Below are 56,348 nucleotides of genomic sequence, written 5' to 3' on the forward strand. Positions count from 1 at the left end.
ACTGGTCTCCCGTCAACCGCGTCGACAACGCATTCGGAGACCGAAACCTCGTCTGCACATGCCCCCCAATGGACGCATACAAAGACGCAGCCGAATAAACAGCGGCAAAACAGACAAAACCCCCGCTCAGGCGGGGGTTTTCTATTCAGCGGCCTGTCTTTGTTGGGTCGAGGCCAGAAGCGCGGCCAGTTCCGGGCGACATGATCCGCAATTGGTTCCGGCCTGAAGGGCCTCACCAATGGCTTCGACCGAAATCAGTCCCTGGGTCTCGATCGCTGTCAGGATCGTGTTCACGCCGACATCAAAGCAGGAGCACAGAATTGGCCCCGGGTCCGGCATGTCTGCCGGGGCGCGGCCCGACAACAGGCCCAGATTGGGTGCCTGCGGCAGCGTCGCCAGATAGTCGCGCATCACCGCAACCGGTTGGGGTGAGACAAACAGCGCCGCAACCAGCCGTCCGTTTTGGTGGCAGGCCAGACGGGCCACGCCGCGGGCGGGGTCCTCAACCGCGGTGATTTCGGCGTCGGGTAATCCGAACAGGTCGCGGGCCGCGGCGTGCCAGTCTTCGACGGGATTCAGCCCTGCCAGCTCTGCGCGATAGCCAGATTTTGTTGGGCTTTGCGCCCAGTAATCGCAGCTTGGATTCATCTCACGGTCAGAAACCGCGAATCCGTACCATTTGGCGTTGAACCGGGTGACATTCACGACCGACGCCTTGCTTTCGGGCTGGCCCGAAACCGGGTCGGTTGCCGCCGCCACCACCGCGTCGATGCGGGCTGAGGGTGCGGTTTCTCCGGTCCAGTGGATCGGGGCAAAGACCTGACCCTTCGTGACATCCCGGTTGATCCGCGCGCGCAGGATGGCCTTGCCATGCGGGCTGGTCACTTCGACCAGATCGGCGGCGGAAATCTTGTGAGCCCGGGCGGCGTCGGGGTGAATGTCCAGAAACGGCTCGGGCAGATGTGCCGACAGGCGGGGCGACAGCCCGCTGCGGGTCATCGTGTGCCACTGATCGCGCAGCCGCCCGGTGTTCAGCCAGAACGGATAGCGGGGGCCGGTTTTTGCAGCAGGCGCGCGCCATTTGACCGGCAACAGTCGGGCTTGGCCGTCGGGGTGAAAGAACTGCCCATCCGCAAAGAACCGTCCGCCCTGCCGCGTGGCGGTCACGGGCCAGCGCGTCGGTTCCAGCGCGTCGTAGTCTGCGGCGCTCAGATCGGCGAGGCCCGAGATATCGAAATCCTTGCCAAACCGCGCGGCCACGCCGGACAGAACCGCATGTTCGCGGAAGATCTCGCCGGGGCTTTGGTAGTCAAAGGCCGAGGCCCAGCCCATCCGACGCCCGACCTCGCACAGGATGTCCCAGTCGGCGCGGGCCTGTCCGGGGGCAGGCAGAACTGCGCGTTGGCGGCTGATGGTGCGGTCGGAATTGGTGACGGTGCCGTCTTTCTCGGCCCAGGTCGAGGCGGGCAGCAGCACATCGGCCAGCCGGGCCGTGTCGGTGCGGTCGGTGATGTCCGAGACCACTGTAAACGGGCAGTTGGCGATTGCGTCGCGCACCGCGTCGGCCTCGGGCATCGACACCGCAGGATTGGTGTGGATCACCCATAGCGCCTTGATCAGTCCGTCTCCAACGGCGCGGAACATGTCCACCGCTTTCAGGCCGGGGGATTCTGGCATTGTCGGCGCTGACCAGAATTCGCGCACGGCGGCGCGGTGATCGGCGTTTTCGATATCCAGATGGCAGGCAAGCATATTGGCCAGCCCGCCGACCTCGCGCCCGCCCATGGCGTTGGGTTGACCGGTGACGGACAACGGACCGCAGCCGGGTTGGCCGATGCGCCCCGTGGCCAGATGGCAATTGAGGATCGCATTGACCTTGTCACTGCCTGAGGTGGACTGGTTCACGCCTTGGCTGAAGATGGTCACCACCCTCTGCGTGCCGGTCCACATCTGGCAGAACCGGTCGATATCCTCCGGGTCCAGCCCAGTGACCGAGACATCGTCGGCCATTGCACTGTCCAGCGCCTCGTGAATGCCGGTGGTGTGGGGCAGGAAACCCGCATCGACCAACCCAAGCGCATCGATCTGGGTCAACAGGTGGTTGAACAACGCCACGTCGCTGCCCGCCGCCAGTGGCAGATGCAGATCGGCGCTGTCACATGAGGCCGTGCGGCGCGGGTCGATCACCACGATCTTGGTGCCGCGCGCCTGCCGGGCGGACATCAGGCGCTGATACAGAACCGGATGACACCAAGCCAGGTTGGAGCCGACCAGAACCACCAGATCGGCCTCGTCGATATCCTCATAGGTGCCGGGGACGGTGTCGGTGCCGAAGGCGCGTTTGTGCCCCGCGACGGTCGAGGCCATACAAAGCCGCGAATTAGTATCGATATTGGCAGAGCCGATGAAGCCTTTCATCAGCTTGTTGGCGACATAGTAATCCTCGGTCAGCAACTGGCCCGAGACGTAGAACGCCACCGAATCCGGCCCGTGTTCGGCAATGGTGTCGCGGAACCGGTCGGCCACCAGTTGCAGCGCGTCATCCCAACCGGTTTCAACGCCCGACACACGCGGGGCCAGCAAGCGGAGCGACAGGCCGATGGTCTCGGCCAGCGCCGAGCCTTTTGAACAGAGCCGCCCGTGATTGGCGGGATGGTCCGGGTCACCGGTGACCGTCAGGCCTCCGGCACCGTCCGGCTGCAGCAGAACTCCACAGCCGACCCCGCAATAGGGGCAGGTCGAGCGCTTGGCGCAGGCGGTCAGATCCTTCACGCAGCGCTCCTTTGCCCCAGCGAGGTGCTGTCGAGCAGGATGCGGTCACCGTCCAGTTGCACCGGGTAAGTGGCGATCTGACCTTCGTCCGCTCCTTGAGCCTGACCGGAATTCAGGTCGAACACCCAATTGTGCAGCGGGCAGGTGACGGACTGGCCGTGCACGATGCCTTCTGACAGCGGCCCGCCTTTGTGCGGGCAGCGGTCCGATGCGGCAAAGACCTCATTTTCTGCCGTGCGGAACAGGGCGATGCAGCCAACCGGGGTTTTTACAACCCGCGCGCCGCGCAGGGGGATGTCGTCGATATGTCCGATGTCGATCCAGCTCATTCTGCGGCCTCCAGTGTCAGATCGGCCAGCGGCGCAAAGCGCGGGGCCTCTTTGGCCTGCTCGGCCCATGGGTCTTTGCGGTAGATGGATTGGCTGAGTTCAAACCGCTCAACCAGCGCGCGGCGGTTGTCGAGGTCATCCACCACGGTTTCCTTGATCCAGTCGAGGCCAACCTTCGCCATCCATTTATACAGACGGTCCAGATACTTGCCGCCTTCGCGATAGGCTTGAGTGATGGCCATAACGACCTCGATTGCTTCGTCTTCGGTGGGCACCTGTACCAGCAGTTCGGTTTCCTTGACGTCCATGCCCGCCGCGCCGCCGATGCTGATCTGATAGCCCGAGTCCACGCAGACCACGCCGATATCCTTACAAGTCGCCTCGGCACAGTTGCGCGGGCAGCCCGAGACCGCCAGTTTCAGCTTATGCGGCGTCCACGAGCCCCACAGGATTTTCTCAAGCTTCACGCCGAGGCCCGTGCTGTCCTGCGTGCCGAACCGGCAATGGTCGGTGCCGACACAGGTTTTCACGGTGCGTAGGCCTTTTGAATAGGCATGACCCGAAACCAGCCCGGCCTTGTTAAGATCGGACCAGATGTAAGGCAGGTCAGAGCCTTTCACGCCCAGCAAGTCGATGCGCTGGCCACCGGTGACTTTGACCGTGGGCACATCGTATTTCTCGGCCGCGTCAGCAATTGCGCGCAGTTCCGCTGGGTTGGTGATGCCGCCCCACATGCGGGGCACCACGCTGAACGTGCCGTCCTTCTGGATGTTGGCGTGTTTGCGTTCGTTGACGAAGCGGCTTTGCGGGTCGTCCTGATATTCGACCGGCCAATCTGCCAGCAGGTAGAAGTTCACCGCCGGGCGGCAGACATGGCAGCCGTTCCGGGTTTTCCAGCCCAGCTCCTGCCAGACGGCCTCCTGACTTTTCAGCTCTTGCGATTTGATCAGGCGGCGAACGTCCTCGTGGGTCAGGTCGCAGCAGCCACAGATGGGCTGCGCGGTGGGCATTTGGAAGTCATCGCCCAGCGTGACCTGCAGCAATTGTTCCACCAGCCCGGTGCAGGTTCCGCAGGACGCGCTGGCTTTGGTCGAGGCGCGGATTGCGCCCAGATCGGTTGCGCCGCCTTCGATGGCGGTGGTGATGTCGGATTTGCAAACGCCGTTGCAGCCACAGATTTCCGCCTCAGGCGGCAATGCTGCAACGGCTGAGAGAGGGTCCGCAGAGCCGCCCCCCTGATAGGCCGGGCCGAAGATCAGCGTCTCGCGCATTTCGGACACGTCCTCGCCGTCGCGGATCAGGCCGAAGAACCAGTTACTGTCGCCGGTGTCGCCATACATGACGGCGCCGACCAGCTTGTCACCTTCCAGAACCAGCCGCTTGTAGACGCCACGGGCCGGGTCGCGGAAGACGATGTCTTCGCGAGTGTCGCCCTCCGCAAAGTCGCCTGCACTGAACAGATCACAGCCGGTGACCTTCAGCTTGGTGGACAGTGAGCGCTGTTTGAACGCCGTTTCCTCACCCAGCAAGGTCTGAGCCAACACCTTGGCCTGATCATAGAGCGGCGCAACAAGGCCAAAAATCTCGCCCTGATGTTCGACGCATTCGCCAACGGCAAAGATATCGGCATCCGAGGTGATCATCTGATCGTCCACATGGATGCCGCGGCCAACGGCGAGGCCCGTGTCCTGCGCCAGGGTGGTGTTGGGGCGAATGCCCACAGCCATCACCAACAAGTCGCAGGGTAATTCCGTTCCGTCCTCCAGCAGCAACGCACGGGCCTTACCGTTCTCGCCAGCGATCTCGGTCGACTGAGCGTTGAGCAGAACGGTGATGCCTTTTTCTTCCAACGATTTCTTCAACAGGTAACCTGCGGCCGGGTCCAGTTGACGCTCCATCAGGTGACCCATGATATGCACCACGGTCACCTCGGCCCCACGTGCGGCCATGCCTGCGGCGGCCTCAAGGCCCAGCAAGCCGCCGCCGATCACGACGACCTTGTTGCCAGCGCCCATGCCCATCATCTGTTCGGTGTCTTCCAAATCGCGATAGGCGATCACGCCGTCCAGATCATGCCCCGGCATCGGGATCATGAAGGGGTTCGAACCGGTGCCGAAGATCAGCTTGTCATAAGGCACGTGGCCGTTCTCGCCTTCGACCACTTTCAGGTCGCGGTCGATTTTGACGACCTTCTCGCCGAACCGGCAGGTGATGCCCCGTTCGGCATACCAGGCGTGGTCATGGGTGACGATCTCTTCATAAGTCTGATCACCGGCCAGAACCGGGCTCAGCATGATGCGGTTGTAGTTCCCGCGCGGCTCGGCGTTGAACAGGGTGATGTCGAACGCATCGGGGGCAGCGTCAGTCAGGTGTTCCAACACCCGGCCCGAGGCCATGCCGGCTCCGATGACTACCAGTTTTTGTTTCATGTCATTCACTCCGCGGCGATGGCATTGGGGGAAGGGGTTTTCGGCTTGGGCTTTGCGCCGTGTTCGTATTCCTCGAGGAAATCCAACACCTCTTGCCGGTATTCGTAGTAGTCGGGATGGGCCAGCAGCGCCTTGCGGGTGCGCGGGCGCGGTAGGTCGACATTGGTGATCTTGCCGATAGTGGCCTGCGGGCCGTTAGTCATCATCACCACGCGATCGGCCAGCAGGATCGCCTCGTCCACGTCATGGGTGACGCAGATGGTGGTCACTTTCGTGCGCGACCAGACCTCCATCAGAACCTCTTGCAGTTCCCAGCGGGTCAGGCTGTCGAGCATCCCGAAGGGTTCATCCAGCAGCAGCAGTTTCGGGCTGAGCGCAAAGGCGCGGGCGATGCCCACACGCTGGCGCATGCCGTTCGACAGATCAGCGGCGGATTTATTCATCGCATCGGCTAGACCGACGCGTTCCAAATAGTATTCCACCACATCCTGCCGCTCAGCCTGGCTGGCGCGCGGATAGACGCGGTCGACGCCGACCGAGACGTTTTCTTTGGCGGTCAGCCAAGGGAACAGTGAGGGCGACTGGAACACAACAGCGCGTTCCGGGTCGGCGCCTTCGACATGGCGGCCATCCAGCTTGATCGCGCCTTTCGAAATTTCGTTCAGACCGGCAGCCATCGTCAGCACGGTGGACTTGCCGCAGCCCGAGTGGCCGATCAGCGAAATGAACTCACCCCGGTTGAGCTTGAGGTTGAAATCCTCGACCACAGTCAGCGGGCCTTTGGGCGTGGGATAGATCTTGTGTAACTGGCTGAAGTCCAGATAGCGTTCGTCGATCAGACCCGTCTGCGCCTCTTTCACCGCCGCCGGAACACCGTGGATCGGGGTCACGTCGGGCAGGGTCTTGGTGCCTTCGACCTTGGCCTCAATTCCCACATCCATCAGATATTTGGTGACCTCGCCGCGCAGGGCCTTGAACGTCTCGTCATGGTTCATGGCCGAGCGGTCGCGGGGGCGGGGGATCGAGACCTTGAACTCGGTCCCCAAGGTGCCATCAGGGTTCAGCGGGATGATGCGGTCGGCCAGCAGGATCGCCTCGTCCACGTCATTGGTGATCAGGACACAGGTCTTGCGGTTTTCTTCCCAGATTTTTTCGATCTCTTCCGCCAGATTGCCACGGGTCAGCGCGTCCAGCGCCGACAGGGGCTCGTCCAACAGCAGAACCTCGGGGTCCATCGCCAGCGCTCGGGCCACATTCACCCGCTGACGCATCCCGCCCGACAGTTCGGCTGGGCGACGACCGGCGGCGTGGCTCAGGCCGACCATGCGGATGTAATGGGCAACCTTTTCCTCTTTCTCGGCTTTGGGCATCTTGGGGAACACCGCATCCACGGCCAACCGCACATTGCCCGTGACCGTAAGCCACGGCATCAGCGAGTAGTTCTGGAAGATCACCCCCCGTTCCGGCGCGGGGCCGGTGATCGGGGCGTCACGGAAGGTCACGCTGCCCTTGGTGGGAAACTCGATCCCCGCCATCAGGTTGATCAGCGTGGTCTTGCCGGTGCCGGAAAAGCCCAGCAACACCACGAACTCGCCTTCTTCAACCGAGAGGTCAATGTCCTTCAGCACAGCCGTCGCAGCGGTGCCGGTGCCGAAGGATTTGCTGACGTTCTTGAATTCCATCACAGCCATGTCGATCACCGGTTGTTCGAGAAGGTGAACAGGGACTGCAGCGCGTACATCACGCGATCCAGCAGGAAGCCGATGATGCCGATGGTGAATACAGCAACCATGATCTTGGCGAGCGAGCTGGAGGAGCCGTTCTGGAACTCATCCCAGACGAACTTGCCCAGACCGGGGTTCTGCGCCAGCATCTCAGCCGCGATCAGAACCATCCAGCCAACGCCCAAAGACAGGCGCAGACCGGTGAAGATCAGCGGCAGGGCCGAGGGCAGCACCAGCTTGGTGATCTTGGTGTAGGTGTTCATCTTCAGAACCTTCGACACGTTCACCAGATCCTTGTCGATCGACGCCACACCCAGCGAGGTGTTGATCAGCGTCGGCCACAGCGAACACAGCGTCACTGTAATGGCCGAAATCAGGAAGGATTTGGCAAACCAGCCGTCATTGGTGACGTAGACGGCCGAGACGATCATCGTCACAATCGGCAGCCAGGCCAACGGCGAGACCGGTTTGAAAATCTGGATCAGCGGGTTCAGTGCCGCATTTGCGGTGGGCGACAGGCCCGCAGCGATGCCCAGCGGCACGGCCACGATGGTGGCGATCAGAAAGCCGAAGAAGACCGTTTTGATCGAGGTCCAGATCTGGTTGTAATAGCTCGGCGCGCCGGTATAGGCGACTTCTTTAACCTTTTCGGGCTGGCCTGCGTCGATGAATTTCTGGTTCCGCTTTTCGACCATCGCCTCGAACTTCGCCTTCTTGGCAGCCTTGGCCTGAGCGTCCTGATGCAAGCTGACCGCCTCGGACCATACCTGAGCCGGTCCGGGAACAGCGCCCAGCGAGGTTTGTACCTTGGGCGCCAACGTGCCCCACAACAGCAGGAACGCGCAGATGGCCAGCAGCGGCACGGCCAGCAAACGCCAAATCTCGCCCATCTGGGCGCGGGGGTTGTCGCCTGCGGCGGCTTTCAGAACCGGGGTGATCCAGGACAGGCCCAAAACCTGAAACCATTTGTCGGCGGCGTTGATCCGGGTGAACAGGCGGGCCTTGCGGGCCTCGCGTTCAGCATCAGCGGATAGCGTATCGTGGTCGATGGCTGTCATCTTGCGGTCTCCTGGCCCGGGTTGCGATCCGGGCGGGGGTAGAATTCTGAGTGAGAGGGAAGCCCCCCGACCGCTCGGGGCCGGGAGGCAGGGGAGTTAGCCCTGAACTTCGGTGCCGACGACGACCTGCTCGCCTTTCAGACCAATCGGCAGGCTTTGCAGGTAGGCGTTGGGCTGGCGGGCGTCATAAGGAATGCCGTCGATGATATCCTCGGCGGGCGTCGGAGCTTTGTAGCCATCGCTGTCCCAGGGGAAGTCGGCCTCGTTCGCCAGACCTTCGTCCACCAGCATGCGAGCGGCGTCCAGATAGATGTCGGGGCGATAGACCGACTTGGCGACCTCGTCATACCACGCATCCGTCTGCGGCTCGGCGATCTGGCCCCAGCGGCGCATCTGGGTCAGGTACCAGATGGCGTCAGAATAGAACGGGTAGGTCGCGTTATAGCGGAAGAAAACGTTGAAGTCGGGCACCTCTCGCTTGTCGCCCTTTTCATATTCGAACGTCCCGGTCATCGAGTTCGCGATCACGTCGTAATCGGCGCCCACATATTCCGGCTGGCTCAGCATCTCGACCGCAGCCGGGCGGTTGGCGTTGTCATTTTCGTCCAGCCAGATCGCGGCCCGGATCAGAGCCTTGGTCACGGCGCGGGTGGTGTTGGGGTACTGCTCGGCGAACTCGGCATTGATGCCAAAGACTTTTTCCGGGTTGTTCTTCCACAGCTCATAATCGGTGATCACAGGCACGCCGATGCCTTTAAACACGGCCTGCTGGTTCCACGGCTCACCCACGCAATAGCCATAGATGGTGCCGGCTTCCAAAGTCGCAGGCATCTGCGGCGGCGGCGTCACCGACAGGAACACATCCGCGCCAATCTGGCCGGTCACGTCTTCGGGGCTGTAGTATCCGGGGTTCAGACCACCGGCAGCCAGCCAGTAGCGCAGTTCGTAGTTGTGGGTCGAAACCGGAAAGACCATGCCCATGTTGAACGGCTTGCCTTCAGATTTGTATTTTTCAACCACCGGGGCCAGCGCCTCGGCACTGATCGGATGTTGCGGGCGACCGTCATCCATCACCGGGATGTTCGGCTTCATCTCTTCCCAAATCTCGTTCGACACGGTGATGCCGTTGCCGTTCAAGTCCATCGAGAAGGGGGTGACGATATGCGCCTCGGTGCCGTAACCGATGGTTGCGGCCAAAGGCTGACCAGCCAGCATATGCGCGCCGTCCAACTGGCCGTCGATCACGCCGTCCAGAAGAACTTTCCAGTTGGCCTGTGCTTCGAGCGTCACAAACAGGCCTTCATCCAGGAAGTAGCCATTTTCATAAGCGACAGCCAAAGGGGCCATGTCGGTCAGTTTGATAAAGCCGAAGGTCAGCTCGTCTTTTTCCAGTTCCAGCGTCTCGGCCATCGCCGGGCTGATCAGGGCGGTGGTGGCGACAAAGCCTGCAATCAATCTTTTCATGTGGGTCTGTCCCTTGTGTATGTTCCCGGGTCACCGGGGGTGAAAAAGAAAAAGCCGCTGCACGCTCTGACCGGGAGGAGGTGGTCAGAGTGTGAGCGGCTTTGCTCAGTCGATCCCAAACTTTGGGAAGAATTTCCTCGACACACGCCATTGCGTGCCGTTGAGATAAGATTCGGAGAAACTCGGCCTCGGCTCAAGCAGTTTTGCTGCAATGCGGCGTGATTTTCTGCGATTGCGTTGTTTGACGCTGGTGATCGCCTATTTTTTGGGCGTCAGATATCCTGTGGGTCAAAAATGCGCCCATCCAGAAACGCGTCCCGTTTCAGCGACAACTGCCCGTTATGCGAGGCGACGGGGGTGGTTTCCCGAATCGCGCCTTCGAGTTTTTCAGACGCGCCGGGCAGGTCGGCCCCGATGTCGGCCAGCTGATCGCGGTATATATCGCTGCGGAACACGCTGCCTGCCTGCGCCCGCGCCAGATGCGGGTCCAGACCGTATCGTGTGGCCAGACGCTGGGCGATCCACTTGGCCTGACTGCGCCAGGGGAAATTCGCGGCCCCGTCATGGAATTCGAGGAATCCCGGCACTTCGCGCTGTTCCGCCTGCCCCGAGATGGTGAACCGGCCCGATAAGGCCCGATCAATCAACTCCGAGGGCAAGTTCAGGTAAGCATCGCGCGCCAGTATCTCGGCGGCGGCGGTTTGGCTGCCCGGCTGGCCCAGCCAGCGGCCTGCCCGCCAAACGGCCCGCATCAGTTTGCCCAGCAGATGCGGTTCGGTTTCTGCCCACTCGGTCCGCACCGCCAGCACTTTTTCCGGCGCAAAGGCCCAGATCGCCTGACCGGGCAGCAACAATGCCCCAGCCTGCGATTCCACCGCGACCGAGCCCCAGGGCTCGCCTACACAGAACGCATCCACATCCCCTTCGGCCAGCGCCTGAGCCATCAATGGTGGCGGAATGGTGCGCACTTCGACCCCGACCTCTGACAATTCGGTGGCCTCAAGCCAGCAATGCAGCAGTTCCACATGCAGCGAGAAGGGGAAGGGCACGCCAAAAACCAAAGGCCGATCCGCGACCGAGGCCAGCGCTGCGGCAGCCATGAACGGATCGTGGAAGTCGAAACCATATCCGGCTTCGCGCAGGCGGATTTCCAAAGCCCGGCTGACACCGATGACGTCTCCGTTCACCGACAGGACCGAGACCGCGGACAAGGGTTGCGTCACCCCGCCCAACCCAAGAGCCATTGCGACGGGTACGGGCGACAGCAAATGCGCCGCGTCCACTCGGCCAAATGCCAGCATATCGCGCACCGACGACCACGAGGGTGCAGCGATCAACTCCAGCTCAACCCCTTCGGCACGGGCAAGACCCATCTCATGCGCCACAATCAGAGGCGCGGCATCGACCAAAGGCACATAAGCGACGGGCAGGGTGACCGCGCTCATGACAGCAGCCCTGACGCGGTGACCAGCGCCTCGGCCACGTCGGCGACGCGGCGGCCCTGATCCATGGCGGCCTTGCGCAACAGGGCGTAAGCCTCTTCTTCCTCCACCCCGCGCGCCTTCATCAGCAACCCTTTGGCACGGTCGATCACCTTGCGTTCCTCCAGCGCGCGTTTGGTCTCGGCCAGTTCGCGGCGCATCTGGCGGACGATCTGAAACCGGGCGATGGCGGCATCCAGAACCGGTTTCAGCCGGTCGGGTTGCATTCCGTCGACCACATAGGCCGACAGCCCGGCCTCGATCGCGGTCGAGGCCAGATCCCCGGCGGCGCCCGACACGAACATCGCCACCGGGCGTTCCAACGGACCCGAGGCCAAGGTCAGTTCCTCAAGCATGTCGCGGGTGGGATTGTCGATATCGATCAGCACCACATCCGGCACCAGCGCCGCGATCTTGCGCGCCAAGCTTGAGACATTTCCGATCACATGCACATCATAAGAACCGGACGCCTTGAGCGCGTCGACGATGGCAATCGCGCGTTCGCGGTCTTCTTCTACGACAACTATGGTCAGGGCGTCGGGCATGGCACCTTTTCACCGGCTCTCCGGGCGACCTCAAGAGAATGGGGCGCAATCTGGTGAGGATTACGCATGAATGCCTAAAAAACAGTCAAACACATCCGGGGTCGTATGAAAAACCCGTTAACCTTTCGCCTATCGGAAACTTGCGACCGCGAACGGCACGGGCAAAAATGTCGTTTTCCGGATTCAAAGCGTCTTTTCCGCTTGCTGCGCCGCGGCGGGCTTTCTAGGTGTTGCGGTGGGACACCCCTCCCCAACGAGGGGCGTGTATCTGGAAGGGTAATACAGATGACAAATGAACAACCGGCAACGCGGCCGGCGAATCCGCGTTTTTCCTCGGGCCCCTGTGCCAAACCCCCCACATTTGAGCTGTCCAAACTGGTTGATGCTGCGCTGGGCCGGTCGCACCGTGCTTCTGTTGGCAAGGACAAGCTGAAAGCGGCCATCGAAGGCACGCGCGAGGTTCTGGGCATTCCGGCAGATTACAAGATCGGCATCGTTCCCGCCTCGGACACCGGCGCGGTCGAGATGGCTCTGTGGTCGCTGCTGGGCGAACGCAAGGTCGAGATGCTGGCGTGGGAGAGCTTTGGTTCCGGCTGGGTGACCGATGTGGTCAAGCAGCTAAAAATCGACGCCGAGGTGAAAACCGCCGACTACGGGCAGATCGTGGATCTCGCTTCAATCGATTTCGCCAATGACGTTGTGTTTACGTGGAACGGCACCACCTCGGGCGTGCGGGTTCCCAATGGCGACTGGATCGCCGATGACCGTCAGGGTCTGACGATCTGCGATGCGACCTCGGCTGCGTTCGCGATGGACCTACCCTGGGACAAGCTGGATGTGACCACCTTCAGCTGGCAGAAAGTGCTGGGTGGCGAAGCGGCCCACGGCATGCTGATCTTGTCGCCCCGCGCGGTGGAACGGCTGGAAAGCTACACCCCCGCATGGCCGCTGCCGAAGATTTTCCGCCTGACCAAGGGTGGTAAGCTGATCGAAGGCATCTTTACCGGTGCCACCATCAACACGCCGTCGATGCTGGCGGTCGAAGATTACCTGTTCGCGCTGGACTGGGCGGGCTCGGTCGGCGGGCTGCAGGGGCTGATTGCCCGCGCGGATGCCAATGCCGGTGCGGTACACGCATTCTGCGATCAGAATGACTGGATTGCCAATCTGGCCGAGGATGCAGCGACGCAATCCAACACGTCCGTCTGCCTGAAATTCACCGATCCGCGCATTCAGGACGGCGCCACTTTCGCCAAGGCCGTGGCCAAGCGGCTTGAGGTCGAGAACATCGCGCTGGACATCGGTGCTTATCGCGACGCGCCAGCGGGTCTGCGTATCTGGTGCGGCGGTACGGTCGAGACCTCGGATATCGAGGCGATGCTGCCGTGGCTCGCCTGGGCCTTTGAGGCCGAGATTGCGGCGCAGTCTGAAGCTGCCTGACTTTTCACCGGGCCGCCCAAGGCCCGGACCTTCTATACAATTCAAGGACCAGAGACTATGGCCCCCAAAGTACTCGTATCTGACAAGCTCAGCGAAACCGCCGTGCAGATCTTCCGCGATCGCGGCATCGACGTGGATTTCATGCCCGATCTGGGCAAGGACAAAGACAAGCTGGCCGAGGTGATCGGTCAGTATGACGGTCTTGCCATTCGTTCGGCCACCAAGGTCACGCCGACCCTGCTGGAAAAAGCCGACAACCTGAAGGTCATCGGACGCGCCGGGATCGGCACAGATAACGTAGACAAGGACGCGGCGTCCAAGAAAGGCGTGATCGTGATGAACACGCCCTTTGGCAACATGATCACCACCGCTGAACACGCGATAGCGATGATGTTCGCCGTGGCGCGGCAAATCCCCGAGGCCAGCACCTCGACCCATGCGGGCAAGTGGGAAAAGTCCAAGTTCATGGGGATTGAGCTGACCAACAAAACTCTCGGCGTCATTGGTGCCGGCAACATCGGCGGCATCGTCTGCGAACGCGCGCTGGGCCTGAAAATGAAGGTCATCGCCTATGATCCCTTTCTGGGCGAAGATAAGGCCGCCAAGATGGGTGTGGAGAAAGTTGAGCTGGACGAGCTGCTGGCGCGTGCCGATTTCATCACCTTACACGTGCCGCTGACCGATCAAACCCGTAATATCCTGAGCCGCGAGAACCTGGAAAAAACCAAGCCGGGCGTGCGTATCATCAACTGTGCTCGCGGTGGGCTGGTCGATGAGGATGCATTGGCCGAGATGCTGCAATCCGGTCGTGTTGCCGGTGCGGCCTTTGACGTGTTCAGCGAAGAACCAGCCAAGGAAAACGTCCTGTTCAACCTGTCCAACGTGGTCTGCACGCCCCACCTTGGCGCGGCGACAACCGAAGCGCAGGAAAACGTGGCGCTGCAGGTGGCCGAGCAGATCTCGAACTATCTGCTGACGGGTGCTGTGGAAAACGCACTGAACATGCCCAGCGTGACCGCCGAAGAGGCCAAAGTCATGGGCCCGTGGATCAAGCTGGCAGGTCATCTGGGCAGCTTCATCGGCCAGATGACGGATGAGCCGGTTCAGGCGATCAACATCCTTTATGACGGTGTGGCCGCCGAGATGAACCTGGCCGCGTTGAACTGTGCCGTGGTCGCGGGGATCATGAAAAAGTTCAATCCCGAGGTAAACATGGTCTCGGCTCCGGTCATTGCCAAAGAACGTGGTATCAAGATCTCGACCACCAATCAGGACAAGTCCGGTGCGTTTGAGGGTTATATCAAGGTCACCGTGGTCACTACCAAACGCGAACGTTCCATCGGTGGCACGGTGTTCAGCGACGGCAAGCCGCGCTTTATCCAGATCAAAGGCATCAATATCGATGCCGAAATCGGCGCGCATATGCTCTACACCACCAACGAGGACGTGCCGGGCATCATCGGTGCGCTGGGCCAGACCATGGGCGACAACGGCGTCAACATCGCGAACTTTACCCTCGGACGGTCCGAAGCGGGTGGTGAGGCGATTGCTTTGCTTTACGTCGACGAACCGGTCCCGGCCGAAGCCCGCGCCAAGCTGGCCGAGACGGGTCTGTTCACCCAGATCAAACCGTTGGAGTTCGATGTCGCCTAAGCGGTGTTGAATTTCTGAGACAATCCGTACCCGCGCCACCCAAGGCGCGGGTATTTTCTTTTCTGGCGGCCTGAAACGCGCCACAAGCAGGGTATTCGTTTTGCCCGAGGATTTTGCATGACCTCCCCCATCTACGCCGTTGGCGATATTCACGGTCAACTTGGCATGCTGGAACACGCGCTGCACCTGATCGAACAAGACGGTGGGCCGGATGCGCGCATTGTGTTTCTGGGGGATTATGTGGACCGCGGCCCCGACAGTCGTGGCGTGCTGGACCTGTTGATCGAGGGGCAACGGGCAGGCCGGAACTGGATCATGGTCAAGGGCAACCACGACCGGATGATGGCCCGGTTCGTGCAGGAGTGTGTGATTGCTGACAATCGCCTGCCGATCACGCTCAGCTGGCTTCACCCGCGTTTGGGCGGGCGGGAAACGCTGGGTTCCTACGGGGTCGAGGTCGTGGATGGGGACCGCATCTTTCAGGTCAACGAACGCGCTTGTGCGGCAGTGCCACCCGAACATATCGACTTCATCAATGCACTGCCTTTGTATCATCAGGAGGGTGAGTTGCTGTTCGTCCACGCGGGCATCCGACCCGGCATTCCGTTGGAACAACAGGCCGAGGATGATTTGATCTGGATCCGTCACGAGTTTCTACGCGACCCCGGCCCGCATCCGTGGCTGGTGGTGCATGGGCACACGCCGGTGGACCGGGCCGAACATTGCGGTATTCGGATCAATCTGGACGCGGGCGCGGGCTATGGTCGTCCGCTGGCCACGGCGGTGTTCGAAGGCCGCGACTGCTGGCTGCTGACCGAAGCAGGGCGGGTTCCGCTGACACCTAAACCTTGGTGAACAGGTCCTTGTAGTCCTCGCGCAGGACGTTTTTCTGCACTTTGCCCATCGTATTGCGCGGCAGTTCCTCCAGCACGATCAGTTTGCGGGGATGTTTGAACCGGGCCAAAGCGTCCTGCACATTGGCCAGAATGGCCTCAGGGTCCGGGGTCTGCCCCGGCTCGGGCACCAGAATACCCACCGGGGTTTCGCCGAAATCCGGATGCGGCACGCCGATCACCGCGCTTTCCAGCACGCCGGGCTGATCATCCAGCACCAGTTCGACCTCTTTGGGGTAGATGTTGTAGCCGCCCGAGATGATCAGGTCTTTGCCCCGACCAACGATATGGACATAGCCGTCCTCATCCACACGCCCCAGATCGCCGGTGATGAAGAACCCGTCCTCGCGCAGCTCGGCGGCGGTTTTCTCGGGCATCTGCCAATAGCCCTCGAATACGTTCGGGCCGCGCACCTCAATCACGCCAATCTCACCTTTCGGCAGTGGTTCCCCGGTTTCCGGGTCAGTGACCTTCAGATCCACATCCGGCAACGGGAAGCCAACCGTACCCGCACGACGCTCGCCGTCATAAGGGTTCGAGGTGCTCATGTTGGTTTCGGTCATGCCATAGCGTTCAAGGATGCGGTGCCCGGTGCGGGTCTCAAACCGCTCATGGGTTTCCGCCAGCAACGGGGCTGAGCCCGAGATGAACAGCCGCATATGCCCTGCCAGATCGCCGGTAAAACGATCATCGTCCAGCAAGCGGGTGTAGAAGGTCGGCACCCCCATCATCGACGTGGCCCGTGGCATCAGGCGCAGCATGTCTTCAAGGTCGAATTTCGGCAGAAAGATCATCGACCCGCCCGAAGCCAGCACCACGTTGGTCGCCACAAACAGCCCGTGAGTGTGAAAGATCGGCAGGGCGTGCAGCAGCACGTCGTCCCGCGTAAAGCGCCATTCCTGCACCAACGTTTCGGCATTGGACAACAGGTTCGCTTGCGTCAGCATTGCGCCTTTCGACCGCCCGGTGGTGCCCGAGGTATAAAGGAAGGCTGCCAGATCATCCTCGGCGCGGCGAACAGGCTCAAACGCGGGTAACATGCCCATGGACCGCCGCATCAGACTGCCCGAGCCGTCGGCGTTCAGCGTCTCTAACCGTGCGTTTTGGGCAGCCGTGATGGGGACGAGACCTTCGGCCTTTGCATCGTCGCAGACAACCAGCTTGGCGCCGCTGTTTTCAATGAAATACTGCAGTTCGGTGGTGGTGTAGCCCGTGTTGAGCGGTAGAAAAATCAGCCCGGTCTGCGCGCAGGCGGCATATAGCGCCAGCGCCTCGGGCGATTTTTCAACCTGCACGGCCACCCGTTCGCCGGGCTCCAGCTCATACCCGGTAAGGGCGTTGGCGATCTGCGCGGCCATGTCCAGAAAGGCCGCATGGGTCATGGTCTGACCATCGGGCAAGTTCAGGAACGGGGTATCCTTGCCCGCGTGAATGCCAAACAGCCGGTCATACAGCGGGTTTCCCATATCTTCATTCCTTTGCGCCTGCTCAATACGGGGCCGAATCTGTCGCGGATTGGTTGGGCGGTAAAGCGGAAAACGGGGTGAGGGTCAGAATTCCGTGGTCATCCTGTAGCCAGCGGCAAAGAACATCTTGGCAAAGGTTACCGGTTCCCCCTGCAGCCACGTGATCCGCTCGCCGGTAAACACCGGTTCACCTTCGGGCACGTCCAGAAATCCGGCGACCGTGGCATCGGCGCGGCTGGCCAGAAAGCTCAACTCGACATTGGTGAAGGGCACGGTCTGGATCAGCCACTCATTCGGGCCGATCTGCGAGAAATCCGCCTGCTCCACCTGCGGGACCGAGGCGGTGACGATCCAGCGATCCTCGTACTGAAACGGGGTATTGCTGTTGAAATGCATGCAACGTACATGCACCACGCTTTGTCCCGGTTGCAGGGCCAGACGGGCGCTGAGCCACTCCGGAGCAGTCGCTGAATTCGACGAAACCAGCGCATAGCGATAGGTGCCGCCCAATGCCTCGACCTCATCGCGGACCATGGGGATGGTGAACCGGGCTTGCCGCTGAGGGGCGCTCAGAACGCGGGTACCGGCTTTGCGGCGGCGCTCCAGATAGCCTTCATCGGCCAGTTCCCGCAGGGCGCGATTAACCGTGGTCCGGGTGCAGGAGAACTCGATTGCAAGCTCCTGCTCATTGGGCAGCAGCGAGTCCGGTTGCAACTCGCCCGACCGGATGCGCGCCAAAACGGTCTGCTTGATGTCTTTGTAGCTGGTGGTTTCGCTGGGCTGAGGCATGGCGCAGCTTTAGACCGAGGCCAGCAGGTCCGCAATCGCGGATCGATAAGCAGGTATGATCCGGTCGCGCGCGACGTGGCGTCCCTGTTGTACCATATGACGCCCGGCGGACCACAGATCGGTGACCAGCCCGTCGGGTGCCGCAAAACACAGCCCGTCCAGCAGTTGATCATCGCTGAGGGCGCAGATGGTCGGGTGATTTCGGTCAACGGCCACCAGATCGGCCAGTTTGCCCTCGGCAATCTCACCCGCGTTGCGACTAAGGGCCTGCGCGCCACCCAGCGCCGCCTGGGTGTAAAGCGCGTGACCGACCGAGCCGTCCTTGACCAGAACAGCCCGCTGTTGGTCGCGCAAACGCTGAGAATACTCCAGAGTGCGCAGCTCTTCGGGCAGGGAAATCCTAATGTTAGAGTCTGATCCAACGCCAAAACGCCCCCCTCCAGCGACATATACAGCGCCGTTGAAGATACCGTCGCCCAGATTGGCCTCGGTGATTGGACACAGGCCTGCAACCGCGCTGGACCGGGCCAAGGCAGAGGTTTCAGTATCGGTCATGTGGGTCGCGTGGATCAGGCACCAGCGCGCGTCGACAGGCGCATTGTCCAGCAACCAGGCTACGGGACGTTGGCCCAACGCAGCCTGCACATCGGTGACCTCCTGCACCTGTTCAGCGATGTGGATATGCACGGGTCCATCAGGTGTGGCTTTTAGCGCCTCGGACAAATCCAAGGGCGAAGTTGCGCGTAACGAATGCGGCGCTATACCCACTTCAGAGTCAGTGTCTGGCAACCTAGAGCGGCACTCATCGACCAATTTCAGGAATCGGTCTACATCATTGCCAAACCGCAGCTGCCCGCCCGAGAGAGGCTCTTGCGCGACGCCGCCATAGGTGTAGAGCACGGGCAGGTGGGTCAGGCCGATCCCCGTTTGCTGTGCGGCGGCAAAAATGCGTTGGCTGAGTTCCGACAGCAGATCATAGGGTACGCCGCCGGGTTGGTGATGGACATAGTGGAACTCACCGACCGAGGCATACCCGGCCTCTTGCATCTCCATGAACACCAGCGCGGCGATGGCTTCGATCTGCTCCGGCGTCAGGCGGTCCAGAAAGCGGTACATCAGGTTGCGCCAGGTCCAGAAACTCTCGCGCCCGGCAGCGCGGGTCTCGGTCATGCCCGCCATGGCCCGTTGAAAAGCATGGCTGTGCAGGTTCCCCAGGGCAGGCAACAGCACGTCGACTTGCACGTCCTCGGGGGCAGCAGCGGCCTGCTTCCGAATGCGGGTAATGCGCCCGAGGTCGATCTCGACCCGCACATCATGAGCCCAGTCAGAGCCTAATAAGGCTGTTTTAGCGTGGATCAGCATTCCGCTTCCAATTTGTGTAGACTTTATACTTTTACACATATACGAAAAAATCAAGCAAGAGGGGAGCCGAAAAGAATCGCCATGACCAGAAAATCGGTCCTTACCAGCGCCGTGATGGCCACGATGTCCAAAGGTGACACACCCTATGGGCTCTGCCGGGATGCGGCGATTGCCATCGACGGCTCAGTTATCGTCTGGGCCGGTGAGCGACGGGACCTGCCCGCCAATTACGCCGATTGGACGGTTGAGGATTTCGGAGCGCGCCTGATCACACCCGCCCTGATCGATGCGCACACCCATGTGGTATTCGGCGGCAACCGCGCGACCGAGTTTGAGATGCGCCTGAACGGGGCTTCCTACGAGGAAATCGCCCGCGCCGGGGGCGGCATCCTGTCCACGGTCAACGCCACGCGGTCGGCCAGCGAGGCGGAACTGCTGACAGACGCCTTGACCCGGGTGGATGCGTTGCTGGCCGAAGGCGTCTGCACCATCGAGGTCAAATCCGGCTATGGGCTGGATACGGAAACCGAGCTGAAGATGTTGCGCGTGGCTCGCCGGATCGGCGAAGCCCGCCCGGTGCGGGTCAAGACAAGCTTTCTGGGCGCCCATGCGGTGCCGCCCGAATATGCCGGACGGGCCGATGACTATATCCAAAAGGTCTGCATCCCAACTCTGCGTACGGCCCATGCCGAGGGGCTGGTGGATGCGGTGGACGGGTTCTGCGAAGGCATCGCCTTCACCCCCGCCCAGATCGCTCAGGTTTTCGACGTGGCGCAAGAGCTCGGCCTGCCTATGAAACTGCACGCCGAACAACTGTCCAATCTGGGCGGTGCGCGGTTGGCGGCCTCGTACGGGGCGCTATCGGCGGATCATATCGAATTTCTGGACGCCGAAGGTGTGAACGCCATGGCCGAGGCAGGCACCGCGGCGGTACTGTTACCGGGCGCGTTTTATACGCTGCGCGAAACGCAGATGCCGCCGGTTGATTTGCTGCGTCAGCATCAGGTCCCAATGGCGCTAGCGACCGATTGCAACCCCGGTTCATCGCCGCTGACCTCGCTGTTGCTGACGATGAATATGGGCTGCGCCTTGTTTCGTCTGACCCCCGAAGAGGCTTTGGCCGGTGTCACCCGCAACGCTGCGCGCGCCCTGGGTATCAGCGATGCGGGCATTATCGCTCCGGGCCAGCGAGCGGATCTGGTGGTCTGGGATGTGACGCATCCGGCTGAACTTTCTTATCGAATCGGCTTCAACCCTTTGCACAAACACCTATTTGGAGGGTTGGAATGACTCCCCTGTCTTTGCAACCCGGCCAGGTGACACTGGCTCAACTGGCCCAGGTTTATTGGGATCAGAGCGCGGCCGTGCTGGACCGTGACTGCAAACCCGCTGTTGAGGCGGCGGCAAGGCGCATTCAGGCCGCCGCTCAGGGTGATGCGCCGGTCTATGGCGTCAACACCGGCTTCGGCAAGCTGGCCAGTCACAAGATCGCGCCACAGGATACCTCAACCCTGCAGCGCAACCTGATCCTAAGCCATTGTTGTGGTGTTGGCCCGGCTGTGCCCCGCCGTGTGGCCCGGCTGATGATGACGCTCAAGCTGTTGTCCTTCGGTCGCGGCGCCTCGGGTGTTCGGTGGGAGTTGATTGAGTTGTTGCAGCAGATGCTGGCGCGCGGCGTTACACCGGTGATTCCGGCGCAGGGGTCTGTGGGCGCGTCGGGGGATCTGGCGCCGCTGGCCCACATGACTGCCGTGATCATCGGAGAAGGTGAGGCCGAGGTGAACGGAGACATCCTGCTGGGCGCTCAGGCATTGAAAACCGTTGGTTTAGAGCCGATTCAGCTTGGTCCAAAAGAAGGCCTGGCCTTTATCAACGGCACCCAGTTTTCAACCGCTTATGCGCTGGCAGGTCTGTTCGATGCCTGGCGTACGGCGCAAAGCGCGCTGGTTATTTCGGCCCTGTCGACCGATGCGATCATGGGGTCCACCGCGCCTCTGCGGCCCGAGATCCACACTCTGCGCGGCCATCGCGGCCAGACCGAGGCTGCCAGCGCCATGCGTGCCGTACTGGCCGGGTCGGAGATTCGGGAAAGCCACCGAGACGGCGACACGCGCGTGCAGGACCCGTATTGCATCCGATGTCAGCCTCAGGTCACCGGGGCGGCCATGGACGTGATGCGCCAGGCCGCTGCAACGCTTGAGATCGAGGCTAACGCCGCCACCGACAACCCGCTGGTTCTGGAGGATGGGATTGTCTCGGGCGGCAATTTCCATGCCGAACCGGTGGGGTTCGCCGCCGACATGATCGCACTTGCCGTGTCGGAAATCGGGGCCATCGCCCAGCGGCGTATCGCGCTAATGGTAGACCCGGCGCTCAGCTTTGACCTGCCGCCCTTCCTGACCCCTGATCCGGGGCTGAACTCCGGCATGATGATCGCCGAGGTCACCACGGCTGCGCTGATGAGCGAGAACAAGCATCTGGCCAACCCCTGCGTGACCGACAGCACTCCGACGTCGGCCAATCAGGAGGATCATGTCTCGATGGCAGCGCATGGAGCGCGGCGACTGACACGGATGGTCGAGAACTTGAACTACATCCTTGGTGTTGAACTACTCTGCGCTGCACAGGGGGTGGAATTCCGTACGCCACTGGTCACCAGCCGCCCATTGCAGAAGGTCATTTCCCGACTGCGGGCAGATATCCCGTCACTGAACGAGGACCGTTACCTAGCACCGGAATTGGAGGCCGCCAAGCAACTGGTGGCTGAAGGCGCGATCCTTGGTGCGGTGGGTAGCCCTATGCCGGAACTGAAATGATGCAAGTGGTCAGCGTACAGCGTGGAGATAGCCCGATTGTGCTGGGTCAGCCCCATGGCGGAACCTTCGTGCCGGACGACATCGCAGCCCGTCTCAACGAAACAGGACGCGCGCTGGCGGACACGGACTGGCACATAAACAGGCTCTATGAAGGGCTTTTGGATAGTGCGACTGTGGTGCAATCACATGTGCACCGTTATGTCATCGATGCCAATCGCGACCCTGAAGGGGTATCTCTCTACCCCGGTCAGAACACAACCACACTGGTGCCTTTGACCGACTTCGATGGGCAATCAATCTGGCGGGTTGGACAGGAACCGTCGGCTGATGAGATTGAACAGCGTCGACAGGCTTATCACGCGCCCTATCACGCAGCTCTGGCCGAAGAGCTGCAACGTCTACGCGATCGTTATGGCGTGGCGGTTTTGTATGACTGCCACTCGATCCGCAGCCGTATTCCGTTTCTGTTCGAGGGAACATTGCCGGACATGAATATCGGAACGGATGTCGGAGCGACTTGTTCGTCCGGGATAGAGTCTATTACGAATGAAATTGCGGGTTCGTCCCCTTATAGCACGGTTCTGAACGGCCGGTTTCGCGGTGGATGGACAACGCGGCACTATGGTCGCCCAGCCGACGGAGTGCACGCCATCCAGATTGAGTTGGCGCAGTCCACCTATCTGACGTCTGAGGCTGCTCCGTGGAGTTATGACACCGAAAAGGCCAACCGCCTGCGCCACTGGCTGCGCGGTATTCTGGACGCGATCCAAGACACAGCATTGGAGCTTACGCCATGACCGACCCTCGCAAGAACACCCGCGATGTATATCCACCAACCGGGCCTGAGCTGAACGCCAAAAGCTGGGTGACCGAGGCGCCGCTGCGGATGCTGATGAACAACCTGCATCCGGATGTGGCCGAGAACCCGCATGAGCTGGTTGTTTATGGCGGCATCGGGCGTGCGGCGCGGACGTGGCAGGACTTCGACACTATTGTCGCTGGTTTGAAGGATTTGGAAGAGGATGAGACGCTGATCGTCCAGTCCGGCAAACCCGTAGCAATCATCCGCACACATAAGGACGCGCCGCGTGTGTTGATCGCTAATTCGAACCTCGTGCCGCATTGGGCGACTTGGGATCACTTCAACGAGCTCGATAAAAAAGGCCTGATGATGTACGGCCAGATGACCGCTGGCTCGTGGATCTATATCGGCACGCAGGGCATCGTTCAGGGTACGTACGAGACCTTTGCCGAGGCCGGACGTCAGCACTATGGCGGCGATCTGACCGGCAAGTGGATCCTGACCGGCGGGCTGGGCGGAATGGGCGGCGCGCAGCCGCTGGCTGCTGTGTTTGCCGGGGCCTGTTGTCTGGCGGTCGAATGCAACCCCGATAGCATCGATTTCCGCTTGCGGACCAAATACCTCGACGAAAAGGCGGAAACGCTGGACGAAGCTCTGGCGATGATCGACCGCTGGACCAAGGCCGGCGAGGCGAAATCTGTGGGCCTGCTGGGCAATGCCGCCGAGATTTTCCCCGAGATTTATCGCCGTATGTCCGAAGGCGGGATGCGTCCCGATATCGTGACCGACCAGACCAGCGCCCATGACCCGATTAACGGTTATCTGCCCTTGGGCTGGACCATGGGAGAGTGGCGTGAGAAGCGTGAAACAGACCCTAAGTCAGTAGAAAAGGCAGCGCGTGCTTCGATGAAGCAGCACGTGGCCGCCATGGTCGATTTCTGGAATGCGGGTGTGCCGACGCTGGATTATGGCAACAACATCCGGCAGGTGGCGCAGGATGAGGGGTTGGAGAACGCCTTTGCCTTCCCCGGTTTTGTGCCTGCCTATATCCGCCCGCTGTTCTGCAAGGGGATCGGCCCGTTCCGCTGGTGTGCTCTGTCCGGCGACCCCGAGGATATCTACAAGACCGACGCCAAGATGAAGGAGCTGTTCCCCGAGAACGAGCACCTGCACCGATGGCTCGACATGGCGCAGGAGCGGATCGCGTTTCAGGGCTTGCCCGCGCGTATCTGCTGGATCGGGTTGGGAGATCGCCACCGCGCCGGGCTGGCCTTCAATGAGATGGTTGCCAAGGGTGAGTTGAAAGCGCCGGTTGTGATCGGGCGTGACCATCTGGACAGTGGTTCGGTCGCCAGCCCCAACCGCGAGACCGAGGCGATGCTGGACGGGTCGGACGCGGTATCCGACTGGCCGTTGCTGAACGCGCTGATCAACACGGCCAGCGGGGCAACATGGGTGTCGCTACATCACGGCGGCGGTGTCGGCATGGGCTTCAGCCAACACGCGGGCGTGGTGATTTGTGCCGACGGCACCGAGGACGCCGCCAGACGGCTGGAACGGGTTCTTTGGAATGATCCGGCTTCGGGCGTGTGGCGTCATGCGGATGCGGGCTATGATATTGCCAAGGATTGCGCCCGCGCGCACGGGCTGCGTCTGCCGGGTATTCTTGGCTGACCGCATCAAACTGTCACTGGCGAAAATGCTGCACCTGCGATATGCGCAGGTGAGTTTGCCGGAGATCGATGATGTATGTAGCCACGCTGCTGACCAACCCGAAGACGCCCTCGCTGGATCAGGCGTTGTTGGAGTCTTTGCGCAATGCGTGGGGCGGCGGGGACGGCACGTGGCTCTGCCCTGATGAGGCGGCCGAGTTCACTCTGTCAGAGTTACCCAGCAATCGCTGGGATGTCTGGGCCGACCTGCAACAGATGGGCGTAGACCTGATCGTTCAACCTGCCGAAGGGCGGCGCAAGAAAATGCTGCTTGCCGATATGGACAGCACCATGATCCAGCAGGAGTGCATTGACGAACTGGCCGACGAGGCTGGTGTCGGAGACCGGGTCAAGGACATAACCGCGCGCGCAATGAATGGCGAGCTGGATTTCGAGGGCGCGCTGATTGAACGGGTCGGTCTGTTGAAGGGGCTGGATGAGGCAGTGATCGGCAAAGTGCTGGCGGAACGCATCACGCTGATGCCGGGCGGGGCGGAATTGGTTGCAACAATGCGCGCGAATGGCGGCTACGCGGCTTTGGTCTCGGGCGGGTTCACGGCGTTCACTGCGAACGTGGCGGAGCAATTGGGTTTTGACGAGAACCGCGCCAATACGCTGCTGGCCGAGAGTGGCAAGCTAACCGGTGGTGTGCAGCGCCCGATTCTGGGCAAGCAGGCCAAGGTAGATGCATTGGAACAGATCACAAAGCGATTGGGCCTGTCCGAGGCCGACGTGCTGGCAGTGGGCGATGGTGCCAATGATCTGGGTATGTTGGGCCGGGCCGGAACCGGGGTGGCGCTGCACGCCAAGCCCTCGGTCGCGCAGCAATGCGACATTCGGGTCAATCACGGAGATCTGACGGCGTTGCTCTACTTGCAGGGCTTTTCCCGTTCGACCTTTGCCATGGTTTGACCGCAAGGGGCTTCCCTTTATTTAACTAAAATGTTAAACGATGGTCATGAACACGCTTCTGACCGCATTCTCGGCCTTGTCCGACGCCACCCGATTTTCAATCGTCGAGCAGTTGATGCAGGACGGCGAACTGCCCGCAGGTGACCTGATTGAAGGGCGCGGCATGTCCGGTGCTGCGATCTCGCGCCATCTGAAGGTGCTGCGAGAAGCTGGGCTGGTACAGCAGCGGGTACAGGGCAGTCAGCGGATGTATTCCATCCAGCCTGATGGGCTCCGGGCGATTGCCGAATGGACCATCTCGAAACGGCAATTCTGGGAAGGCAGCCTAGACCGTTTGAGCGACTTGATCGAAAGGGAGACTTCATGGCCGACCTGAAACTGGAACGTGAGTTTACCACCACGCCGGAAAACCTTTTTGCCTGGATCAGCGATGGCGCAAAGCTGTTGCAATGGTGGGGGCCGGAAGGGATGCATGTACCCGAGCATGATCTGGATTTTTCACGCCTCGGGCCGTGGTATTCAGTGATGCAGAACGCCGAGGGCCAGCAATACAAGGTCTCGGGGCAGGTCACCCATGTCGATCCGCCCAACTCGGTGGGGTTCACCTGGGGCTGGCATGACGATCAGGATCACCGCGGTGCCGAAAGCCATGTGACGCTGACCGTAGAACCGGCTGGCGAGGGGGCGCGCCTGATTCTGGATCACCGCGATCTGGGTGATGATGAGATCGCGGCGAACCACAACCAGGGCTGGACTTCATCGCTGCGCAAGCTCGAAGCGCAATTTTAAGTATTTCATCAAGGAGGAAGAGAAATGCCTCAGTATTTGTTTGTCTATCACGGCGGTCATACTCCGACCGATCCCGCCGAGATCGAAGCAACCATGGCCGCCTGGGGTGCATGGTTTCAGAACATGGGCGACGCGCTGGACATTCCCGGCAACCCGGTGGGCCAGTCCTATACGGTCAGTTCCGGTGGCGTCGTTGACAACGGTGGGGCAAACCCGGCGTCTGGCTTTACCGTCATCAGGGCCGATAGCATCGACGCCGCGACCGAGATGGCCAAGGGCTGCCCCATGGTTGTCAGCGGAACAGGCTCGGTCGAAGTGGCCGAAGTGCATCCGATAGAAATGTGACCCTTAGCCGGGGAAACCCGGCGCTGGACGGATCACGCCGCATTCGATCCCACGACGGCTGTATTGGATGGCGTTCATGAATTTGCGGGTGGCCGGGTGTTCGGCCTCCAACACGCCCAGATGCACCAAAAGGGCAGCGATGGCGCATTCGCTGGCGCGGGTGGTGCCGTCTGTAACCTTCAGCGCCGCACCCATACGTTTTTCCGGGATGATGGCGACGAAAACGGCTTCGGCCCCGGTTTTGATCGCAGCCCGGCCCTCCATGGCGCGCATCAGCTCGGTACAAGCGCGGTTTTCACCCGCCACCAGCTCCGGGTGCTTGATCATCGCGGCGGTTAACTGCTGTGCAGCATCGCTGGCCCGGTCCGACCGGTCGGCAGCCGACGCAAACCATGCCATCGAGCGCGCCAGCCCCACCAGCGACGTAGCAAAGTTCGGGGCCGAACAGCCATCGATCCCATAGGCCGGGCTGGTCTCTCCCGTTGTTTCCTCAAGCGCGGACAGACATGCCTGTTGCACGTCATGATCGATCTCAAGATATTCCGGCCCCGCGCCCATATGCTGCGCTACCGTCAGGAACCCGCAGTGTTTGCCCGAGCAGTTGTTGTGAAACTGGCAAGGCGTATCATCGGCCAGAATCAGCCCGTCGCGCGCCGCCATGTCCTGTGGCTCTTGCGGGCCGCAGCGCAGATCATGCTCGGTCAGGCCCAGATGGTCCAACCAGGCCGACACACGGTCCGTATGGATATGCGCGCCGCTATGAGAGGCACAGGCCAGCGCCAGATGCTCGGAATTCAGCCCGTATTTCGCAGCCGCGCCGGAGGTGATCAGCGGAAGCCCTTGAATCATCTTGGCCGAAGACCGGGGATAGATCGTCACATCCGGGTCGCCCCAGCTCTGCACGATCTGGCCGCTGTCATCGCAAATCACCGCGTGGCCCAGATGCAGGCTTTCCAACAACGGGCCACGCCACAGTTCTGTCATTGCTACGGGCTGTGTCATCTGGACCTCCGATTTTTATGCGCAAAATTCTGCCAATCGCCCTTTCGCCTGTGGCGAAACCTGCGTTAGTGTGTGTATGTCGACAATCATCGGAATACGCAACTTACAGACGAACCGGCAAGGGGCGCAGGCATTTCCGATGGGTATGAGGTTTTTGGTCGAGCTAGGAGGCTGGACAGATGGGATCGAAACTCGTCCGCGTGATCGCGGGCCTGTGCGTGGCAGGGATGGCCACAACTGCAACCGCTCAACAGGCGTCCAGCACCAATCGCGTGGCCGCCAAGACGGATTGGAGCGTGTTCGTCGAAAAAGATCCCACCGAATGCTGGAGCGTGGCAACCCCCGACGAAACCGTAAACACACGCGGCGGGCGCGTGGTCTCGGTACGGCGCAGCGATATCCTGCTGTTCGTGGTTTTTCGCCCCAGTGAAAACGTCGCTGGTCAGGTGTCCTTTACCGGCGGCTACCCGTTTGCGGCCGGGTCTTCGGTCAATGTCCGGATCGACGATCAGGAGTTCGAGTTCATCACTGACGGCGAATGGGCCTGGCCTGCGACACAAGGGCAGGAGCCCAAAGTGATCGAAGCCATGAAAAAAGGCACCGAGGCGGTGGTGACCGCGCGATCCGAACGCGGAACGCAGACCAAGGACACGTTCTCGTTGCTGGGATTCACTGCGGCACTTGAGGATGCCCAGAAACGCTGCGCGAACTGATCGTCCTGTTCAGACACGTGAAACCCCGGCCTTTGGCGGGGTTTTCTTTTGGGCAAAGCATGTCAGGTTGATGCAACGTCTGCCTGAAAAATTGATCCGTATCAAAGTGAGTGAGTTACATTTCTGAACTAATTAGTTCAGAAATTGGAAGGAGCTTGCCTATGCTGAACAAAACCATTGTCGCCTTCATGATGACCGCCGCCATGTTCCTGAGCGCCTGTGAAAAAGACACTGATACCTACCCTGTATCCGGTGAGCAGTGCGGCCCGGAAGATCCGGTGAAAACGCTGGATGCCGCAGATTGCGATGTGCTGCCTGCGGGCATCTGAGGGGCTTAACCTGACCCGACAAACATGAATCGGTCGCACCGGCTTGGTCGGTGCGGCCGATCAGCATTTGGGGCCTTGGCTGATCGCATGGTATCGTGGTTCGGTGCGAAGCCTCAGTTGGGAATAGAATATGCGCCACGCCTTGCTTTTACTGTTGTTGCCATCCGCGGCTTTGGCGGACCCAACCTTGGAATGCTCAGATGCAGGATCGCAGGTCGAAATCGGATCCTGCGTAAGCGAGATGGAGGACCGGGTCTCTCAGGCGCTGGAAGAAAGTTACGGCTTTGCCCTGCAGGCCGCCGCAGAGCTGGACGAGGTCACCGGGCGCATTGTTGCGCAGCCCGCATTGGAGGCCGCGCAAGCGGCCTGGGAAAGCTATAGGGATGCGCAATGCGAGGCCATTGGTGCCTCATACGGCGGAGGGTCCGGAACCGGTATCGCGATCACATCGTGCCGCGTTGATCTGGGGCGTGCGCGTGTGGATGAATTGCTGCGCTTTGCCGACTGATCGATACGATTCCTTTTGATCTTTGCGGATGTTCCTATATAGAGGCGCATCCCAAGCCAGAATCCGTTGAGATAGCCCCATGTCGCCCAAAGCGCCGATCACTCAAGACGTCATGACCATCCCCCGCAAATTGCCCGAGGGGAAGATTAACCTTGTCGGCCTGACCCGCGACCAGTTGCGCGAGGTTCTGATCGAGCACGGCACGCCGGAAAAGCAGGCCAAGATGCGGACCGGACAGATCTGGCAGTGGATCTATCAATGGGGCGTGCGCGACTTTGCCGAGATGACCAATCTGGCCAAAGCCTATCGCGCGCAACTGGCCGAGAATTTCGTGATCGAAATCCCCGAGGTTGTGACCCGTCAGGTCTCCGAGGACGGCACTCGCAAGTACCTGTGCCGCATTGCTGGCGGGCATGAGGTCGAGGTGGTCTACATCCCCGAAGAGGATCGCGGCACGCTGTGCATCTCGTCTCAGGTCGGGTGCACGCTGACCTGTTCCTTCTGCCACACCGGCACGCAGAAACTGGTGCGCAACCTGACGGCGGCCGAGATTGTCGGCCAGGTGATGATGGCGCGTGATGATCTTGAGGAATGGCCCGTTCCCGGCGCACCTAAGGACGAAACGCGCCTGCTGTCGAATATCGTTCTGATGGGCATGGGCGAGCCGCTCTACAACTTCGAGAACGTCCGCGACGCGATGAAGATCGCCATGGACCCCGAGGGGATTTCCCTGTCGCGCCGTCGGATTACCCTGTCGACGTCAGGCGTGGTGCCGGAAATCGCGCGGACCGCCGAGGAAATCGGCTGCCTGCTGGCGATTTCCTTCCACGCCACCACGGACGAAACCCGCGACGTGCTGGTGCCCATCAACAAGCGCTGGAACATCGAAGAGCTGCTGCAGGCGCTGGCCAGCTATCCCAAAGCCTCGAATTCCGAGCGGATCACGTTCGAATATGTGATGCTGGATGGCGTCAATGACAGTGACGAGGATGCGCACCGTCTGATCGACCACATCAAGCGCCACAACATCCCGGCCAAGATCAACCTGATCCCGTTCAACGAATGGCCGGGCGCGCCGTACAAGCGCAGCTCGAACAACCGTATCCGGGCTTTTGCGAATATCATCTATCAGGCGGGTTATGCCTCTCCCATCCGCAAAACCCGCGGTGAAGATATCATGGCGGCCTGTGGTCAATTGAAATCAGCCACCGAGCGCGCCCGCAAATCGCGCAAGCAGATCGAGGCTGAGGCCGGGCTGCAGCGTTGATTGTATCGCGTAGGGCGACAATAATTTAATGTTCGCCCTGCTGTTTTTTGCATGCACAATTTGATATATTTAAATCGTCAAGGCGGGATGGGCGCATTTCACTCTTGCGCACAAAGCGGTGAAAACCGCTCTCCGGTCGTGGCGAGATTGTTCAGGGCCGCTATCTTTTTTTAAGCATACATGCGGCGTTCAGGCGAACCTTATAGACTGGGTAGGCCATTATTATGTTGTTACAGATTTCACGAGTGGTCTCGATACCCCTTGCGGCATTGGTGTTTTCAGGTGTGTCTGCTGACTATGCCGCTGCGCAATCCCCCGGTGAGGATGCGCATATTGCCATTGAAAACCCGGCGGATTTGACCAAAGAAGAAGCGCTGCAGATATACAAGTCGTTGCAGCGACGCATGGCGCGTGGCTACCGTGCCGCGCAACTGGATCAGTTGCTGAACTACCAAAGCTGGCCATTGTTCAATGACGCGCCCTATATCTCGGCCACCCACGGTCAGCGTTTCGTGAACAGCTATGCCAATCGCATGGCGCATAACTACGGAACCCTGCAGGAGGGTGAAAAGTTGCCCAAGGGCTCGGTGCTGGCCAAGGACAGCGTGACCGTCACGGACGAGGGCAACATCCACCCCGGCGCCCTGTTCGTGATGGAGAAACTGGCAGAAGGAGCCAGCCCTGACACGGCTGATTGGCGCTATATAATGGTATTACCGGACGGATCACTGTTCGGTGACACGATGGGTTTTCGTGCCTCAGCGGTTGCCTACTGTCATGATTGCCACGAAGCGGTCGCTGACCGAGATTACACGTTTTTTGTTCCCGAAGAATTCGTCGTTGGGAACTGATGGTCAGACGGCCTCGCCGGGCAGTTTAAACTCTGTGGCTTCGCGGCGGCTGAGTTGCTCGCCCTGTTTGCGTTTCGACAACACTTCGCGGGCCAGTGCATACTTCTCGTCCTGCCAGAAGATCAGGCAGCCATTGCAGCCTTTGCCGCAACACCCTTCGGTGCCGATCCGGTTGGTCTTGAAGCGGCGTTCGTTGCCATCCTCACCGATCTTTTCCACCAGGTCATCGCGACGGCGGGCATAGGCGTTGGGGTTGTCGCGGCCCGAAGTTTCCAGCCCCTGCACCAGCTTGTCAAAGCGGATGCGGCTCCAGTGTTCGTCAGTCAGGGCGCGCTCCTTGCGCAGCACGGAATAGACGGGGAAGCGGGCGCGCAGATCGTCGATGTCTTCGTGATCAAACAGGGTGAAGGGCAGGCGGATGACGGTTTTTGTACTGCCATGCACCACATCCAGCCGCGTGCCGTCATGGGCACGTTCGAAATCATAGACCCGCAGCAGCACCGTCTCGCGTGAGATGGGTGAGACGAAATCCAGCACGTCGCCCGGTTCCAGCTTGTTCTTCACCTCGACCAGAAACGCATCTTCGGTCACTTCGGTGACGATCCCGGCATATTCCCATTGGGCGATGGATGCAGTGTGCTCGTAATCGTGGGAATAGTTGGTCAGGCGCCCTTCGTGGAAGGCAAGCGTATAGCCGCGGTTCCCGACGGTTTCGAGTTCGCGCATATAGGGCTTGGGATCCCAGTTCTCGGGGTCCGCGTGATAATCATCAATGGCATTGCGATAGGCGCGGGCGACGATGGCGGCATAATATTCCGATTTGCCGCGCCCTTCGACCTTGAGGCTATCGACGCCGATTTTCAGGTATTCATCCAATTTCGGCATGATGCACAGATCGCGGGAATTCAGAATGTACGAGCCGCGATCATCCTCTTCGATGGGCATCAGGTCACCAGGGCGGCAACCTTCCTCGAGCAGGAACTCGAACAGGTTGGCGTTTTCCTCGGTGATGCGGAGTTCCTGATGCGTGCCGTCCTTTAAGCGCAGCTTGAGCCCATAGTTCCAACGGCAGGAATTGGCACAGTTGCCCTGATTGGCCCCGCGTTCTGCCATGAAGTTCGACAGCAGGCAGCGGCCCGAGTAGGTCATGCACATGGCCCCGTGCACGAACGCCTCAAGCTTGATGTCGGGGCACTTCTCGCGGATTTCGACCAGTTCGGGGTAGGAAACCTCGCGGGCCAGAACCACCAGTTCGGCCCCCTGATCCTGCCAGAACTTCACCGACAGCCAGGAACAGATATTGGCCTGGGTCGAGATATGCAGCGGCAGTTCGGGTGCCCGTTCGCGCACATATTGGAACACACCGGGGTCAGCGATGATCAGCCCGTCGGGCTTCACCTTGCGGACCGTGTCGATGTATTCGTCCAGCTTCGGGATGTCCTTGTTGTGGGAGAACAGGTTCAGCGTCAGATAAGCGCGCCGCCCGTGCTGGTGGCAGAACTCGACGCCTTCGATCACCTCTTCCAGCGAAAACTCGGATTTCGTGCGCAGCGACATGTCGGGCGTACCCAGATACACCGCATCCGCCCCGTAAAGGATGGCGAGTTTCAGCTTGCGCAGATTGCCCGCAGGCATCAGCAATTCGGATCTGGACTGGGTCATGGACATACCGGGCTTTGGATCAAGGGGGCCTTTTACGGCAAAAGCCCTACGTCCAAAAGCCCGTTACCTGCGACGGAACCGCGCTGTGCCGATGACCTCGATCAGTTGTTTGCGGACGGGGTCGGGCTGCGCCTCGACCGCGTTCAGCACCTCGCGCAATTCGGCGCGCAGCCCGTGCATCTGGTCGATCAGAGAGATCATCATCGACAGCGCATCCGGTTCCATCTCGTATTGCTCGTGCAGCTCACAGGCCAGTTCCAAACGGGCGACATCGAGGCTGTGATAAACTAGGCCCTCATCCGTTTGTTCGGGGATCACAATCTCGGCGGCCAGATACTCGGTCAGCCGTGCCGAGGTCAGGCGGGTGACGGTTGCGATCAGTTGCTCTTCGGTCAGGCTCATGACGGCATTCCTTTGCGCGGATCATAGCTGTGAGAATCGCGCCATGTCTCCATAAACTGCTTGAGGTCATCGTCGATCTGGTCGGGCATCGTGATGGTTAGCTCGATCAATTGATCACCACGGTCAGATGAGCCGCGTTTCTTGACCCCCTTGCCACGCAACCGCAGGGTCTTGCCGCTGCTGGTGCCGGGGGGAACGCTGACATTGACGCCGCCGTCGATGGTAGGGGCGGGCACCTTGCCGCCCAGAACGGCCTCATCAATCGTGATCGGCAGGGTGATGTGGATGTCGTCACCCTGACGGTCAAAAACCGGGTGTTTCGCAACCGAGACCGTGACCAGCGCGTCGCCCGGAGGCCCCTCGCCAAAGCCCGGATCGCCTTTGCCACGCAAACGGATGGTCTGGCCGTCGGTAATGCCTGCCGGGATTTTCACCTCGATCCGGTCGCCATCGGGCAGGGTGAGCTTCTGGCTGGCCCCGAACACCGCATCCAGAAAGCTGATCTGCAGGCTGTAGGCGCGATTATGTCCCGGCGCGTGAAATTCCTGTGTGCGTTGGCCATACCCACCGCGACCTCGCATGAACTCAGCGAAAATATCCGACATGTCGTCCGGATCTGCCTGACGACCGCGATAGGGGTTTCCAGCGGCCTCGGAGTATTCTCTGTAATACTGCTGCTGAGGGCGTTCCTGACCCGAGGCGTCGATCTCACCCCGGTCGTACTGCCCCCGCTTTTCCGGGTCTTTCAGCAGATCATAGGCGGCAGCTGCGGCCTTGAACTTGGCTTCGGCCTCGGCGTCACCGGGTTTCAGATCGGGGTGGCATTCCTTGGCGATGCGCCGATAGGCCTTTTTGATCTCGGCATCGCTGGCGTCTTTAGTAACGCCAAGGGCGGAATAGGGATCGTCGCTCATCTCACCTCTCGCAGGTCGGGCGGAACAGGATGGTTTTATCATGCGTTTTCAAGGGGCCAAAAGGAAGAGGCTTTTGAAACCGCTCGCAAATCCCCGCAGGTCTGTTAACATATGCATGTTTCGCATTGTTTTTTGACGGAGATCCCCATGACGCGCAGACTCAAGTCCATTCTGGCCCTACTGGCCGGGAATGCCATCGGGTTGTTGATTGCTGCGATTCTGCTGCCGGAATTTGCGATCCGGCCGATCTCGTTCATCGTGGTGGTGATCGTCTTTACGTTGGTTCAGTGGATCGCCGAGCCGCTCATCCTGAAGCTGGGGGAAAAGAAAGCGCCTGCTCTGAAAGGTGGAATCGCTTTAATCGTGACTTTTGTGGGTTTGCTTGTGACCGATCTGGTGACCAACGGGCTGACGATTGGTGGGATTTCCAACCTTCTGGCCGCGACATTGCTGGTCTGGCTGGGTGCGCTGATCGGCAGCATTGTGTTGCCGATCTATGTATTCACGGAACTGCGCGAGCCCAAGAAGTAATTACAGCGCGTTCAGACTGGCCTCGATCGCTTGCCACAGTTCTTCTAGCGGCTCACAGCCCACTGACAGGCGGATGAAAGCGGGGTCAACATCGTCGCCCCACCGCGCGCGGCGCTCGGCAGAACTGTGGACACCGCCGAAGGATGTGGCGGGGCGCAGCATCGGGCAGGTGTTGATGAAGGTCTCAGCCTTGTCTTCCGACTCCAGCGTGATCGACAACAGGAACCCGAACCGCGTGGTTTGGGCTTTGGCCAATGTATGTGAAGCGTCGCTGGGCAAGCCGGGAAAGCGGATGCGTTTTACGGCTGGATGCTCTGCCAAACGCTCGGCCAGCACCTGCGCGGACGAGCACATGCGGTCAAACCGCACGTCCAGCGTTTCCAAGCCGCGATGCAGCAGCCAGGCCTCATGCGGGCCGGGGATCGCGCCGGAAACGCGCCGCCAATCCTCGACCCGCTCCATGATCTGCGGGTTGCGGCTGGCGACATGACCCATCAGCAGGTCGGAATGCCCACCCATGGCTTTGGTGTCCGAGGCGACAACCACGTCGATGCCCATATCCAGCGGGCGCTGGCCCAACGGCGTCAGGGTTGTGTTGTCGGCAATCGTGATACCACCCGCCGTGCGTACGGCTTGGGCAATGGCGGGCAGATCCATCATGTCCAGACCGGGGTTCGAGGGGCTTTCGACAAAGACTATATCGAACCCGTCGAACCCGCCCTCGGCGAAGGTGGTTGTCGGGCGTTCGGTGACGGAAACGCCGAAGCGCGAGAGGAACCGACCCGCCAACAGCCGAGTCACATAGTAGCCGTCCGAAGGAATCAGGATGTGTGATCCGGCTTTCACGGTGGCAAACAATGCTGCCGAGATTGCCCCCATGCCCGACGGGAAACTCAGGCAGGGCGCGCCCTCCAGATGGGCCAGAACATGTTCCAGATGCTGCCATGTGGGGTTGTCGACCCGGCCATAGGTGGGCAGGCCATCGGGCGCACCGGGCAAATGATACATGCTGCTTTGGGTCAACGGCAGCGCCACAGGATCCCCCGCGTTCAGCGCATTGCCGCGCAGATGCAGTATCTCTCCGGTCTTTGGCATCCCTCAGCGCCCCGGAATTTCGTCGCGGGGTGGGGCGGGTTCCCAGTTCTCGATAATGTCGACCGCCTCTTGCGCGGTATCGACAAAGCGGAACAAGTCGAGGTCCTCGTCCGAGATAGTGCCCGCATCAGCCAGCGCTTCCCAGTTGATGACCTTCTCCCAGAATTTGCGGCCAAACAGCAGAAAGGGCACGCGCTCCATCCGGCCGGTCTGGATCAGGGTGAGGGATTCGAACAGCTCATCCATGGTGCCGAAACCGCCCGGAAAGATGGTGATGGCACGGGCGCGCATCAGGAAGTGCATCTTGCGGATCGCGAAGTAATGGAAATTGAAGCTTAGGTCCGGCGTCACAAACTCGTTCGGAGCCTGCTCATGCGGCAGCACGATGTTCAGGCCGATCGAGCAGCCGCCTGCATCCTGCGCACCACGGTTCCCGGCTTCCATCACGCCGGGTCCACCGCCGGTAACGATGACGTTTTCGCGGCAGCCGGTTTCGTTCGATTTCTCGGTCATCAGTCGGGCGAACTCACGGGCCTCGTCATAGTACTCCGACAGGTTGGCCAGCGTCTGGGTCCGTGCCGTGTGTTTCTGAGATGGCTCGGGAATGCGCGCGCCGCCGAACATGACGATGGTCGAGGTGATCTCGCGCTCGGTCATGATCATCTCGGGTTTCAGCAATTCCAGCTGCAGGCGCACCGGGCGCAGCTCATCCCGACACAGGAAATCGTCGTCGGCAAAGGCAAGGCGATAGGCGGGTGAGCGGGTCTGCGGCGTGTCCGGCACCTCGCTCGCGGTCGAGCGGTCGGTTTGCGCGTCGCGGAAGGGGCTCAGGCGGTCTTCTCTCATGGGTGATCTATCCCTGCTTGCGTGTTCGTAAAACAGCTATAGGGTTCGCGGCCAGAGCGCCAGTCACGGAAGAACAACAATGAATTGGAAGAGTGAAATTTCAGCAGCCGCCAACCGGATCAACGGATATGTGCAGGTGACGCCGGTGATGGAGAGCCGGGCCTTGGGGCTGGGTTACCCGGTCGAGATGAAGCTGGAGCATCTGCAGCATACCGGCAGTTTCAAGGCGCGCGGGGCGTTCAACACGCTGCTGAGCTCGGATGTGCCCGACGCGGGCGTCGTGGCAGCGTCCGGCGGCAATCATGGCGCGGCGGCGGCCTATGCGGCGCGGTCGCTGGGCTATCCGGCGAAGATCTTCGTGCCGGAGATTGCCGGGCCGTCCAAGATTGCCCTGATCGAGCAGACCGGCGCTGATCTGAGCGTGGTGCCCGGCGAATACGCCAACGCGTTGATGGGTGCGCAGGAGCACGAAGAGGCGACAGGTGCTATGCAGATCCATGCCTATGACGCGCCCGCCACCGTGGCAGGGCAGGGCACCTGCTTTGCCGAATGGGAGGCGCAGGGTCTTCAGGCCGATACCGTTCTGATCGCCGTCGGCGGCGGCGGGTTGATCGCCGGTGCACTGGGCTGGTTTCAGGGCGCACGCAAGATCGTGGCGGTCGAACCCGAAACCTCCTGCGCGCTGAATGCGGCCTTGCAGGCGGGTGAGCCGGTGGACGTCACCGTCTCTGGCATCGCCGCCAATGCATTGGGCGCGCGGCGGATTGGCTCGATCTGTTTCGGGCTGGCACAGGGGATGACGTCTGTTCTGGTCAGCGATGAGGCCATTGCCGAGGCCCAGCAACTCCTGTGGCAAGCGCATCGGATTCTGGTGGAACCAGCGGGCGCAACGGCGCTGGCGGCGCTGCTGTCCGGGGCTTACCAGCCGGAACCGGGTGAGCGAGTGGCGGTGCTGATCTGCGGCGGCAATATCTCTCCGAACCCACTGGGCGCTTAAAACCGCAGCAAACAGCCGCAAAGCGCGCGTTCAGCGTCGCATTGCGGCCAGTCCTTCGCTTGCGTATAGGCAACACCAACGTGAACAGATTCTGCAGGGAGCCCTCACATGTCCAACGCGCAACTGGAAGCCGCCATCGAAGCCGCCTGGGAGGCGCGAGACACCATCACGCCCGCCACCACCGGCGAGACCCGTGAAGCGATCGAAGATACGCTGAACGCGCTGGACAGCGGCTCGCTGCGTGTGGCCGAAAAGCTGGAAAGCGGTGACTGGCACGTGAACCAGTGGGCCAAGAAAGCGGTTCTGCTGGGCTTCCGCATCAAGGATATGGAAATCCAGACCGGTGGCCCTCAGGCTGGTGGCTGGTGGGACAAGGTGGACAGCAAGTTCGCCGGTTGGGGTGAGAACCAGTGGCAAGCCGCAGGCTTCCGCGCCGTTCCGAACTGTGTGGTTCGTAAATCGGCCTACATCGCACCGGGCGTGGTGCTGATGCCGTCCTTCGTGAACCTGGGCGCCTATGTCGACGAAGGTACCATGGTCGATACATGGGCCACTGTTGGGTCCTGCGCACAGATCGGCAAGAACGTGCACTTGTCTGGCGGTGTCGGTATCGGCGGCGTCCTGGAGCCGATGCAGGCAGGTCCGACCATCATCGAGGACAATTGCTTTATCGGTGCCCGTTCCGAGGTGGTCGAGGGCTGCATTGTCCGCGAAGGCTCGGTTTTGGGCATGGGCGTATTCATCGGCAAGTCGACCAAGATCGTCGACCGCGAAACCGGAGAGGCCATGTATGGCGAAGTGCCGCCCTACTCGGTGGTTGTTGCCGGTTCGATGCCGTCCAAAAACAATGTCAGCCTGTACTGCGCTGTGATCGTCAAGCGGGTGGATGAGAAGACCCGCTCGAAAACCGGGATCAACGAGTTGCTGCGCGACTGATCGGCCCGCTGATCAAAACAAGGGCCGCAGCACGATGCTGCGGCCTTTTTTGTTACCCTTTGACCGGATAGCGGTCGGGTTCCTCGAACACGTCGATCACTCGCGTTCCGGCCTTGATCTTGCCGCCATGTTCTACGCCGGAGGGAATCGAGTAGCTGTCGCCGGGGCGATAGGTTTTTGTCGCATCCCCGATGGTCAGTTCCACGGCACCCTCGATCACCGTGCCCCATTGCGCCTTGTGCGAATGCGCGGGCAGTTCGAAATCCTTCAGGAAGGTGAAGAACGCCACTAGTCCCGCATCTGACCGGATCACCGCTGATTGCACCACGTCCTCGGGGAAGGGTACGTCGAGGCTGGGGAAGTCGGTGATGAAATCTGGGTACGCCATGAAAAGGTCCTTTGCGGTTTATGTCCGGGCACTATGACTGCGCAGGCCGCGTCCTGCAATTGCCGACCGCTTGACCGTGGGCTGGCACGCGGCTATGGCCCCCAACATGGAAAAGCAAAAGAAACCCTCTCGTCAGCAGGTCTATACCCTGCTTGTGCAGATCGGACGCAAGGATGGCGACGGCCTACCTGAAGGCGCGACCGGGGCCGCGCTGATGTGTTTCGCCAGCGGTGTCGATGAGGCCGAAGCCGTGCGCGAAACCGTGGCCATTCTGAAACAGGCCGATACCGCGCCGCTGGATGTCACCGGCTATGGAACTCTGGCCGAGCGCGAAGCGCAGGGCCACGACATTGATCCCGACGAACGGGCGCTGATGCAACGGGCTTTGGACGAAAACGCGGTCATCGTTGCGCAGATGACGCCGTTCTTTGGCGATGAGGAACAGGCTTAATTCCGCACCCCGAACCACTTGCGGTAAATCTCGTCATAGGTGCCGTCTTCGCGCATCGACAACAGCGCCTGATTGACGTCCTCAACCAGAGGTGAGCCGGTCGGGAAGGCGATCCCATAGCTTTCGCGTAGGAAAACTCCACCGGTCATGGACGCGATCCGGCGCCCTTCGTGCGCGGCATAGTAAGACAGGATCGGGGCGTCGAAGACCACGGCATCCAGGTTTTTGTCCTTGAAGGCGGTCAGCATCTCTTCAAGGCCGGAATATCCAGTGAACTCGATCTCACGTCGGTTCAGGAAACTGGCGGCGGTTGAATTTGAAATCGTGCCTACTTGCTTGCCATATAGATCGTTGACTGAATTTACGCTGCCGCTGATCGCATCGACCGTCATGACCGATGTGATGCGTGCCGTAAACACCGACACGATGAACAGGGATGAAACCACCAGAACCACACCCAAAAGACGACCGAACGGGGTGCGCGGCATACGCTCTTCGAACCCGCCATTTACCACCAGGTTCAGCGCCCACCAGAAGGACGGGAACCATGCCTCGTTCAGCTTGCGGTCGAAATAGGGCTGCGAGCGGCGTTCGAACGTCCACATCAACATGCCGCCGCCCAACAAGAGGGCAAAGGCCAGGCCGATGGCGATGAACAATTCGCGCGACAGCAACGCGTGCAGCAGCGACGGCTGGCGCGCGGCTTCGGACGGGACCATGATTTGCAACCCGGCCTCGAAAATCGGCTGACTGAAATCCATCTGCGTCTCGCGCGCGGCGGTGATCGAAATGTTGGCGATGGCCATATCGGCGGACCCGTCCCGCACCGCGCCCAGCATGTCGTTGAAGGTCCCGACCCGATCGACCGAATACTCCCAGTTCAGCGACTCGGCCAGCGCCTCGAGCAGGTCCATGGAAAACCCGGTCTGTGCCCCGTCTTCGACATAGGAAAACGGAGGGCGGGTCACCGTGGTGACATCCAGCGTCTGGGCCCGACTTTGCTGTGCAAGGATGGCAAAGGTCAGGCAGACCAATGCGAAAAGCGCGCGTATCATCTTCAAATCACCTGTTTCGCGGGGCTCTAACGCAGATTTGAACGGTGCAGCAAGGCGGTCGCGGGGTAAAGACCCGTGTTTTGTTTGGGGGGCAGGGTGGATTGCGCGGAAAAAAGGCATCAGATTTGCGTGGGCAGGGGTTGGCAATTGCCCCAATTCGTTGAATCTGTGCGCGCAAACGAACCAAAGGGGCCTCGCCATGACAGATCCGGTAGAATTGACAGCGGCCCTGACCCGTTGCCCATCGGTCACACCCGAGGAAGGCGGTGCGCTGGTTTTATTGGAGCAACTGCTGTCCGATGCAGGCTTTGACTGCACCCGCGTGGACCGCGGCGGCATCAGCAACCTGTTTGCGCGTTGGGGCAAAAAGGGCCACGCGCGCAGCTTTGGGTTTAACGGTCACACCGATGTCGTTCCGGTTGGGGATGAGGCCGCTTGGACCATGCCGCCCTTTGGCGCCGAAATCCGCGATGGCGTGATGTACGGGCGCGGGACGACCGACATGAAATCCGGCGTGGCAGCCTTTGCGGCGGCAGCCGTGGATTTCGTGCGCGACACGCCGCCTGATGGTGCCGTGATCCTGACCATCACTGGCGATGAAGAGGCCGATGCGCTGGACGGCACTACGGCGTTGCTGGATTATATGGCCGAGGCGGATGAGAAGATGTCGGTCTGTCTGGTGGGTGAACCGACCTGCCCGAACACGATGGGTGAGATGATGAAGATCGGCCGCCGGGGCTCAATGACCGCGTGGTTCACCGTAACCGGTGTGCAGGGACACTCGGCTTATCCACACCGGGCGAAGAACCCTCTGCCCGCGATGGCGCGGCTGATGGATCGGCTGGCCAGTCATGAACTGGATCAGGGCTCGGACCATTTTGATGCCTCGACTCTGGCGGTTGTGAATATCGACACGGGTAACGAAGCAACCAACGTGATCCCGGCACAATGCAACGGAGCGGTGAATATCCGATTCAACGATCTGCATTCCGGCGCAAGCCTCAGCGAATGGCTGAAAGCTGAGGCGCAAAACGTGGCCGAAACCTATGGTGTCGAGGTTGGCGTGCGCATCAAGATCTCGGGCGAATGCTTCCTGACCCCGCCCGGTCCTCTGTCTGATCTGGTGGCGCAGGCGGTTGAGGCGGAAACCGGTGTGCGGCCCGAGATGTCCACAACGGGCGGCACCTCGGACGCGCGGTTCGTCAAGAACCACTGTCCGGTGGTCGAGTTCGGCCTGGTTGGCCGCACAATGCATCAGGTGGATGAATGCGTCGAGGTGGCGCAGATCGAACAGCTCAAGGCGATCTATACGCGCATCCTGCGGGACTATTTCGCCTGAGTGATGCAGCGCACTCTGGTAATCATGGTGAAAGAGCCACGCCCGGGCCGGGTGAAAACACGGCTGGGCCGCGATATCGGCATGGTCGGCGCGGCGTGGTGGTTCAGGCATCAGACCCGGTCGCTGATCCGGCGGTTGCGAGACCCGCGCTGGCAAATCGTGCTGGCGGTTTCACCAGACCGAGAGGGGCTGACCAGCCGCATCTGGCCCGCTGAGCTACCGCGCGCGGCGCAAGGGCGGGGGGATCTGGGCGACCGGATGGGGCGAATGCTGCGCGGCATGCCCAAAGGGCCTGTTTGTCTGATCGGTGCAGATATTCCCGGTATCACGCGAGGACATATTGCTCAGGCGTTCAAGGCTTTGGGGCCGAAACAGATGGTGTTTGGACCTGCACCGGATGGAGGCTACTGGCTGGTCGGCGGGCAAAGATACAGCGCGTTGCCCTTGAACCTGTTTCGCGATGTCCGTTGGTCGACCGAACACGCTCTGGCTGACACGTTGGTATCAGTCGCGGGCACCCGCGTGGCCTTGCTGAACCAGTTGCGCGATGTCGACACCGTAGCCGATCTGAAACCCTGATCCTTTTTAGTCATGACGCCGTCGCACCGCCGTGCTAGGCCGGAATTATGACTCGCATCCCCACCAAGCAAGAGGTCCTCGACTGGATCTCGGCGAACCCCACACTGACCTCGAAACGCGATATCGCCAAGGCCTTTGGCATCAAGGGCGCGGACCGGATTGATCTGAAGCGCATCCTCAAAGAGCTTGAGGCCGAAGGGCATCTGGAAAAGCGCAAACGCAGCTATGGCGACCCGGATCGTCTGCCGCCGGTCAGCGTGTTGCAGGTAAAGGCACCAAATGACGACGGCGACCTGTTTGCGCGCCCGCTGGAATGGCATGGCGAAGGGGTCGAGCCGATTGTTCTAATCATTGCCCGTGCCAGCGATCCCGCGCTGGGCGAGGGCGACCGCATTCTTGCTCGTCTGACCGTCGTGCATGAAGAGGACCACAACTACGAGGCCCGCCTGATCCGCCGCATCGGAACCAATCCGCGTAAAATCGTCGGCATTTTCCGCAAAGGGGCCGAAGGCGGGCGGATCGTGCCCATCGACAAGACCGGTCAGACCGAGTGGCTGGTCCATGACGGCGCGGTTCTTGGGGCGAAAGACGGTGAATTGGTCGAGGCTGAACAGGCCGGGCCGAAGAACCGCATGGGCCTGCCTCGCGCAAGGATCGTGGAACGCTTGGGCGACCCCTCCGCGCCCAAGGCTGTCTCGCTGATCGCGATCCATCAGCACGGCATTCCCGACGATTTCCCCGACAAGGTGATTGCCGAGGCCGACAAGGCCAAACCGGTTGGCCTGAGCGGGCGCGAAGACCTGCGGGATATGCCGCTGCTGACCATCGACCCCTCGGATGCGCGCGATCATGACGACGCCTGTTATGCCCATCCCGATGATGATCCTAAGAACCCCGGCGGCCATGTCATCTGGGTCGCGATTGCCGATGTCGCTGCCAATGTGCAGCCCGGCACCGCGCTGGATCGTGAGGCACGCAAGCGCGGCAACTCCAGCTATTTCCCCGACCGCGTGGTGCCGATGTTGCCGGATCGTTTGTCGGGTGACCTTTGCTCGCTGCACGAAGGCGTTCCGCGCGCCTGCATCGCCGTGCGAATGCAGATCGATGCTGACGGAAACAAAATCGGCCACCGATTTGTGCGCGGCCTGATGCGGTCTGCCGCCTCGCTGCATTATGCCGAGGTGCAGGAGGCCATAGACGGTAACCCGAACGACCGCACCGGGCCATTGTTGGAGCCGGTGTTGAAACCGCTCTACGCCGCTTATGCCGCGCTGAAAAAGGCGCGCGCTGTACGGCAGCCGCTGGAACTGGACCTGCCCGAGCGCAAGATCGTTCTCAGCGAAAAGGGCGAGGTCGAAAGCGTGGCCTTTCGCGAACGTCTGGACGCGCACAAGCTGATCGAAGAATTCATGATCCTCGCCAACGTGGCCGCCGCCGAGACGCTGATCGCCAAACGCCGCCCGCTGCTATTCCGCGTGCACGAAGAACCCGCGCCCGAAAAACTGGAAAGCCTGCGGGAAACGGCGCAGGCTGCAGGGCTGAACCTTGCCAAAGGGCAGGTGCTGCAAACCCGGCATCTGAACGCGCTGCTGAACGCCGCCGCCGGTACCGAGGATGCGGAACTGATCAACCTCACCACCCTGCGGTCGATGGCTCAGGCCTATTACAATCCTGAAAACTTCGGCCATTTCGGGCTGGCGCTGCGGAACTATGCTCACTTCACCTCGCCCATCCGCCGCTATGCCGACCTGATCGTGCACCGGGCGCTGATCTCGGCCCATGGCTGGGGCAAGGATGGGCTGACCGAAGATGAAATCGCCCGATTGGATGAAACGGCCACCCATATCTCGGACACCGAACGCCGCTCGATGATGGCAGAACGGGATACGACCGACCGCTATTTGGCTGCCTACCTCAGCGAGCGAGTAGGCAATGAATTCGCGGGCCGCATCAGCGGCATCGCTCGGTTTGGGGCCTTTGTGAAGATGGATGAAACCGGCGCGGACGGGCTGGTACCCGTGCGGTCACTGGGGCGCGAGTTCTTCCACTTCGACCGTGAGGCAGGGACGTTGATGGGCTCGGACACCGGCCTGATCATCGCCATCGGCCAGCGCGTCACCGTGCGTCTGACCGAGGCCACGCCTGTCACTGGTGGGCTGGAGCTGGAACTGTTGTCCATCGACGATCAGGCTCTTCCCCGCGGACGCGCGCCAAAAGGGCGACCAACACGGCGCAAGGCGGTCAGTACCAAGCGCAAGAAGGACAAGATCAAACGCAAGGTCGAACGCAAACGCCGTCAGAGGTGATAGGTCAGCGCCCGGGCAATCAGCCAGCCGTGGCGCGTGGGATCGATCTGCGCGGGGTCGTCGAACAGAACGGCCCTGTTGCCGTCGATCCGATCCTCACCCGGAAAGGCCGAGGTGAAATCACCCATTAACCGGCTTTGACAATGCACGAATAATGCAAAAGACGCGGCTTTATGCGTGCCAAGCCGGATCGTCGACCCCTTCGGGGCCAAATAGGCAGGCTGCCCCCAACGCAGCGCCTCTTGCAGAGGTTGCGCGGTGGGCAAAGACGCGGCGGTCTCAAAGATCAACGCGCGCAGGATCAGGGCACCGGAACGGGCGTTTTTTGGCAAGGTATCATAGGCTGCGGCCACTTTGGGGTCGTCAAACGGTGTCATCTCAGCAGCTTACCCGGTTTCTCCCTGCGCGTCAGAAGTTCCAGTTTGAGCACTTTGTGAATTTTGCATTTTGCGCTATTCTGACCCCGAGCAGTAATCAGGAATTTCGGAATGCGTAAATGCACAAGTGGCGTCATTGCCGCTGCATTATGGGCATCCATTGTGCAGGCGGAATCCCTCAAGACAGCGGATGGGTCTCAGACCTTTCAGCTGGCCTCGGCCGATCTGACGGTGTCGTTACGACCGGTCTTGCGGCCCTCAGCGATGGAGTATCGGGTGTCGACCGAAGGTAACGCGCGGTTTCAGGCGTGGCTGGGGGCGTTTCGGGACAGGGCGCTTGAACAAGGCATCTCGGCCGCCACGCTGGATCGATCTCTGGCCGGGCTGACCTATGACAAGAAGATCATTGAACGCGACCGCAATCAGGCCGAGTTCTCGAAACCGATCTGGGAGTATCTGGATTCTGCCGTGTCGGACACGCGGGTTTCGAACGGTCGCGCCGGGTTGGACCGTCACCACGCGACCCTGACCCGGATCGAGGCGCAATATGGCGTGGAAAAAGAGGTCGTCACCGCAATCTGGGGCCTTGAGACCGCATTTGGCACGTTTCGGGGCAGCGATCACACCATCCGATCGCTGGCGACGCTGGCCTTTGATGCGCGGCGGGCGCAGTTCTTTGAGACTCAGCTGATCGCGGCGCTGCAGATTATTCAGGCGGGGGATGTCAGCCCCGATCATATGGTCGGCAGCTGGGCCGGGGCGATGGGGCATACGCAGTTCATGCCGACCTCGTACCTAGACCATGCAGTGGATTTCGACGGTGACGGACGGCGGGATATCTGGTCGGACGATCCGACCGATGCGCTGGCTTCGGCCGCTGCCTATCTGGCGCGGCACGGCTGGACCAAGGGGCAACCTTGGGGGGTCGAGGTACGCCTGCCCGAAGAGTTTGACTTTGCCTCCGCCAATCGGGACTACACGCTGCTGCCGTCGGATTGGGCCGCGCGCGGTGTGGTTGGGCGTGATGGCAAACCGGTCCCGGATCACGGGCAAGCCGCCATCCTTTTGCCAGCCGGAGGGCAGGGTGTGGCGCTGATGATCTTCGACAATTTCCGCGTGATTGAGACCTATAACGGCGCCGACGCCTATGTGATCGGCATCGGCCACCTGTCTGACCGACTGGCTGGGCGCACCCCGTTTCAGGCCGGCTGGCCTCGCGGCGACCGGGTGCTGAGTTTCACCGAGAAAAAGGAACTGCAATCCCGCCTGACCGAGGCCGGATTTGACACTCAGGGCGTTGATGGACGCACCGGGCCGAACACGACCAATGCGGTACGGGCCTATCAAATCGCACAGGGTCTGTTGCCGGATGGATATGCGAGTCTCAGGCTGTTGGAGCGGTTGCGGTGAAGTATTGAGACGTATGTTGAAACCAACAGTTTTTGAGCGCTTTGTGACCGCAAGCGCTATTGGTTGATACCAAGACGATCGGTCACCTTGTCGGCAATCATGCGAGCTTCGGCTTGCTCCAACCCCATTCCAAACCCTGCTGTCCGAAGACCGTAGTCAAACTTTAGCCCGCCAAAGCTGCGGTTGCTGAAGAGGCCATGCATGTTCTGTTGCCCGCCAAACAGCGTTCCGTTGGGCGGGTTTTTATTTGCCTGGACGTTGGCAATGTGGTCGGTATCATAGGACCATGAACGGCGAAAAAGGGGGATGCGTCGCTGAATCGTTAGGATGCTGTTAGATATAGTCAGCAATTCGTACCCGGCAATGTTCCACAGCACCTGCGACAAGGCGAACAAACCGCCGACAGTCCACCCTCCGAGCCATGCCAGCAGAAACAGTGAACCAGAACCTGTTTTTCCGGAAGGTAGTGTTCCCAAGACCATCACTTCTCCGAATGCCCAGCCGCATAGCCAAAACATCAGGAAAGCCGTGACAAAGAAATTGGACTTACTTTTTACTCGGACCTGAAATTGGTCAGGGTTTTCAAAAATTTTCGCTCTGCCAGAATTGGGATTTTCGATCTTTGCCATTAGGTGCTTTTTCCAAAATAACTTTACGTAGACATAGTCTTGAATGGACTAAACTTTAAGGTGATTTTTCAGGGGGGTTGTTGTTTTCGATGGAATTCGGGCGGCGACCTGCTTTGGTTCTATGAAAAAAAAAAGGCGGCTTGGTTGAAGCCGCCTTCCATCCAATGCAATTTAACTGGGCTCAAGACGCCGCCTTCATCAACCCCTGTGCGATGATTTCGGCCTGTGCCTCGTCCAGCGATTTGTGGATCCGCACGAACATCTCGTCGATATCTGCAGGCGTCAGCACCAGCGGCGGAGAGATGATCATCCGGTCGCCCACATGTCGCATGATAAGATTGTTGGCAAAGCAGCGGTCGCGGCAGATATAGCCGACCGTGCCGGGCTCGGACGCGAACTTAGCGCGGCTGGCCTTGTCCGGGGTCAGTGCGATCGAGGCCATCATACCGACGATCTTGGCCTCACCGACCAGCGGGTGATCGACCAACGCCTCCCATTTTTGTTTCAGATAGGGCGCGGCGACGTCGCGGACGTGCTCTACGATCTTTTCCTCTTCGAGGATGCGCAGGTTTTCCAGCGCAACAGCAGCAGAAACCGGATGGCCGGAATAGGTGTAGCCGTGGTTGAATTCGGTGCCGCCGATGACTTCGGCGATCTCGTCATTTACGATCGAACCACCAATGGGCGCGTAGCCCGAGCTGAGGCCCTTGGCGATGGTCATGATATGCGGCTTGATGCCAACAGTTTCAGATCCGAACCAGTTGCCGGTGCGGCCAAAACCACAGATCACCTCATCCGCGATCAGCAGGATATCGTATTTGTCGCAAATGCGCTGAACTTCGGGCCAGTAGGTATCCGGTGCCACGATCACACCGCCCGCGCCCTGCACGGGTTCGGCGATGAAGGCTGCAACACGGTCTTCGCCCAGTTCCAAGATGGCCTCTTCCAGTTCCCGTGCGCGGGCCAAGCCGAAGTCTTCCGGCGTCATGTCGCCGCCTTCGGCCCACCAGTTCGGCTGGTTGATGTGGTGGATATTCGGGATCGGAATGCCGCCCTGCGCGTGCATCCCGGCCATTCCGCCCAGCGAGGCAGAACCCACGGACGACCCGTGATAGGCGTTCTTGCGGCTGATGATGATGTTCTTGTCGGGCTGACCTTTCTCGGCCCAGTAGGTGCGCACCAGTCGGATGTTGGTGTCATTCGCTTCGGACCCGCCTGCGGCGAAGAAGACGTGGTTCAGATCGCCCGGCGCCAGTTCGGCCAGTTTCTTGGCCAGCGCAATGGCGGGCACATGAGTCGTCTTGAAGAACGTATTGTAATAGGGAAGCTCGCGCATCTGGCGGGCGGCGGCCTCGGCCAGTTCGTCTCGGCCATAGCCGATATTGACACACCACAGACCAGCCATGGCGTCCAGAATCTCTTCTCCCTCGCTGTCGGTCAGGTAGACGCCCTTGGCGCGGGTGATGACGCGCGCGCCCTCTTTGCCAAGCGAGCCGTTGGCTGAAAACGGGTGCATGTGGTGGGCGGCATCCAGTGCCTGCAATTCAGCGGTGGGCATGTGATTGGTAATGGTGGACATCTGGAAATCTCCTGCAAGAGCCGTTGACGCTCACAATATGATCAAATTTTTTCCTGTCAATCGAATCGCATAAATCTAGTCATGGGACAGGGCGTCGACCATCAGTTCCATTCCCTGTTCAATGTCCTGCGCGGTGGCCTTTGCCACCCCGTCGGCGTTCTGGGCACGCAAAGCGGTAAGGATATCCTTGTGCCGATCCGGCAGGCTCTGCGTGCCAAAGCGGCCACAAACCACCCGCAGAGACGGCCCGAACCTGAGCCACAACCGCTCGGCCAAGTCGCTGAGAATCGGTGCATTCGCGTGCGAATAGAGTGTCTCGTGAAAACTGTGGTTCAGGCGCAGATAACCGCTGACGTCACCATCGGCGATCGTGCGGTCTAGTTGCTGGTCGATGCGTTCAAGACGGTCGATATCAGTGTCATTCATATTCGTAGTTGCGCGTCTGGAAAGCTCTGTTTCTATTGATAATCTTGCAAAAATCATTTGCTCAACATCACTCGCCGACAGCAGTGGAACACTGACCCTGCGGTTGCCCTGAAACACCAGCGCGCCATCCGAGATAAGGCGCCGGATAGTCTCGCGCACCGGGGTCATTCCAACGCCCAGAGATTCGGTCAGACCCTGTATCGTGACCGGTTGCCCCGGCACCAATTCGCCGAACATGATCTGCGCTTTCAGGGTTTGGTACACCTGCTCATGCGCGGGTCGTTTTTCACCTTCGGCCTTCGTTCCCGGTGCCTTATTTTTGATCAAATCCAATTGGTTTGCCCTGTTTCTAACGATGCTGACTTGCCAGGTGCCTGACCTTTTGAAACCATACGCGGGATCGGGGGAAAACGCAAAACTTGATCAAATCCAAAAAAACGGGAAAATACCCGTACACTTGCAGGGAGAAAAAAATGTCAATCAAAACGCTGACGATGACAGCGGTCATCGCATTGGGGACTTCGGCGGCCTTCGCCGAAGAGGTGCGTGTCTACAACTGGTCCGACTATATCGACGAGGACCTTCTGAAGAAATTCGAGGAAGAAACCGGCCTGACGCTGATCTACGACGTGTTCGACAGCAACGAGGTTCTGGAAACCAAAATGCTGGCCGGCGGGTCGGGTTATGATGTGGTGGTGCCGTCTGGTACTTTCCTTCAGCGTCAGATTCAGGCTGGTGCCTTTCAGGCGCTGGACACGGCCAAACTGTCCAACTCGGGCAATTTGTGGGACGTAATTCAGGAGCGCACCGCCGGTTATGATCCGGACAACGCGTATTCGATTAACTACATGTGGGGCACGACCGGCATCGGCGTGAATGTCGACAAGGTCAAAGAAGCCTTGGGTGACGACGTGGCCCTGAACAGCATGGATCTGGTTTTGAAGCCGGAGAACATGGAAAAGCTTGCCTCATGCGGGGTACATTTCCTCGACGCACCAGCTGAAATGATACCGATGGCCTTGCAGTACATTGGTGAAGATCCTGACAGCCACGACCCGGACGTCATCAAGAAGGTCGAAGAGCTTTTGACCAGCGTTCGCCCGCATATCCAGAAATTCCACAGCTCTGAATACATCAACGCTTTGGCCAATGGGGATATCTGTGTGGCCGTCGGTTGGTCAGGTGACATTCTGCAAGCCCGGGATCGTGCGGCCGAAGCCGACAATGGCGTGACTATCGAGTACCACCCCTTCGCCGAAGGGTCGTTGATGTGGTTCGATCAGATGGCTATTCCAGCGGATGCTCCGAACCCCGAAGGCGCGCACAAGTTCCTAAATTTCATTCTGGATGCCAACAACATGGCTGCGGCGTCGAACTACGTCTACTACGCCAACGGCAATAAAGCCTCGCAAGAGTTTCTTGAGGAAGATGTGATCGGTGATCCGGCGATCTATCCAGATGATGCGACCATGCAGAATCTTTACATAACGACGCCCTATCCGTCCAAGACGCAGCGCATCGTGACGCGCATGTGGACCAAGATCAAATCGGGTACCTGATCCGATTTTGCGCAGGGCGGCCAGAACCGCCCTGTGCCTTTTTCCAGATTGTCGAACGGGGGCCGTTTTGAATTCTGACATTTTTGCGCCGTGGGAAGACCCGCAGGCGAAACCTTTGATCCAGTTCCAGAATGTCACCAAACGGTTTGGCGACTTTACGGCCATCGACAATCTGTCTCTGGACATTTTCGAGCGCGAGTTCTTTGCGCTGCTGGGGCCGTCGGGCTGTGGCAAGACGACCATGATGCGGATGCTGGCGGGGTTCGAAAAGCCAACCGAAGGGCATATTATGCTGGGGGGTCAGGACATCGACCCGATCCCGCCAAACAAGCGGGCGGTGAACATGATGTTCCAATCCTACGCGCTGTTTCCGCATCTCAGCATCTGGGACAACATTGCGTTTGGACTGCGCCGGGACAACATGCCCAAACATGACCTTGAGGATCGTGTTGAAGAGATGCTGCGCCTCACCCGGCTAGAGCAATTCGCCCGCCGCAAGCCGCATCAAATTTCGGGCGGGCAACGTCAGCGAGTGGCGTTGGCGCGGTCGTTGGCGAAGGCACCGAAGCTGCTGTTGTTGGACGAGCCGTTGGGCGCGCTGGACAAGAAACTGCGGCAGGACACGCAGTTCGAACTGATGGATATTCAGGAAAAAACCGGCACCACCTTTGTGATCGTGACCCACGATCAGGAAGAGGCGATGACGGTTGCCAGCCGCGTGGCCGTGATGGATCAGGGCAAGCTGATGCAGGTGGCAACACCGGATCGTATCTATGAGAACCCCAACTCGGTCTATGTCGCGGATTTCATTGGTGACGTGAACATCATTGAAGGCCGGGCCTCGGCGGATGGCGAAGATACCTATCAGATCGACTGGGCCGAGGGGCAGTCGCCTTTGACGGCGACCTCGGCCAACGATTTTTCAAACGGGCAGGCCTGCCACATTGCGATCCGGCCCGAGAAGGTGACGATTTCCGCCGATCGCCCGGCAGATGCGATCAACGCTGTGCAGGGCAAGGTGCATGACATCGCCTATCTGGGCAACCTGTCCACCTATCACGTCGAATTGCCGAACGGCACGATCATCAAGGCGCAGACGGCCAATACCCGCCGCATCTCACGCCGGTCGTTCACATGGGAAGACCCGGTCTGGCTGTCCTGGACAGCTACGGCTGCGGTTCTGCTGGCGAACTGATGCGCCGCGCGTTTCTGATCGCTGTTCCTTACGTCTGGCTGCTGGCGCTGTTTCTGGTGCCGTTTTTCATTGTCCTGAAAATCTCTCTGTCAGACACCGAACTGGCTATCCCGCCTTACACGCCGACACTGGATCTGTCGCAGGGCTGGGCCGGGGTCAAAGACTTCTTCAGCCAGTTGGACTTTGAAAATTTCGTCTGGCTGACCGAGGATGATCTTTACTGGAAAGCCTACCTCTCCAGCGTCAAGATCGCTGTGATTTCCACCTTTCTAACCCTGCTGGTGGGCTATCCCATCGCCTATGGTATGGCGCGCGCGCCTGTGGAATGGCGACCGACGCTGATGATGCTGGTGATCCTGCCGTTCTGGACCTCTTTCCTGATCCGGGTCTATGCGTGGATGGGCATCCTGTCGAACGAGGGCTATCTCAACCAGTTCCTGCTGTGGACGGGCATCATCTCGACCCCTCTGACCATTCTGAATACCAATACGGCGGTCTATATCGGTATCGTCTACACCTATCTGCCGTTCATGATCCTGCCGATTTATTCGTCGCTGGAACGGATGGATGGATCGCTGATCGAGGCCGCCGAAGATCTTGGCTGCTCGCGCCTGCAAGCCTTCTGGCTGGTGACGATCCCGCTGTCGCGCCCGGGCATCATCGCAGGGTGTTTCCTTGTCATGATCCCGGTGATCGGTGAGTTCGTCATCCCCTCGCTGCTGGGCGGATCCGGCACGCTGATGATCGGTAAGGTGCTGTGGGAGGAGTTCTTCTCGAACCGCGACTGGCCAGTGGCCAGCGCGGTGGCAGTAGTGCTGTTGCTGATCCTTGTGGTGCCGATTGTTCTGTTCCAGCGCAACCAGCAGAAACAGGCGGAGGCGGAACAATGAGCAGGTTAAGCTGGTTCAACACGGTCTCACTGACGCTGGGGTTTGCCTTCCTCTATATCCCGATGATCATCCTGATCATCTTTAGCTTCAACGAAAGCAAATTGGTTACTGTCTGGGCAGGCTTCTCGGTCAAATGGTATGGTGAGCTTCTCCAGAACGAGCAAATTCTGGACGCCGCATGGGTGACTTTGCGCGTTGCGGTATTCTCGTCGACGATCGCAACAATTCTGGGTACCGCTGCAGCCTATGTGTTGGTGCGTGGGGGCCGCTTCTTTGGCCGCACTCTGTTTTCCGGCATGATTTACGCCCCGCTGGTGATGCCAGAGGTGATCACCGGCCTGTCGCTGTTGTTGCTTTTCATCGGCATCGGACTGGATCGCGGCATCCTGACCATCGTTTTGGCTCATACGACGTTTTCCATGTGTTTCGTCTCGGTCGTTGTGTCGTCACGCCTTGTGACGTTCGACCAATCGCTGGAAGAGGCTGCACTGGATTTGGGCTGTTCACCCGCACAGGCGTTTCGTCTGGTAACCCTGCCGATTATCGCCCCGGCCGTAATCTCGGGATGGCTGTTGGCTTTCACGCTCTCGCTGGACGATCTTGTGATCGCGTCCTTTACCTCAGGACCGTCAGCGACGACCTTGCCGATGAGGATTTTCTCTGCCGTGCGATTGGGGGTCAGTCCCGAAATCAACGCGCTATCGACGATCATGATCGCGGTTGTAACCATTGGCGTCATCACCGTGTCGCTGATCACGAAACGTGCGATGGTGCGGCAAAAGCAGGATGAAATGGCCGCCGCGCGGACCGAATGAAACGGCTGTTCCCGGACTATACCTATGGGCCCGGCCCCCGGACCAATTGCTGGTGGGACGAGACGATTGCCAGCCCCGACTGGCCGGTTTTGCACAGCGATCTGAAGGTCGACGTTGCCATTGTCGGTGGCGGCTTCACCGGGCTGTCGGCGGCCCTGCATCTGGCCGGGGCCGGGGTCTCGGTTGCCGTTCTCGAGGCCGAAACCCCGGGCTGGGGCGCATCCGGACGCAATGGCGGGTTTTGTTGTTTGGGTGGATCAAAGCTGAGCCATGACGCGATGCTCCGCCAGGTCGGGGAAGCCGCCGCAAACAGCTATGCCCAAGCCGAGGAAGAAGCGGTACATCTTGTCGCCGATCTGCTCGGCACGCATTGCATCGACGCCGATGTACATTCACAGGGTGAGACCCAGTTGGCCCACACTGCGCGCGCTATGGAGAAGTTGCGGCGGCGGGCCGAGGCGTCGGGTGCGCTTCATGAATCCGGTGACCTGCCAGGGCTGGGCTTTGGTAAGGGGTTCCACGGCGGCTACACCAACCCGGTCGGGTTTGCGCTGAACCCCAGAAAATACATGTTCGGGTTGGCGCAGGCGGCCCAGTCCCGCGGTGCTGATCTGTTCCAACAAAGCGCGGTGCAAGCCATCCGTAAGGTGCAGTCCGGTTTCGAAGTTCAGGCCAATTCAGGCCGGATCAAGGCGCAGAATTTGCTGATCTGCACCAACGGGTATTCCAGCGAAGACATCCCACCCTGGATGGCGGGCCGTTACATGCCTGCTCAATCCACGGTTCTGGTGACCCGTCCGCTAACCTCGGCCGAATTACAGGCGCAGGGCTGGACAACCGATCAGATGTCATACGACACCCGCAATCTGCTGCATTATTTCCGCCTGATGCCCGACCAACGGTTTCTGTTCGGAATGCGCGGAGGGTTGCTGTCCTCGCCACGGGTCGAGGCCGCAATTCGGCGCAAGGTCGTCAAGGATTTCAAACAAATGTTCCCGGGCTGGGCGGGTGTAGACGTGACCCATATGTGGTCGGGCATGGTTTGCCTGTCGCGGGGACTGACGCCTTATGTCGGGCCTGTGGCGGAGCAGCCGGGGATGTTCGCTGGGTTCGCCTATCACGGAAATGGGGTGGCGATGGGCACCTATTGCGGGCGTGCTCTGGCACGGATGGTTCTGGGGCAAGAAACTGAACTGCCGGCCCCGATCACCCGTGCCCCGCAAAGGTTTCCGTTGGGGCGTTTGCGGCGTGCGTTGATGCCACCAGCCTATGCGATGATGGCGCTTGCAGATTGGTAAGGGTCAGAACGCCGCCAACTCCAGCTCCAACCCTTCCGCGTAATCGCCCGCGCCGTTTTCGACACGCCACAGACAATAGGCCGCCGTCCGCCACGCATACCAGCGGCGCAGCGTCTTAAACCGTTTCACCGTATCTGCGTGACCATAGGCGGATAAGAACTGACGCTCTTCCGCCTGCGTCAGAGCCGCGCCGCGGTACACGCGCTGCATCGCCGGGGACAGGAATAAAGCCAGATCCTCACACGGGTCACCCTGTGCCGGGCATTGCCAGTCGATCAGGGTCAGGCCGGACGGTGTGGCCAGAATATTCCCGGCGACCGGGTCACCGTGGATCAGGCATGTTTGCGCGGTTGGGGGCACCTGTTCTTCAGGCCTCAGCCGTTCCAGCCGAAGCCGCATTTTCGAAACGCACCCGTCAAGAATGCTCTGCGCATGCTGCGCCAAGTCCGCGCTGCCGTTGCATCCTTTGGGCGCCTGTACGGGCGGGTTGAGCGTATGAAGCTTGCGCAGCAGCGCCCCCACTTCAGCCGCCCCCTCGCACCAGGGCGCGCCCGGCGCGTGATCGTAGAACACCCATCGGCCGTGTTCATGCTTACCGGCCGCGCGCAGGCGCGGTACAAAACCGGTGGGCTCCAGAGCGGTCAGGCACTGTGCCTCCAACTCGGCATCGTTGCGAAACAGCGGATTGCGCAACCCGGCGCGGTACAGTTTCAGCACCTTGCCGCCGTTTTCTTCCAGCACCTTCCAGACCTGATTGGTGCGTCCGCCATACAAGGTCTGAAACCGCGCATCCCCTGCAATCAGACCCCGATCGCGCAGGTCATCGACAAGATCCAGCGGAGGGGTAATCGGGTCAGACAGAGGGGTCACCGGTACAAGAAGCGAGTCGCAGGTTGCACAGGTGTGGCCTGTCGCGCCCGGCAGATCAAGCTCCGGCGCGAACCGCTGTAACCATTCCCACCGGAACGACCTGTCCACTTTCCAGTGTCAGTAAGACCGAGTCTTCGCCAACCTGTGCCTCAACCACCTGATTGTAGGCCGCGACGGGTTGGGTCGACAGCAGTTTATCCCGGTCATAGCTTTCCAGCGTTGCCGTATAGCTGCCCGCCCGCAGCGGGCTGCCATCACCGGCTGTTCCGGACCAGACAAAGTCGGTCTGTGTTACTGGAACAGAAATCCGCTCGATCTCGGTTCCGTTGCTGTTACGGATGACCATGA

General features: G+C 60.3%; 54 protein-coding genes (1 of these 54 running past the window's edge). 29 read left to right on the plus strand and 25 right to left on the minus strand.

Features of this window, described 5'->3' with window-relative positions; genetic code table 11:
* Positions 1-141: 141 nt before the first annotated feature.
* From ACR0ER_RS17540 to ACR0ER_RS17575, 8 genes are all read right to left on the minus strand, one after another.
* Positions 142-2,772, minus strand: coding sequence for a molybdopterin-dependent oxidoreductase (locus ACR0ER_RS17540; RefSeq protein ID WP_480770049.1), 2,631 nt, complete (start codon positions 2,770-2,772; stop codon positions 142-144).
* The gene (gene nirD / locus ACR0ER_RS17545; protein WP_170328020.1) at positions 2,769-3,101 is read right to left on the minus strand and encodes a nitrite reductase small subunit NirD; all 333 of its coding nucleotides are present in this window, start codon (positions 3,099-3,101) and stop codon (positions 2,769-2,771) included. The genes ACR0ER_RS17540 and nirD overlap by 4 nt, the downstream gene beginning before the upstream one ends.
* Positions 3,098-5,530, minus strand: coding sequence for a nitrite reductase large subunit NirB (nirB, locus tag ACR0ER_RS17550; RefSeq protein ID WP_480770050.1), 2,433 nt, complete (start codon positions 5,528-5,530; stop codon positions 3,098-3,100). The genes nirD and nirB overlap by 4 nt, the downstream gene beginning before the upstream one ends.
* Positions 5,531-5,535: 5 nt before the next feature.
* Positions 5,536-7,221 (minus strand): ABC transporter ATP-binding protein, encoded by a 1,686-nt coding sequence (locus ACR0ER_RS17555; RefSeq protein WP_480770051.1) that lies wholly within the window; start codon positions 7,219-7,221, stop codon positions 5,536-5,538.
* 5 nt (positions 7,222-7,226) lie between these two features.
* Positions 7,227-8,312, minus strand: a complete 1,086-nt coding sequence (locus ACR0ER_RS17560) for an ABC transporter permease (protein WP_480770052.1) — start codon at positions 8,310-8,312, stop codon at positions 7,227-7,229.
* Positions 8,313-8,408: 96 nt separating this feature from the next.
* On the minus strand, positions 8,409-9,776 hold the full coding sequence (locus tag ACR0ER_RS17565) for a CmpA/NrtA family ABC transporter substrate-binding protein (protein WP_480770053.1): 1,368 nt from the start codon (positions 9,774-9,776) through the stop codon (positions 8,409-8,411).
* A 272-nt stretch (positions 9,777-10,048) separates the two neighbouring features.
* Positions 10,049-11,221, minus strand: a complete 1,173-nt coding sequence (locus ACR0ER_RS17570; protein ID WP_480770054.1) for an ABC transporter substrate-binding protein — start codon at positions 11,219-11,221, stop codon at positions 10,049-10,051.
* On the minus strand, positions 11,218-11,802 hold the full coding sequence (locus ACR0ER_RS17575; protein WP_170329586.1) for an ANTAR domain-containing response regulator: 585 nt from the start codon (positions 11,800-11,802) through the stop codon (positions 11,218-11,220). The genes ACR0ER_RS17570 and ACR0ER_RS17575 overlap by 4 nt, the downstream gene beginning before the upstream one ends.
* A 285-nt stretch (positions 11,803-12,087) precedes the next feature.
* Between ACR0ER_RS17575 and ACR0ER_RS17580 the strand changes: the two genes are divergently transcribed.
* From ACR0ER_RS17580 to ACR0ER_RS17590, 3 genes are all read left to right on the plus strand, one after another.
* Positions 12,088-13,242: a phosphoserine transaminase gene (locus ACR0ER_RS17580; protein WP_480770055.1), complete on the plus strand. Its 1,155-nt coding sequence runs from the start codon at positions 12,088-12,090 to the stop codon at positions 13,240-13,242.
* Between the two features lie 57 nt (positions 13,243-13,299).
* On the plus strand, positions 13,300-14,895 hold the full coding sequence (gene serA / locus ACR0ER_RS17585; protein WP_480770056.1) for a phosphoglycerate dehydrogenase: 1,596 nt from the start codon (positions 13,300-13,302) through the stop codon (positions 14,893-14,895).
* A gap of 117 nt (positions 14,896-15,012) precedes the next feature.
* The gene (locus tag ACR0ER_RS17590) at positions 15,013-15,750 is read left to right on the plus strand and encodes a metallophosphoesterase family protein (RefSeq protein ID WP_480770057.1); all 738 of its coding nucleotides are present in this window, start codon (positions 15,013-15,015) and stop codon (positions 15,748-15,750) included.
* Here ACR0ER_RS17590 and ACR0ER_RS17595 read toward each other — a convergent pair.
* The 3 genes from ACR0ER_RS17595 to ACR0ER_RS17605 form a co-directional block, all read right to left on the minus strand.
* Positions 15,737-17,254, minus strand: a complete 1,518-nt coding sequence (locus tag ACR0ER_RS17595) for a malonate--CoA ligase (RefSeq protein WP_480770058.1) — start codon at positions 17,252-17,254, stop codon at positions 15,737-15,739. The genes ACR0ER_RS17590 and ACR0ER_RS17595 overlap by 14 nt on opposite strands.
* Before the next feature lie 84 nt (positions 17,255-17,338).
* Entirely contained in the window at positions 17,339-18,043 is a 705-nt protein-coding gene (locus ACR0ER_RS17600; protein ID WP_480770059.1) for a GntR family transcriptional regulator, read from the minus strand.
* 9 nt (positions 18,044-18,052) lie between these two features.
* Complete coding sequence (locus ACR0ER_RS17605; protein ID WP_480770060.1) at positions 18,053-19,405, minus strand: formimidoylglutamate deiminase; 1,353 nt, start codon at positions 19,403-19,405, stop codon at positions 18,053-18,055.
* Between the two features lie 81 nt (positions 19,406-19,486).
* Between ACR0ER_RS17605 and hutI the strand changes: the two genes are divergently transcribed.
* The 8 genes from hutI to ACR0ER_RS17645 all read left to right on the plus strand — a co-directional run bounded on the left by hutI (position 19,487) and on the right by ACR0ER_RS17645 (position 26,781).
* Entirely contained in the window at positions 19,487-20,695 is a 1,209-nt protein-coding gene (gene hutI / locus ACR0ER_RS17610; RefSeq protein WP_480770061.1) for an imidazolonepropionase, read from the plus strand.
* Positions 20,692-22,221: a histidine ammonia-lyase gene (gene hutH / locus ACR0ER_RS17615; protein WP_480770062.1), complete on the plus strand. Its 1,530-nt coding sequence runs from the start codon at positions 20,692-20,694 to the stop codon at positions 22,219-22,221. Before hutI ends, hutH begins: the two co-directional genes overlap by 4 nt.
* Positions 22,221-23,018: an N-formylglutamate deformylase gene (gene hutG, locus ACR0ER_RS17620; protein WP_480770169.1), complete on the plus strand. Its 798-nt coding sequence runs from the start codon at positions 22,221-22,223 to the stop codon at positions 23,016-23,018. Before hutH ends, hutG begins: the two co-directional genes overlap by 1 nt.
* Positions 23,015-24,697 (plus strand): urocanate hydratase, encoded by a 1,683-nt coding sequence (gene hutU / locus ACR0ER_RS17625; RefSeq protein WP_480770063.1) that lies wholly within the window; start codon positions 23,015-23,017, stop codon positions 24,695-24,697. The genes hutG and hutU overlap by 4 nt, the downstream gene beginning before the upstream one ends.
* Positions 24,698-24,768: 71 nt before the next feature.
* Positions 24,769-25,647, plus strand: coding sequence for a phosphoserine phosphatase SerB (gene serB / locus ACR0ER_RS17630; protein ID WP_480770064.1), 879 nt, complete (start codon positions 24,769-24,771; stop codon positions 25,645-25,647).
* Positions 25,648-25,693: 46 nt separating this feature from the next.
* Positions 25,694-26,023 carry an ArsR/SmtB family transcription factor gene (locus ACR0ER_RS17635; protein ID WP_480770065.1) on the plus strand — a complete coding sequence of 110 codons (330 nt, stop codon included), beginning with the start codon at positions 25,694-25,696 and terminating at the stop codon, positions 26,021-26,023.
* Entirely contained in the window at positions 26,011-26,436 is a 426-nt protein-coding gene (locus ACR0ER_RS17640; protein WP_480770066.1) for an SRPBCC family protein, read from the plus strand. Before ACR0ER_RS17635 ends, ACR0ER_RS17640 begins: the two co-directional genes overlap by 13 nt.
* Before the next feature lie 24 nt (positions 26,437-26,460).
* The gene (locus tag ACR0ER_RS17645; RefSeq protein WP_480770067.1) at positions 26,461-26,781 is read left to right on the plus strand and encodes a YciI family protein; all 321 of its coding nucleotides are present in this window, start codon (positions 26,461-26,463) and stop codon (positions 26,779-26,781) included.
* Positions 26,782-26,784: 3 nt separating this feature from the next.
* Here ACR0ER_RS17645 and ACR0ER_RS17650 read toward each other — a convergent pair whose 3' ends face one another.
* Complete coding sequence (locus ACR0ER_RS17650; RefSeq protein WP_480770068.1) at positions 26,785-27,783, minus strand: asparaginase; 999 nt, start codon at positions 27,781-27,783, stop codon at positions 26,785-26,787.
* 179 nt (positions 27,784-27,962) lie between these two features.
* On the opposite strand from ACR0ER_RS17650, the gene ACR0ER_RS17655 reads away from it, so the two are divergent.
* From ACR0ER_RS17655 to ACR0ER_RS17675, 5 genes are all read left to right on the plus strand, one after another.
* Entirely contained in the window at positions 27,963-28,496 is a 534-nt protein-coding gene (locus tag ACR0ER_RS17655) for an invasion associated locus B family protein (protein ID WP_170329570.1), read from the plus strand.
* 161 nt (positions 28,497-28,657) lie between these two features.
* Entirely contained in the window at positions 28,658-28,825 is a 168-nt protein-coding gene (locus ACR0ER_RS17660) for a hypothetical protein (protein ID WP_480770069.1), read from the plus strand.
* A gap of 130 nt (positions 28,826-28,955) precedes the next feature.
* Complete coding sequence (locus tag ACR0ER_RS17665; RefSeq protein ID WP_480770070.1) at positions 28,956-29,333, plus strand: lysozyme inhibitor LprI family protein; 378 nt, start codon at positions 28,956-28,958, stop codon at positions 29,331-29,333.
* 79 nt (positions 29,334-29,412) lie between these two features.
* Positions 29,413-30,600 (plus strand): dual-specificity RNA methyltransferase RlmN, encoded by a 1,188-nt coding sequence (gene rlmN, locus ACR0ER_RS17670; protein ID WP_480770071.1) that lies wholly within the window; start codon positions 29,413-29,415, stop codon positions 30,598-30,600.
* A 224-nt stretch (positions 30,601-30,824) separates the two neighbouring features.
* Positions 30,825-31,451 carry a cytochrome P460 family protein gene (locus ACR0ER_RS17675; protein WP_480770072.1) on the plus strand — a complete coding sequence of 209 codons (627 nt, stop codon included), beginning with the start codon at positions 30,825-30,827 and terminating at the stop codon, positions 31,449-31,451.
* A 3-nt stretch (positions 31,452-31,454) separates the two neighbouring features.
* On the opposite strand, the gene ACR0ER_RS17680 is transcribed toward ACR0ER_RS17675, so the two are convergent.
* The 3 genes from ACR0ER_RS17680 to ACR0ER_RS17690 all read right to left on the minus strand — a co-directional run bounded on the left by ACR0ER_RS17680 (position 31,455) and on the right by ACR0ER_RS17690 (position 34,429).
* Complete coding sequence (locus ACR0ER_RS17680) at positions 31,455-33,113, minus strand: U32 family peptidase (protein ID WP_480770073.1); 1,659 nt, start codon at positions 33,111-33,113, stop codon at positions 31,455-31,457.
* A gap of 63 nt (positions 33,114-33,176) precedes the next feature.
* Positions 33,177-33,515, minus strand: a complete 339-nt coding sequence (locus tag ACR0ER_RS17685; protein ID WP_170329564.1) for a hypothetical protein — start codon at positions 33,513-33,515, stop codon at positions 33,177-33,179.
* Entirely contained in the window at positions 33,512-34,429 is a 918-nt protein-coding gene (locus tag ACR0ER_RS17690) for a DnaJ C-terminal domain-containing protein (RefSeq protein ID WP_480770074.1), read from the minus strand. The genes ACR0ER_RS17685 and ACR0ER_RS17690 overlap by 4 nt, the downstream gene beginning before the upstream one ends.
* Positions 34,430-34,576: 147 nt before the next feature.
* On the opposite strand from ACR0ER_RS17690, the gene ACR0ER_RS17695 reads away from it, so the two are divergent.
* The gene (locus ACR0ER_RS17695; protein WP_170329562.1) at positions 34,577-34,960 is read left to right on the plus strand and encodes a hypothetical protein; all 384 of its coding nucleotides are present in this window, start codon (positions 34,577-34,579) and stop codon (positions 34,958-34,960) included.
* On the opposite strand, the gene ACR0ER_RS17700 is transcribed toward ACR0ER_RS17695, so the two are convergent.
* Both ACR0ER_RS17700 and ACR0ER_RS17705 read right to left on the minus strand, forming a co-directional pair.
* Positions 34,961-36,055, minus strand: coding sequence for a cystathionine gamma-lyase (locus tag ACR0ER_RS17700; RefSeq protein ID WP_480770075.1), 1,095 nt, complete (start codon positions 36,053-36,055; stop codon positions 34,961-34,963).
* Between the two features lie 3 nt (positions 36,056-36,058).
* Positions 36,059-36,901: an LOG family protein gene (locus ACR0ER_RS17705; protein WP_480770076.1), complete on the minus strand. Its 843-nt coding sequence runs from the start codon at positions 36,899-36,901 to the stop codon at positions 36,059-36,061.
* 79 nt (positions 36,902-36,980) lie between these two features.
* On the opposite strand from ACR0ER_RS17705, the gene ACR0ER_RS17710 reads away from it, so the two are divergent.
* Positions 36,981-37,898: a threonine/serine dehydratase gene (locus ACR0ER_RS17710; protein WP_170329559.1), complete on the plus strand. Its 918-nt coding sequence runs from the start codon at positions 36,981-36,983 to the stop codon at positions 37,896-37,898.
* Between the two features lie 108 nt (positions 37,899-38,006).
* Positions 38,007-38,834, plus strand: a complete 828-nt coding sequence (dapD, locus tag ACR0ER_RS17715) for a 2,3,4,5-tetrahydropyridine-2,6-dicarboxylate N-succinyltransferase (protein ID WP_480770077.1) — start codon at positions 38,007-38,009, stop codon at positions 38,832-38,834.
* Between the two features lie 52 nt (positions 38,835-38,886).
* Here the strand turns inward: dapD and ACR0ER_RS17720 are convergent, their stop codons facing one another.
* Positions 38,887-39,222 carry a cupin domain-containing protein gene (locus ACR0ER_RS17720; RefSeq protein ID WP_480770078.1) on the minus strand — a complete coding sequence of 112 codons (336 nt, stop codon included), beginning with the start codon at positions 39,220-39,222 and terminating at the stop codon, positions 38,887-38,889.
* Between the two features lie 94 nt (positions 39,223-39,316).
* On the opposite strand from ACR0ER_RS17720, the gene ACR0ER_RS17725 reads away from it, so the two are divergent.
* Positions 39,317-39,673: a hypothetical protein gene (locus ACR0ER_RS17725; protein ID WP_480560176.1), complete on the plus strand. Its 357-nt coding sequence runs from the start codon at positions 39,317-39,319 to the stop codon at positions 39,671-39,673.
* On the opposite strand, the gene ACR0ER_RS17730 is transcribed toward ACR0ER_RS17725, so the two are convergent.
* Positions 39,670-40,728 (minus strand): transporter substrate-binding domain-containing protein, encoded by a 1,059-nt coding sequence (locus ACR0ER_RS17730; RefSeq protein ID WP_480770079.1) that lies wholly within the window; start codon positions 40,726-40,728, stop codon positions 39,670-39,672. The genes ACR0ER_RS17725 and ACR0ER_RS17730 overlap by 4 nt on opposite strands.
* A 199-nt stretch (positions 40,729-40,927) precedes the next feature.
* Here ACR0ER_RS17730 and dapE point away from each other — a divergent pair, with 199 nt between their 5' ends.
* The 3 genes from dapE to rnr are packed head-to-tail and all read left to right on the plus strand — an operon-like array spanning position 40,928 to position 44,952.
* Positions 40,928-42,067, plus strand: a complete 1,140-nt coding sequence (dapE, locus tag ACR0ER_RS17735) for a succinyl-diaminopimelate desuccinylase (protein ID WP_480770080.1) — start codon at positions 40,928-40,930, stop codon at positions 42,065-42,067.
* 3 nt (positions 42,068-42,070) lie between these two features.
* Positions 42,071-42,646, plus strand: coding sequence for a TIGR04282 family arsenosugar biosynthesis glycosyltransferase (locus tag ACR0ER_RS17740; RefSeq protein WP_480770081.1), 576 nt, complete (start codon positions 42,071-42,073; stop codon positions 42,644-42,646).
* A 47-nt stretch (positions 42,647-42,693) separates the two neighbouring features.
* The gene (rnr, locus tag ACR0ER_RS17745; protein ID WP_480770082.1) at positions 42,694-44,952 is read left to right on the plus strand and encodes a ribonuclease R; all 2,259 of its coding nucleotides are present in this window, start codon (positions 42,694-42,696) and stop codon (positions 44,950-44,952) included.
* On the opposite strand, the gene ACR0ER_RS17750 is transcribed toward rnr, so the two are convergent.
* Positions 44,943-45,329 carry a DUF1801 domain-containing protein gene (locus ACR0ER_RS17750; protein ID WP_480770083.1) on the minus strand — a complete coding sequence of 129 codons (387 nt, stop codon included), beginning with the start codon at positions 45,327-45,329 and terminating at the stop codon, positions 44,943-44,945. The genes rnr and ACR0ER_RS17750 overlap by 10 nt on opposite strands.
* Positions 45,330-45,440: 111 nt before the next feature.
* Here ACR0ER_RS17750 and ACR0ER_RS17755 point away from each other — a divergent pair, with 111 nt between their 5' ends.
* Positions 45,441-46,739 (plus strand): lytic murein transglycosylase, encoded by a 1,299-nt coding sequence (locus tag ACR0ER_RS17755; protein WP_480770084.1) that lies wholly within the window; start codon positions 45,441-45,443, stop codon positions 46,737-46,739.
* 56 nt (positions 46,740-46,795) lie between these two features.
* Here ACR0ER_RS17755 and ACR0ER_RS17760 read toward each other — a convergent pair whose 3' ends face one another.
* From ACR0ER_RS17760 to ACR0ER_RS17770, 3 genes are all read right to left on the minus strand, one after another.
* Positions 46,796-47,368 carry a hypothetical protein gene (locus ACR0ER_RS17760; protein WP_480770085.1) on the minus strand — a complete coding sequence of 191 codons (573 nt, stop codon included), beginning with the start codon at positions 47,366-47,368 and terminating at the stop codon, positions 46,796-46,798.
* A 181-nt stretch (positions 47,369-47,549) separates the two neighbouring features.
* Positions 47,550-48,947, minus strand: coding sequence for an aspartate aminotransferase family protein (locus tag ACR0ER_RS17765; RefSeq protein ID WP_480770086.1), 1,398 nt, complete (start codon positions 48,945-48,947; stop codon positions 47,550-47,552).
* 75 nt (positions 48,948-49,022) lie between these two features.
* Complete coding sequence (locus ACR0ER_RS17770) at positions 49,023-49,706, minus strand: GntR family transcriptional regulator (RefSeq protein ID WP_480770087.1); 684 nt, start codon at positions 49,704-49,706, stop codon at positions 49,023-49,025.
* 140 nt (positions 49,707-49,846) lie between these two features.
* On the opposite strand from ACR0ER_RS17770, the gene ACR0ER_RS17775 reads away from it, so the two are divergent.
* From ACR0ER_RS17775 to ACR0ER_RS17795, 5 genes are all read left to right on the plus strand, one after another.
* Positions 49,847-50,932, plus strand: a complete 1,086-nt coding sequence (locus tag ACR0ER_RS17775; RefSeq protein WP_480770088.1) for a polyamine ABC transporter substrate-binding protein — start codon at positions 49,847-49,849, stop codon at positions 50,930-50,932.
* Between the two features lie 67 nt (positions 50,933-50,999).
* Complete coding sequence (locus ACR0ER_RS17780; RefSeq protein ID WP_480770089.1) at positions 51,000-52,127, plus strand: ABC transporter ATP-binding protein; 1,128 nt, start codon at positions 51,000-51,002, stop codon at positions 52,125-52,127.
* Positions 52,127-53,017, plus strand: coding sequence for an ABC transporter permease subunit (locus tag ACR0ER_RS17785; RefSeq protein ID WP_480770170.1), 891 nt, complete (start codon positions 52,127-52,129; stop codon positions 53,015-53,017). The genes ACR0ER_RS17780 and ACR0ER_RS17785 overlap by 1 nt, the downstream gene beginning before the upstream one ends.
* A complete protein-coding gene (locus ACR0ER_RS17790) occupies positions 53,014-53,832 on the plus strand; it encodes an ABC transporter permease (RefSeq protein ID WP_170329542.1) in 819 nt (272 codons plus the stop codon). Before ACR0ER_RS17785 ends, ACR0ER_RS17790 begins: the two co-directional genes overlap by 4 nt.
* Positions 53,829-55,130 (plus strand): NAD(P)/FAD-dependent oxidoreductase, encoded by a 1,302-nt coding sequence (locus ACR0ER_RS17795; RefSeq protein WP_480770090.1) that lies wholly within the window; start codon positions 53,829-53,831, stop codon positions 55,128-55,130. Before ACR0ER_RS17790 ends, ACR0ER_RS17795 begins: the two co-directional genes overlap by 4 nt.
* 3 nt (positions 55,131-55,133) lie before the next feature.
* Here the strand turns inward: ACR0ER_RS17795 and ACR0ER_RS17800 are convergent, their stop codons facing one another.
* Both ACR0ER_RS17800 and ACR0ER_RS17805 read right to left on the minus strand, forming a co-directional pair.
* Positions 55,134-56,108, minus strand: a complete 975-nt coding sequence (locus ACR0ER_RS17800; RefSeq protein ID WP_480770091.1) for a phosphotransferase family protein — start codon at positions 56,106-56,108, stop codon at positions 55,134-55,136.
* Positions 56,056-56,348, minus strand: partial view of a flagellar hook capping FlgD N-terminal domain-containing protein gene (locus ACR0ER_RS17805; protein WP_480770092.1) — the 3' portion only. Its footprint extends 373 nt past the window's final position; only the last 293 of its 666 coding nucleotides appear in the window; the start codon falls outside the window, past its right edge; it ends in the stop codon at positions 56,056-56,058. The genes ACR0ER_RS17800 and ACR0ER_RS17805 overlap by 53 nt, the downstream gene beginning before the upstream one ends.

This window comes from Ruegeria sp. CH8, assembly GCF_056536985.1.

Coding starts and splice junctions, on each gene's coding strand:
- ACR0ER_RS17790 (WP_170329542.1), top strand. CDS start 53,014: ATGAGCAGGTTAAGCTGGTTCAACACGGTCTCACTGACGCTGGGGTTT.
- ACR0ER_RS17730 (WP_480770079.1), bottom strand. CDS start 40,728: ATGATACGCGCGCTTTTCGCATTGGTCTGCCTGACCTTTGCCATCCTT.
- ACR0ER_RS17785 (WP_480770170.1), top strand. CDS start 52,127: ATGCGCCGCGCGTTTCTGATCGCTGTTCCTTACGTCTGGCTGCTGGCG.
- ACR0ER_RS17750 (WP_480770083.1), bottom strand. CDS start 45,329: ATGACACCGTTTGACGACCCCAAAGTGGCCGCAGCCTATGATACCTTG.
- ACR0ER_RS17700 (WP_480770075.1), bottom strand. CDS start 36,055: ATGCCAAAGACCGGAGAGATACTGCATCTGCGCGGCAATGCGCTGAAC.
- ACR0ER_RS17740 (WP_480770081.1), top strand. CDS start 42,071: ATGCAGCGCACTCTGGTAATCATGGTGAAAGAGCCACGCCCGGGCCGG.
- ACR0ER_RS17660 (WP_480770069.1), top strand. CDS start 28,658: ATGCTGAACAAAACCATTGTCGCCTTCATGATGACCGCCGCCATGTTC.
- serA (WP_480770056.1), top strand. CDS start 13,300: ATGGCCCCCAAAGTACTCGTATCTGACAAGCTCAGCGAAACCGCCGTG.
- ACR0ER_RS17665 (WP_480770070.1), top strand. CDS start 28,956: ATGCGCCACGCCTTGCTTTTACTGTTGTTGCCATCCGCGGCTTTGGCG.
- dapD (WP_480770077.1), top strand. CDS start 38,007: ATGTCCAACGCGCAACTGGAAGCCGCCATCGAAGCCGCCTGGGAGGCG.
- rnr (WP_480770082.1), top strand. CDS start 42,694: ATGACTCGCATCCCCACCAAGCAAGAGGTCCTCGACTGGATCTCGGCG.
- ACR0ER_RS17580 (WP_480770055.1), top strand. CDS start 12,088: ATGACAAATGAACAACCGGCAACGCGGCCGGCGAATCCGCGTTTTTCC.
- ACR0ER_RS17720 (WP_480770078.1), bottom strand. CDS start 39,222: ATGGCGTACCCAGATTTCATCACCGACTTCCCCAGCCTCGACGTACCC.
- ACR0ER_RS17765 (WP_480770086.1), bottom strand. CDS start 48,947: ATGTCCACCATTACCAATCACATGCCCACCGCTGAATTGCAGGCACTG.
- hutU (WP_480770063.1), top strand. CDS start 23,015: ATGACCGACCCTCGCAAGAACACCCGCGATGTATATCCACCAACCGGG.
- ACR0ER_RS17555 (WP_480770051.1), bottom strand. CDS start 7,221: ATGGCTGTGATGGAATTCAAGAACGTCAGCAAATCCTTCGGCACCGGC.
- ACR0ER_RS17685 (WP_170329564.1), bottom strand. CDS start 33,515: ATGAGCCTGACCGAAGAGCAACTGATCGCAACCGTCACCCGCCTGACC.
- ACR0ER_RS17695 (WP_170329562.1), top strand. CDS start 34,577: ATGACGCGCAGACTCAAGTCCATTCTGGCCCTACTGGCCGGGAATGCC.
- hutH (WP_480770062.1), top strand. CDS start 20,692: ATGACTCCCCTGTCTTTGCAACCCGGCCAGGTGACACTGGCTCAACTG.
- ACR0ER_RS17795 (WP_480770090.1), top strand. CDS start 53,829: ATGAAACGGCTGTTCCCGGACTATACCTATGGGCCCGGCCCCCGGACC.
- ACR0ER_RS17560 (WP_480770052.1), bottom strand. CDS start 8,312: ATGACAGCCATCGACCACGATACGCTATCCGCTGATGCTGAACGCGAG.
- ACR0ER_RS17590 (WP_480770057.1), top strand. CDS start 15,013: ATGACCTCCCCCATCTACGCCGTTGGCGATATTCACGGTCAACTTGGC.
- ACR0ER_RS17755 (WP_480770084.1), top strand. CDS start 45,441: ATGCGTAAATGCACAAGTGGCGTCATTGCCGCTGCATTATGGGCATCC.
- serB (WP_480770064.1), top strand. CDS start 24,769: ATGTATGTAGCCACGCTGCTGACCAACCCGAAGACGCCCTCGCTGGAT.
- ACR0ER_RS17635 (WP_480770065.1), top strand. CDS start 25,694: ATGAACACGCTTCTGACCGCATTCTCGGCCTTGTCCGACGCCACCCGA.
- ACR0ER_RS17680 (WP_480770073.1), bottom strand. CDS start 33,113: ATGACCCAGTCCAGATCCGAATTGCTGATGCCTGCGGGCAATCTGCGC.
- ACR0ER_RS17640 (WP_480770066.1), top strand. CDS start 26,011: ATGGCCGACCTGAAACTGGAACGTGAGTTTACCACCACGCCGGAAAAC.
- nirD (WP_170328020.1), bottom strand. CDS start 3,101: ATGAGCTGGATCGACATCGGACATATCGACGACATCCCCCTGCGCGGC.
- ACR0ER_RS17710 (WP_170329559.1), top strand. CDS start 36,981: ATGAATTGGAAGAGTGAAATTTCAGCAGCCGCCAACCGGATCAACGGA.
- ACR0ER_RS17775 (WP_480770088.1), top strand. CDS start 49,847: ATGTCAATCAAAACGCTGACGATGACAGCGGTCATCGCATTGGGGACT.
- ACR0ER_RS17575 (WP_170329586.1), bottom strand. CDS start 11,802: ATGCCCGACGCCCTGACCATAGTTGTCGTAGAAGAAGACCGCGAACGC.
- ACR0ER_RS17760 (WP_480770085.1), bottom strand. CDS start 47,368: ATGGCAAAGATCGAAAATCCCAATTCTGGCAGAGCGAAAATTTTTGAA.
- ACR0ER_RS17605 (WP_480770060.1), bottom strand. CDS start 19,405: ATGCTGATCCACGCTAAAACAGCCTTATTAGGCTCTGACTGGGCTCAT.
- hutG (WP_480770169.1), top strand. CDS start 22,221: ATGCAAGTGGTCAGCGTACAGCGTGGAGATAGCCCGATTGTGCTGGGT.
- ACR0ER_RS17725 (WP_480560176.1), top strand. CDS start 39,317: ATGGCCCCCAACATGGAAAAGCAAAAGAAACCCTCTCGTCAGCAGGTC.
- ACR0ER_RS17655 (WP_170329570.1), top strand. CDS start 27,963: ATGGGATCGAAACTCGTCCGCGTGATCGCGGGCCTGTGCGTGGCAGGG.
- nirB (WP_480770050.1), bottom strand. CDS start 5,530: ATGAAACAAAAACTGGTAGTCATCGGAGCCGGCATGGCCTCGGGCCGG.
- ACR0ER_RS17675 (WP_480770072.1), top strand. CDS start 30,825: ATGTTGTTACAGATTTCACGAGTGGTCTCGATACCCCTTGCGGCATTG.
- ACR0ER_RS17705 (WP_480770076.1), bottom strand. CDS start 36,901: ATGAGAGAAGACCGCCTGAGCCCCTTCCGCGACGCGCAAACCGACCGC.
- ACR0ER_RS17690 (WP_480770074.1), bottom strand. CDS start 34,429: ATGAGCGACGATCCCTATTCCGCCCTTGGCGTTACTAAAGACGCCAGC.
- ACR0ER_RS17600 (WP_480770059.1), bottom strand. CDS start 18,043: ATGCCTCAGCCCAGCGAAACCACCAGCTACAAAGACATCAAGCAGACC.
- ACR0ER_RS17650 (WP_480770068.1), bottom strand. CDS start 27,783: ATGACACAGCCCGTAGCAATGACAGAACTGTGGCGTGGCCCGTTGTTG.
- ACR0ER_RS17595 (WP_480770058.1), bottom strand. CDS start 17,254: ATGGGAAACCCGCTGTATGACCGGCTGTTTGGCATTCACGCGGGCAAG.
- ACR0ER_RS17645 (WP_480770067.1), top strand. CDS start 26,461: ATGCCTCAGTATTTGTTTGTCTATCACGGCGGTCATACTCCGACCGAT.
- rlmN (WP_480770071.1), top strand. CDS start 29,413: ATGTCGCCCAAAGCGCCGATCACTCAAGACGTCATGACCATCCCCCGC.
- dapE (WP_480770080.1), top strand. CDS start 40,928: ATGACAGATCCGGTAGAATTGACAGCGGCCCTGACCCGTTGCCCATCG.
- hutI (WP_480770061.1), top strand. CDS start 19,487: ATGACCAGAAAATCGGTCCTTACCAGCGCCGTGATGGCCACGATGTCC.
- ACR0ER_RS17565 (WP_480770053.1), bottom strand. CDS start 9,776: ATGAAAAGATTGATTGCAGGCTTTGTCGCCACCACCGCCCTGATCAGC.
- ACR0ER_RS17570 (WP_480770054.1), bottom strand. CDS start 11,221: ATGAGCGCGGTCACCCTGCCCGTCGCTTATGTGCCTTTGGTCGATGCC.